The 57,671-nt window shown below is 37.5% G+C and carries 62 protein-coding genes, 1 pseudogene and 2 riboswitches (2 of these 65 running past the window's edge); of the genes and pseudogenes, 15 read left to right on the forward strand and 48 right to left on the reverse strand.

Features of this window, described 5'->3' with window-relative positions:
- The 4 genes from AC4BHP_RS09615 to AC4BHP_RS09630 form a co-directional block, all read right to left on the reverse strand.
- On the reverse strand, nt 1–655 hold the 5' portion of the coding sequence (locus AC4BHP_RS09615; protein ID WP_066101471.1) for a YjbA family protein. 107 nt of this gene lie to the left of the window's left edge; only the first 655 of its 762 coding nucleotides appear in the window; the start codon lies at nt 653–655; its stop codon lies beyond the left edge, outside the window.
- A 105-nt stretch (nt 656–760) separates the two neighbouring features.
- Nucleotides 761–1,531 carry a DUF2268 domain-containing putative Zn-dependent protease gene (locus AC4BHP_RS09620; protein WP_066101474.1) on the reverse strand — a complete coding sequence of 257 codons (771 nt, stop codon included), beginning with the start codon at nt 1,529–1,531 and terminating at the stop codon, nt 761–763.
- Nucleotides 1,532–1,652: 121 nt separating this feature from the next.
- Nucleotides 1,653–2,894, reverse strand: a complete 1,242-nt coding sequence (gene fabF / locus AC4BHP_RS09625) for a beta-ketoacyl-ACP synthase II (protein ID WP_139891431.1) — start codon at nt 2,892–2,894, stop codon at nt 1,653–1,655.
- A 33-nt stretch (nt 2,895–2,927) separates the two neighbouring features.
- Nucleotides 2,928–3,863 carry a beta-ketoacyl-ACP synthase III gene (locus AC4BHP_RS09630; RefSeq protein ID WP_066101479.1) on the reverse strand — a complete coding sequence of 312 codons (936 nt, stop codon included), beginning with the start codon at nt 3,861–3,863 and terminating at the stop codon, nt 2,928–2,930.
- 185 nt (nt 3,864–4,048) lie between these two features.
- Here AC4BHP_RS09630 and AC4BHP_RS09635 point away from each other — a divergent pair, with 185 nt between their 5' ends.
- A complete protein-coding gene (locus AC4BHP_RS09635; RefSeq protein ID WP_139063793.1) occupies nt 4,049–4,294 on the forward strand; it encodes a hypothetical protein in 246 nt (81 codons plus the stop codon).
- A 7-nt stretch (nt 4,295–4,301) separates the two neighbouring features.
- Here AC4BHP_RS09635 and AC4BHP_RS09640 read toward each other — a convergent pair whose 3' ends face one another.
- The 3 genes from AC4BHP_RS09640 to AC4BHP_RS09650 form a co-directional block, all read right to left on the reverse strand.
- Nucleotides 4,302–4,490: a ComZ family protein gene (locus tag AC4BHP_RS09640; protein WP_066101485.1), complete on the reverse strand. Its 189-nt coding sequence runs from the start codon at nt 4,488–4,490 to the stop codon at nt 4,302–4,304.
- Between the two features lie 76 nt (nt 4,491–4,566).
- Complete coding sequence (locus tag AC4BHP_RS09645) at nt 4,567–5,319, reverse strand: Rossmann-fold NAD(P)-binding domain-containing protein (RefSeq protein ID WP_066101488.1); 753 nt, start codon at nt 5,317–5,319, stop codon at nt 4,567–4,569.
- Between the two features lie 59 nt (nt 5,320–5,378).
- Complete coding sequence (locus AC4BHP_RS09650) at nt 5,379–6,101, reverse strand: alpha/beta fold hydrolase (RefSeq protein WP_139891433.1); 723 nt, start codon at nt 6,099–6,101, stop codon at nt 5,379–5,381.
- Between the two features lie 264 nt (nt 6,102–6,365).
- Between AC4BHP_RS09650 and AC4BHP_RS09655 the strand changes: the two genes are divergently transcribed.
- Nucleotides 6,366–6,557 carry a YjzD family protein gene (locus AC4BHP_RS09655; protein ID WP_066101490.1) on the forward strand — a complete coding sequence of 64 codons (192 nt, stop codon included), beginning with the start codon at nt 6,366–6,368 and terminating at the stop codon, nt 6,555–6,557.
- A gap of 25 nt (nt 6,558–6,582) precedes the next feature.
- On the opposite strand, the gene AC4BHP_RS09660 is transcribed toward AC4BHP_RS09655, so the two are convergent.
- The 7 genes from AC4BHP_RS09660 to AC4BHP_RS09690 form a co-directional block, all read right to left on the reverse strand.
- On the reverse strand, nt 6,583–6,768 hold the full coding sequence (locus tag AC4BHP_RS09660; RefSeq protein WP_066101493.1) for a YjzC family protein: 186 nt from the start codon (nt 6,766–6,768) through the stop codon (nt 6,583–6,585).
- Between the two features lie 46 nt (nt 6,769–6,814).
- A complete protein-coding gene (gene argF / locus AC4BHP_RS09665) occupies nt 6,815–7,777 on the reverse strand; it encodes an ornithine carbamoyltransferase (RefSeq protein WP_490551933.1) in 963 nt (320 codons plus the stop codon).
- A 57-nt stretch (nt 7,778–7,834) separates the two neighbouring features.
- Nucleotides 7,835–8,998, reverse strand: a complete 1,164-nt coding sequence (gene argD / locus AC4BHP_RS09670; RefSeq protein ID WP_490551934.1) for an acetylornithine transaminase — start codon at nt 8,996–8,998, stop codon at nt 7,835–7,837.
- Nucleotides 8,998–9,768, reverse strand: a complete 771-nt coding sequence (gene argB, locus AC4BHP_RS09675) for an acetylglutamate kinase (protein WP_139891437.1) — start codon at nt 9,766–9,768, stop codon at nt 8,998–9,000. The genes argD and argB overlap by 1 nt, the downstream gene beginning before the upstream one ends.
- Before the next feature lie 14 nt (nt 9,769–9,782).
- Nucleotides 9,783–11,009: a bifunctional ornithine acetyltransferase/N-acetylglutamate synthase gene (argJ, locus tag AC4BHP_RS09680; protein ID WP_066101503.1), complete on the reverse strand. Its 1,227-nt coding sequence runs from the start codon at nt 11,007–11,009 to the stop codon at nt 9,783–9,785.
- Nucleotides 11,010–11,034: 25 nt separating this feature from the next.
- Nucleotides 11,035–12,072: an N-acetyl-gamma-glutamyl-phosphate reductase gene (gene argC, locus AC4BHP_RS09685; RefSeq protein WP_066101507.1), complete on the reverse strand. Its 1,038-nt coding sequence runs from the start codon at nt 12,070–12,072 to the stop codon at nt 11,035–11,037.
- Between the two features lie 535 nt (nt 12,073–12,607).
- A complete protein-coding gene (locus tag AC4BHP_RS09690; RefSeq protein WP_066101510.1) occupies nt 12,608–12,814 on the reverse strand; it encodes a twin-arginine translocase TatA/TatE family subunit in 207 nt (68 codons plus the stop codon).
- Between the two features lie 238 nt (nt 12,815–13,052).
- Here AC4BHP_RS09690 and AC4BHP_RS09695 point away from each other — a divergent pair, with 238 nt between their 5' ends.
- On the forward strand, nt 13,053–13,703 hold the full coding sequence (locus AC4BHP_RS09695) for an MOSC domain-containing protein (RefSeq protein WP_257468969.1): 651 nt from the start codon (nt 13,053–13,055) through the stop codon (nt 13,701–13,703).
- Nucleotides 13,704–13,821: 118 nt separating this feature from the next.
- Here the strand turns inward: AC4BHP_RS09695 and AC4BHP_RS09700 are convergent, their stop codons facing one another.
- From AC4BHP_RS09700 to AC4BHP_RS09715, 4 genes are all read right to left on the reverse strand, one after another.
- Nucleotides 13,822–14,292 (reverse strand): GNAT family N-acetyltransferase, encoded by a 471-nt coding sequence (locus tag AC4BHP_RS09700; protein ID WP_254654683.1) that lies wholly within the window; start codon nt 14,290–14,292, stop codon nt 13,822–13,824.
- A 183-nt stretch (nt 14,293–14,475) separates the two neighbouring features.
- Nucleotides 14,476–14,610, reverse strand: a complete 135-nt coding sequence (locus AC4BHP_RS09705; protein WP_257468970.1) for a hypothetical protein — start codon at nt 14,608–14,610, stop codon at nt 14,476–14,478.
- A gap of 222 nt (nt 14,611–14,832) precedes the next feature.
- Nucleotides 14,833–14,935: riboswitch (TPP riboswitch) on the reverse strand.
- Between the two features lie 65 nt (nt 14,936–15,000).
- Nucleotides 15,001–15,102, reverse strand: a riboswitch (TPP riboswitch).
- 150 nt (nt 15,103–15,252) lie between these two features.
- A complete protein-coding gene (locus tag AC4BHP_RS09710) occupies nt 15,253–15,561 on the reverse strand; it encodes a metal-sulfur cluster assembly factor (RefSeq protein ID WP_066101520.1) in 309 nt (102 codons plus the stop codon).
- Nucleotides 15,562–15,632: 71 nt separating this feature from the next.
- Entirely contained in the window at nt 15,633–16,397 is a 765-nt protein-coding gene (locus AC4BHP_RS09715) for a prolyl oligopeptidase family serine peptidase (protein ID WP_066101523.1), read from the reverse strand.
- Nucleotides 16,398–16,527: 130 nt separating this feature from the next.
- Here AC4BHP_RS09715 and AC4BHP_RS09720 point away from each other — a divergent pair, with 130 nt between their 5' ends.
- The 3 genes from AC4BHP_RS09720 to AC4BHP_RS09730 all read left to right on the forward strand — a co-directional run bounded on the left by AC4BHP_RS09720 (nt 16,528) and on the right by AC4BHP_RS09730 (nt 17,759).
- Entirely contained in the window at nt 16,528–17,346 is an 819-nt protein-coding gene (locus AC4BHP_RS09720) for a Cof-type HAD-IIB family hydrolase (protein ID WP_066101526.1), read from the forward strand.
- 77 nt (nt 17,347–17,423) lie between these two features.
- Nucleotides 17,424–17,564, forward strand: coding sequence for a competence protein (locus AC4BHP_RS09725; protein ID WP_066101530.1), 141 nt, complete (start codon nt 17,424–17,426; stop codon nt 17,562–17,564).
- Nucleotides 17,565–17,759 (forward strand): DUF3813 domain-containing protein, encoded by a 195-nt coding sequence (locus tag AC4BHP_RS09730; protein WP_066101532.1) that lies wholly within the window; start codon nt 17,565–17,567, stop codon nt 17,757–17,759.
- A 42-nt stretch (nt 17,760–17,801) separates the two neighbouring features.
- On the opposite strand, the gene AC4BHP_RS09735 is transcribed toward AC4BHP_RS09730, so the two are convergent.
- The 14 genes from AC4BHP_RS09735 to AC4BHP_RS09800 form a co-directional block, all read right to left on the reverse strand.
- Nucleotides 17,802–18,947 (reverse strand): glycosyltransferase family 4 protein, encoded by a 1,146-nt coding sequence (locus AC4BHP_RS09735; protein WP_139891440.1) that lies wholly within the window; start codon nt 18,945–18,947, stop codon nt 17,802–17,804.
- A gap of 27 nt (nt 18,948–18,974) precedes the next feature.
- Complete coding sequence (locus tag AC4BHP_RS09740; RefSeq protein ID WP_066101538.1) at nt 18,975–20,138, reverse strand: NAD(P)-dependent oxidoreductase; 1,164 nt, start codon at nt 20,136–20,138, stop codon at nt 18,975–18,977.
- Nucleotides 20,135–21,571 carry an O-antigen ligase family protein gene (locus AC4BHP_RS09745; protein ID WP_490551935.1) on the reverse strand — a complete coding sequence of 479 codons (1,437 nt, stop codon included), beginning with the start codon at nt 21,569–21,571 and terminating at the stop codon, nt 20,135–20,137. Before AC4BHP_RS09745 ends, AC4BHP_RS09740 begins: the two co-directional genes overlap by 4 nt.
- Nucleotides 21,572–21,616: 45 nt before the next feature.
- Complete coding sequence (locus tag AC4BHP_RS09750; protein ID WP_066101542.1) at nt 21,617–23,278, reverse strand: right-handed parallel beta-helix repeat-containing protein; 1,662 nt, start codon at nt 23,276–23,278, stop codon at nt 21,617–21,619.
- A gap of 59 nt (nt 23,279–23,337) precedes the next feature.
- Complete coding sequence (locus AC4BHP_RS09755; protein WP_066101544.1) at nt 23,338–23,982, reverse strand: CatB-related O-acetyltransferase; 645 nt, start codon at nt 23,980–23,982, stop codon at nt 23,338–23,340.
- Nucleotides 23,983–24,048: 66 nt separating this feature from the next.
- Nucleotides 24,049–24,966, reverse strand: coding sequence for a glycosyltransferase family 2 protein (locus tag AC4BHP_RS09760; RefSeq protein ID WP_066101547.1), 918 nt, complete (start codon nt 24,964–24,966; stop codon nt 24,049–24,051).
- 13 nt (nt 24,967–24,979) lie between these two features.
- On the reverse strand, nt 24,980–25,738 hold the full coding sequence (locus AC4BHP_RS09765) for a WecB/TagA/CpsF family glycosyltransferase (protein ID WP_066101550.1): 759 nt from the start codon (nt 25,736–25,738) through the stop codon (nt 24,980–24,982).
- An 84-nt stretch (nt 25,739–25,822) separates the two neighbouring features.
- Nucleotides 25,823–26,575: a sugar phosphate nucleotidyltransferase gene (locus tag AC4BHP_RS09770; RefSeq protein ID WP_066101553.1), complete on the reverse strand. Its 753-nt coding sequence runs from the start codon at nt 26,573–26,575 to the stop codon at nt 25,823–25,825.
- A gap of 24 nt (nt 26,576–26,599) precedes the next feature.
- Nucleotides 26,600–28,054 carry an oligosaccharide flippase family protein gene (locus tag AC4BHP_RS09775; RefSeq protein WP_490551938.1) on the reverse strand — a complete coding sequence of 485 codons (1,455 nt, stop codon included), beginning with the start codon at nt 28,052–28,054 and terminating at the stop codon, nt 26,600–26,602.
- A gap of 87 nt (nt 28,055–28,141) precedes the next feature.
- Nucleotides 28,142–28,813: a sugar transferase gene (locus AC4BHP_RS09780; RefSeq protein ID WP_066102381.1), complete on the reverse strand. Its 672-nt coding sequence runs from the start codon at nt 28,811–28,813 to the stop codon at nt 28,142–28,144.
- A gap of 275 nt (nt 28,814–29,088) precedes the next feature.
- Nucleotides 29,089–30,459, reverse strand: coding sequence for a sugar phosphate nucleotidyltransferase (locus tag AC4BHP_RS09785; RefSeq protein WP_490551940.1), 1,371 nt, complete (start codon nt 30,457–30,459; stop codon nt 29,089–29,091).
- 18 nt (nt 30,460–30,477) lie between these two features.
- Nucleotides 30,478–31,167, reverse strand: a complete 690-nt coding sequence (locus AC4BHP_RS09790; RefSeq protein ID WP_490551942.1) for a CpsD/CapB family tyrosine-protein kinase — start codon at nt 31,165–31,167, stop codon at nt 30,478–30,480.
- On the reverse strand, nt 31,157–31,966 hold the full coding sequence (locus AC4BHP_RS09795; RefSeq protein ID WP_066101564.1) for a YveK family protein: 810 nt from the start codon (nt 31,964–31,966) through the stop codon (nt 31,157–31,159). Before AC4BHP_RS09795 ends, AC4BHP_RS09790 begins: the two co-directional genes overlap by 11 nt.
- Before the next feature lie 458 nt (nt 31,967–32,424).
- Nucleotides 32,425–33,267 carry a YitT family protein gene (locus tag AC4BHP_RS09800; protein ID WP_066101567.1) on the reverse strand — a complete coding sequence of 281 codons (843 nt, stop codon included), beginning with the start codon at nt 33,265–33,267 and terminating at the stop codon, nt 32,425–32,427.
- A 135-nt stretch (nt 33,268–33,402) separates the two neighbouring features.
- Here AC4BHP_RS09800 and AC4BHP_RS09805 point away from each other — a divergent pair, with 135 nt between their 5' ends.
- The 3 genes from AC4BHP_RS09805 to AC4BHP_RS09815 all read left to right on the forward strand — a co-directional run bounded on the left by AC4BHP_RS09805 (nt 33,403) and on the right by AC4BHP_RS09815 (nt 35,100).
- A complete protein-coding gene (locus AC4BHP_RS09805) occupies nt 33,403–34,260 on the forward strand; it encodes a DegV family protein (RefSeq protein ID WP_139891446.1) in 858 nt (285 codons plus the stop codon).
- Between the two features lie 87 nt (nt 34,261–34,347).
- Complete coding sequence (locus tag AC4BHP_RS09810; protein WP_139891447.1) at nt 34,348–34,482, forward strand: DUF3941 domain-containing protein; 135 nt, start codon at nt 34,348–34,350, stop codon at nt 34,480–34,482.
- Between the two features lie 126 nt (nt 34,483–34,608).
- Nucleotides 34,609–35,100 (forward strand): YajQ family cyclic di-GMP-binding protein, encoded by a 492-nt coding sequence (locus tag AC4BHP_RS09815; RefSeq protein ID WP_140461149.1) that lies wholly within the window; start codon nt 34,609–34,611, stop codon nt 35,098–35,100.
- Nucleotides 35,101–35,174: 74 nt separating this feature from the next.
- Here the strand turns inward: AC4BHP_RS09815 and AC4BHP_RS09820 are convergent.
- Nucleotides 35,175–35,355 (reverse strand): annotated as a pseudogene (locus AC4BHP_RS09820) (hypothetical protein); the annotation flags it as partial.
- Between the two features lie 209 nt (nt 35,356–35,564).
- Here AC4BHP_RS09820 and AC4BHP_RS09825 point away from each other — a divergent pair.
- Both AC4BHP_RS09825 and AC4BHP_RS09830 read left to right on the forward strand, forming a co-directional pair.
- Nucleotides 35,565–36,437 (forward strand): SDR family oxidoreductase, encoded by an 873-nt coding sequence (locus AC4BHP_RS09825; RefSeq protein WP_066101576.1) that lies wholly within the window; start codon nt 35,565–35,567, stop codon nt 36,435–36,437.
- A 211-nt stretch (nt 36,438–36,648) separates the two neighbouring features.
- Nucleotides 36,649–37,515, forward strand: coding sequence for an SDR family oxidoreductase (locus tag AC4BHP_RS09830; RefSeq protein ID WP_139891448.1), 867 nt, complete (start codon nt 36,649–36,651; stop codon nt 37,513–37,515).
- A gap of 66 nt (nt 37,516–37,581) precedes the next feature.
- Here AC4BHP_RS09830 and AC4BHP_RS09835 read toward each other — a convergent pair whose 3' ends face one another.
- From AC4BHP_RS09835 to AC4BHP_RS09860, 6 genes are all read right to left on the reverse strand, one after another.
- On the reverse strand, nt 37,582–38,601 hold the full coding sequence (locus AC4BHP_RS09835; RefSeq protein WP_066101581.1) for a LacI family DNA-binding transcriptional regulator: 1,020 nt from the start codon (nt 38,599–38,601) through the stop codon (nt 37,582–37,584).
- An 18-nt stretch (nt 38,602–38,619) separates the two neighbouring features.
- Entirely contained in the window at nt 38,620–40,299 is a 1,680-nt protein-coding gene (locus tag AC4BHP_RS09840) for a glycoside hydrolase family 13 protein (protein ID WP_490551947.1), read from the reverse strand.
- Between the two features lie 77 nt (nt 40,300–40,376).
- The gene (locus tag AC4BHP_RS09845; protein ID WP_139891449.1) at nt 40,377–41,918 is read right to left on the reverse strand and encodes an alpha-amylase family glycosyl hydrolase; all 1,542 of its coding nucleotides are present in this window, start codon (nt 41,916–41,918) and stop codon (nt 40,377–40,379) included.
- Nucleotides 41,919–41,954: 36 nt separating this feature from the next.
- Complete coding sequence (locus AC4BHP_RS09850) at nt 41,955–42,800, reverse strand: sugar ABC transporter permease (RefSeq protein ID WP_066101590.1); 846 nt, start codon at nt 42,798–42,800, stop codon at nt 41,955–41,957.
- Complete coding sequence (locus AC4BHP_RS09855; protein ID WP_066101593.1) at nt 42,800–44,089, reverse strand: carbohydrate ABC transporter permease; 1,290 nt, start codon at nt 44,087–44,089, stop codon at nt 42,800–42,802. The genes AC4BHP_RS09850 and AC4BHP_RS09855 overlap by 1 nt, the downstream gene beginning before the upstream one ends.
- Nucleotides 44,090–44,285: 196 nt before the next feature.
- Nucleotides 44,286–45,551: an extracellular solute-binding protein gene (locus AC4BHP_RS09860; RefSeq protein WP_066101595.1), complete on the reverse strand. Its 1,266-nt coding sequence runs from the start codon at nt 45,549–45,551 to the stop codon at nt 44,286–44,288.
- A 331-nt stretch (nt 45,552–45,882) separates the two neighbouring features.
- On the opposite strand from AC4BHP_RS09860, the gene AC4BHP_RS09865 reads away from it, so the two are divergent.
- From AC4BHP_RS09865 to AC4BHP_RS09875, 3 genes are all read left to right on the forward strand, one after another.
- On the forward strand, nt 45,883–47,625 hold the full coding sequence (locus tag AC4BHP_RS09865) for a glycoside hydrolase family 13 protein (protein WP_490551951.1): 1,743 nt from the start codon (nt 45,883–45,885) through the stop codon (nt 47,623–47,625).
- A 795-nt stretch (nt 47,626–48,420) separates the two neighbouring features.
- A complete protein-coding gene (locus AC4BHP_RS09870; protein ID WP_139891451.1) occupies nt 48,421–48,804 on the forward strand; it encodes a hypothetical protein in 384 nt (127 codons plus the stop codon).
- A complete protein-coding gene (locus tag AC4BHP_RS09875) occupies nt 48,794–49,276 on the forward strand; it encodes an endolytic transglycosylase MltG (protein ID WP_139891452.1) in 483 nt (160 codons plus the stop codon). The genes AC4BHP_RS09870 and AC4BHP_RS09875 overlap by 11 nt, the downstream gene beginning before the upstream one ends.
- A gap of 122 nt (nt 49,277–49,398) precedes the next feature.
- Here AC4BHP_RS09875 and AC4BHP_RS09880 read toward each other — a convergent pair whose 3' ends face one another.
- The 4 genes from AC4BHP_RS09880 to asnB all read right to left on the reverse strand — a co-directional run bounded on the left by AC4BHP_RS09880 (nt 49,399) and on the right by asnB (nt 53,026).
- Nucleotides 49,399–50,325 (reverse strand): aminoglycoside phosphotransferase family protein, encoded by a 927-nt coding sequence (locus tag AC4BHP_RS09880; protein ID WP_490551953.1) that lies wholly within the window; start codon nt 50,323–50,325, stop codon nt 49,399–49,401.
- Between the two features lie 109 nt (nt 50,326–50,434).
- On the reverse strand, nt 50,435–50,842 hold the full coding sequence (locus AC4BHP_RS09885) for a hypothetical protein (RefSeq protein ID WP_490551955.1): 408 nt from the start codon (nt 50,840–50,842) through the stop codon (nt 50,435–50,437).
- A complete protein-coding gene (locus AC4BHP_RS09890) occupies nt 50,839–51,045 on the reverse strand; it encodes a helix-turn-helix transcriptional regulator (RefSeq protein WP_490551957.1) in 207 nt (68 codons plus the stop codon). Before AC4BHP_RS09890 ends, AC4BHP_RS09885 begins: the two co-directional genes overlap by 4 nt.
- 130 nt (nt 51,046–51,175) lie before the next feature.
- Nucleotides 51,176–53,026, reverse strand: a complete 1,851-nt coding sequence (asnB, locus tag AC4BHP_RS09895; protein ID WP_490551959.1) for an asparagine synthase (glutamine-hydrolyzing) — start codon at nt 53,024–53,026, stop codon at nt 51,176–51,178.
- A 221-nt stretch (nt 53,027–53,247) separates the two neighbouring features.
- Between asnB and AC4BHP_RS09900 the strand changes: the two genes are divergently transcribed.
- Nucleotides 53,248–53,817: a DUF2777 family protein gene (locus tag AC4BHP_RS09900; RefSeq protein WP_066101611.1), complete on the forward strand. Its 570-nt coding sequence runs from the start codon at nt 53,248–53,250 to the stop codon at nt 53,815–53,817.
- 176 nt (nt 53,818–53,993) lie between these two features.
- Here AC4BHP_RS09900 and AC4BHP_RS09905 read toward each other — a convergent pair whose 3' ends face one another.
- The 5 genes from AC4BHP_RS09905 to AC4BHP_RS09925 all read right to left on the reverse strand — a co-directional run.
- Complete coding sequence (locus AC4BHP_RS09905) at nt 53,994–54,530, reverse strand: DUF1572 family protein (RefSeq protein ID WP_490551961.1); 537 nt, start codon at nt 54,528–54,530, stop codon at nt 53,994–53,996.
- A gap of 83 nt (nt 54,531–54,613) precedes the next feature.
- Nucleotides 54,614–55,147, reverse strand: coding sequence for a DNA topology modulation protein (locus AC4BHP_RS09910; RefSeq protein WP_140461144.1), 534 nt, complete (start codon nt 55,145–55,147; stop codon nt 54,614–54,616).
- Between the two features lie 196 nt (nt 55,148–55,343).
- Nucleotides 55,344–55,904 (reverse strand): DUF2238 domain-containing protein, encoded by a 561-nt coding sequence (locus tag AC4BHP_RS09915; protein WP_066101624.1) that lies wholly within the window; start codon nt 55,902–55,904, stop codon nt 55,344–55,346.
- A 442-nt stretch (nt 55,905–56,346) separates the two neighbouring features.
- A complete protein-coding gene (locus AC4BHP_RS09920; RefSeq protein WP_490551964.1) occupies nt 56,347–57,060 on the reverse strand; it encodes a copper homeostasis protein CutC in 714 nt (237 codons plus the stop codon).
- A gap of 246 nt (nt 57,061–57,306) precedes the next feature.
- Nucleotides 57,307–57,671, reverse strand: the final stretch of a protein-coding gene (locus AC4BHP_RS09925; RefSeq protein ID WP_490551966.1) for a GNAT family N-acetyltransferase. The gene runs 484 nt beyond the window's last position; 365 of the gene's 849 nt are visible here — the last part of the coding sequence; its start codon lies off the right edge, out of view — the gene reads right to left on this strand; the stop codon is at nt 57,307–57,309.

The following is a 57,671-nucleotide window of genomic DNA, read 5'->3' on the forward strand; positions in this document are numbered from 1 at the left end:
CTATCTTCATTTCCGAGTATAGCTTGTGCCATATTTCATCAAAATCCATTTTTAAAACTGTTGAATATTGTTCAGGCGCCCATTCTGTATACCAATAACGAATTTCAGCTGTATTGCTTGAACTTTTTAATTGATCAAGTACCATGAACAATAATTGCTTTAATTGACGTTCCTTGCGTGTTAACCCCAGCATAAAATCAGGAGATGGGGAAAGGATATGATACTCTTTCTTCTGATAATCTGTAATCATTGACTGATAGTCATACTGATGCGCATCCACATTACGTACCATATCATAAGCCAATTGCTCCTGCCTTGGAATTAATCTACTCTTTCGGATTGGTATGGTGTATCCTATCGTATCAATAGCAATGATGCCTGTCCCATCTGTAGCAACAAAACAATAATCCATCGGAAGTCTTTCATGATTCTTCCGAATATACGCCTTCTTATAAACATCCTGTAGAAGACTTGAAGGCAATTCCAATAAATCATTTTCAATGTAGTGAAAAAGAACCGGCTCCAACTTCAAAAGCGGAACCTGGTCAAGTAACTCAACCGTATCCTCTTTCCTCCACTCGTGAAAGCTGCAAATGTTATAACTGTTTTCTTCACCTTCAAACCAATTTACCCAAACATCATGGAGATACAACATTCCCGAATATCCCTCACTTCTATCCTATTTGTCAATCATTATAGGCAAGTTTCCTGTAAAATATTCCTTGTATGAGTGGCAAATTGATTTTCTTTGCATAGTAAATTATCCATTGATTATTTTATCAGTAGAAAGACCAATCATATCCCTAGTCTTCATGGAATGAAGATCTGCATAATCCTTTACAAGTTTGTAACCTGCCGCATATCCGGCCATTTTTGGCATTGTACCATGCCCAAATAACAACTTATCATGAAGGGGATCAGATCGCTTCATATCAAAGTTCGGTTTGAATTTTTCTGTAATCAGTTCTTCGATTTCCTTCGTTTGATAATTGGTTATCCAAGGCGCCAAATACGATTCACCGCAATATTCTGATACCGCAAATTCTGCAAGACCCTCCATAATAATAGAGTCTGCCAATCTATGCTTAACCTGCCCCCCCAGGGATTCCAATCTCGTTGTATGATGATATTCATGGACAAATAGAGCTTCCAGTTCTTTATCCTTCACCTTCTCCGATATAAATAAAAACAATTTATCAATGAAAGCAATCCCTGATTTATGTTTATTGGGAGAGCGAAATAAGCTGAACACTTCACTTGCCATCGGAAATAGGAAAATAGGAATATCCGGACCATCCCATGCTTTTTTATATTTTTTATGATAAAGTGCGATTCTATGCCACACCTTCCGTTCCTTCATATTTTGATATGTCTTGTTTGTTTTTAGGTTGGGCTGGTATAGGCCAATTCTATTTAAAACTTCAATTAGAACATGTTCTCGCATATTTACTGTGTCTAAAATATTCTCTTCTATTTTTAACCGATCATTAAAGGACTCCTCCAACCATTTATCCGTTCTGATAACTCCCATCCCATTCACCTATCCTGTTTATATTTGAATAGAGCATTATATGAAAGGATATATTTTATGGGAATCAAAATAGCCTCCCTTTTTGGTAGATGATCCAAAAAGAGAGGCCGCTTGAAGTTTTCTATCCGTTATATTTTTTAAAAACGATTGTGGCATTGTGGCCGCCAAATCCAAGTGAATTACTCATCGCACAGTCAACTTGGCGTTTTCTTGCTTCACCCGGGACATAATCAAGATCACACACGGGATCCGGTGTTTCAAGATTAATAGTCGGTGGAATGATACCATTCTTGATTGCCAAAACCGTATAGACTGCTTCAACGCCACCTGCTGCTCCCAATAAATGACCGGTCATCGATTTTGTTGAACTTACTGCCAGTTTATAAGCGTGATCACCAAAGACTGTTTTAATGGCCATCGTTTCATAGGAATCATTGTATTCTGTGCTTGTTCCATGAGCATTAATATAATCAATCTGTTCCGGATCAAGACCTGCATCATCAATAGCCATTTTCATCGCTCTTGCGCCACCTTCTCCTTCAGGGGCTGGAGCGGTTATATGATGGGCATCCCCTGTTGATCCATATCCGACAATTTCAGCATATATCGGCGCATTTCTCGCAATTGCATGTGATAATTCCTCAAGTACGAGAATGCCTGAACCTTCTCCAATAACAAATCCATCTCGATTTTTATCAAATGGACGGCTTGATGTTTTAGGATCTGGGTTAGAGGATAAAGCAGTATTCGCACAGAAACCAGCTACAGACATTTTCGTGATAGGGGCTTCCGCACCTCCTGTAATCATCACATCCGCATCACCGCGCTGGATAACTTTAAACGCATCTCCGATTGAATTCGTTCCTGTAGCACATGCTGTCACCGTACAGGAATTTACCCCTTTAGCTCCGAGAAGTATGGATACTTGTCCTGCAGCCATGTCCGGAATAAGCATCGGCACAAAAAATGGACTGACCCTACGATAGCCTCTTTTTTGAAATGTTTCATATTGCTGTTCGAATGTCTCCATGCCGCCAATTCCGGAACCAATCCATACACCAACACGATTTGCGTTCTCAGGAGTAATCTCCAATTTAGCATCCTCAACTGCCATTTTTGATGCTGCAATCGCATAATGGGTGAACCGGTCCATTTTTCTAGCTTCTTTCCGATCAATAATATCTGTTATCTCAAAGTTTTTTACTTCCCCCGCTGTCTTAGCAGGGTACTCATCCGCATTAACTCTGGTTAATGGCCCGATTCCTGAAACTCCGGCCACTAAGTTTTCCCAGTTCTCCCGGATAGTATTGCCTAAAGGTGATATGGTCCCCATACCTGTCACAACTACACGTTTACTCTCCATTACAATCTCTCCTTGAGTTAATCTCGGCTTTTCTTATTTGCCCCATCGCATCGCAACTGCTCCCCATGTTAAACCGGCTCCAAAACCAACTAATACGAGCAAATCACCGTCTTTTATTTTTCCTGCTTCCACTTCTTCAGCAAGCGCAATCGGAATAGTAGATGACGATGTGTTGCCATATTTATGAATCGTTTTGGACATCTTTTCAATTGGAAGCTCCAATCTTTGTCTCGCAGCTTCCATAATTCGTATATTTGCTTGATGCGGAATTAAAAAGTCTACATCCTCTTTTGTCAAACCTGCTTTATTTAAAACATTGATGGATGATTCACCCATTTGTCTAACTGCAAACTTATACACTTCCCGGCCATTCATCGTGAGATAATCTTGCTTTTTCTCTAAATGAATGCCACCAGAACCGTCCGCTCCAAGCTCGAAAGATAGAATGCCCTTTCCATCACTGACAGGACCCAATACTGCTGCTCCTGCTCCGTCTCCGAATAGTACTGCCGTATTACGGTCATTCCAATCCGTAATTTTTGAAAGCTTTTCCACACCTACTACCAAGATTGTGCGATAGCTGCCTGTCCTAATAAATTGACTTGCAGTTACAATTCCATAGGTAAATCCTGCACAGGCTGCACTAATATCCATAGCTGCTGCATTAACTGCGCCCAATCTTTCTTGAATCATACAGGAAACTGTAGGAAAGGATTGGTCCGGTGTGACAGTTGCCACTAGAATTAATTCAATTTCCTCAGCAGTCACTCCAGCATTCTCCATCGCCCTGACTGCTGCCTCGTAGGCCATATGTGAAGAATCAACGGTATCATCGGCAATTCTTCTTTCTTCTATTCCAGTGCGTGTTCGGATCCATTCATCTGACGTATCAATCTTTTTTTCCAAATCAAAGTTTGTTACCACGTTTTCAGGAAGATATTTGCCAATTCCGATTATGCCAGCATTCATCCTTACACCCCTCTTGCTATATTCATCTGATTATATTATTTGATATTATGACTTGGTACTAATTCTAAAAGAAATCAATCCTTATTGCAACAAATTTTCCGAAAAAGATGAATGAATGTCCATACAAGCCAGCAATATCAACATACATTAATTAGTAAGAATATGTGAAAAACGAGGTGAATGTCTTGAACAATGATCATAGAAACAGGTCAGACAATCAGGAGGCTTTTAATCGATTTATGTTTGGTGATCGTCATACGAAAAATCAGGCGAAGGAAGATCCTCCCCCTGAAGAACAGCAAGCATCCAATATTGATTTCACTAGACTGATGGAACAATCTGATGTTCTAATGTCCACTATCAGCGAGTTGAGTCCTTATTTCAAAAAGATTCCATCCCTTATAAGTAAATTTACAAATTTAATTAAGTGAAGGACTTTCACTCACCTTTTTTTAAACGACCATCTTTATATCCTTTTTCATAAGCCTCATCCATAACCGTAAAGAAAATGTCCATAAATGGCTGTAATTGTTGACGATCTATATCTAAGCCCGCTTCACTTAATTTCTTTTTGATTTCTGAATAGTGTTTCATGCCCATTGCCATATATTCAAGCTTCCTCTTCATGTTAACCATCGCCTTTCCAAATAATTGTAAAAACCCCTTAATCATGGTAGAAAGGGGCGATTATATAAAAAGTATTCTAATAGCTCATGAGGTTCCTAATCCTTATATGCTGCTTAACTAAATTGATCCCCACATGCGGGGATATTTTTGTTACCGCTAAATATTCCCTAATGTTCAGCTTTTGAAGGTCAGGATTTCGCTTTTCACCAGTTTCTGCGATAATCCGATAACCAAGCTCTTTTAATAAAAGGTGCCAATGTTCTTTTATATCAGATTGAACCTGGTAGATTCCATGCTCAAATTTTGATATTTCAAAAATAGCTGTAATGGCATCGCTTATATAGATAGCATCTCTTTTGTTTTCTAAATCATATAGCTCAAAAGGAAATTGAGATTGACTAAGACAATTGTAAAAGACGGTATTTTCCGGCTGCCATGGACCGTATACGGTTGGCAATATGATAGTGGTATCCACTCGATTAGGAATATCCTTGTTAACCAATCCCTCTTTATCCATACCTACATAAATAAACGTATCCTCAATTTTTTTAGGGATTTTTTCTACATATTCAAGCCATTTTTCACACTCATTATCCATATCAGTAATATAAAAAAAATAGCCATCCTTTATTTCATTAATAACCTGATCATGTTTCTTTACTTTGAAATTTGAATTTCTACCTAAAAATAATTCTTTTTCTTCCTTTTCTTTTGGATCGACCAAAACAGGTAGATCCACCCCAATAACCTCTACACCCTCTTCCATTAACCTATTGCATATCTCAAATCCAACAAAGGAATACGGAGACAGAACAATATGTTCAGGCATATAAAAACCCCCTGTCGGTTTATATAAATGTATTAAACCAACCCGAGGGTTATTCAGATTTATAAATCTTTTTCATGGTTTTTAAAAAAGGAATTGATTTGATAAGGAATAATATATCTTTTTTCCGGTGTAATATACTTAATTTCTGATGAAGGATGATTGTTAATGAATGAGCTATATTTAACCGGCAGGTTGCTTTCCAGCCTATCGAGGACGTGCACGATTAAGACCGGCATATCTTTTCCTAATGTCGTATCCGGCTTCTTCTCCATCCATTCTTTAAATGTATGATCATTCAAATGGTAGGCTTGGTACAATTCTTTTTTCATTTTCTTAAAGAAAAATTTATTTATTTCTTCTTTTTCATAGCTCTGTTTTACGGATAATATGGGATTTAGTAATACAACAGATCGTACTTTTTCTTTTAATTTATGACAAATTGTATCTAACACCAACGCGCCAGTTCCTTCCGCTATGATATGAATTCTTTCGTTTACGATTTCCTTGCGGATAAAAAATGCATACATTTCCATAGCTAAATCTGCAGCTTCAGCATTACCCCAATGCGCACCAGATAAATAAGAGCTAAAAACCGTATACCCTCTCTTCAACAGATACTCAAGCATTTGTTTTTTGCCTGGATGATCCAGCCAAAAATTAGCTTTTTCATTTATATAATGCTTATCTCCACCGAGTAACATAATGGCAAAGCCACTCGGTTGTTCCGGGTAAAAAATGGTTGTCCATTCTTTATTCAGTTGAAACGTTTTGTGATTTATCATAGCTTTCCCCTCAAATAACCTTAGTCCATGTTAATGTATGTCACTATAAATCAATTTGTCCGGGCTATTTATCTCTCTGATTGCTTAGAATAACCATTTATTTTTTAACTTGTATTCATAATCAATTGCATTTTGGGCTATGTTATGATAAAACCCAAAGTAATAAAGTACAAACCATATTTACCTAAATAATTTAAATTGTTTCCAGTGTTACGTATGGTATGATAAAATAATAACGGATTGTAGATGAACGGGGTGAGAAAATTGAAATATATTTTGACATTTATATGGACATTTGCATTAACACATATGGTGATTTATGTAACAAGCTCAATGGTTGAAGGCGGTAAATACGATTTCAATACAGCTTCCATTCTTAGTGTGGTCATTACCCTATTAATTTTAGTGGTTTCAGCTGTAATACCAAATGATCCGGTACAGGAATCCGGACATTAATTCATTTTCAAAAAAGGGCCGCTAATTAGCGGCCCTTTTTTGATACATATGTCCAATGACGATCATCATTGGTTGTCTCAGGAAAATACTCTCCTGCTTTCAGCTTAATCTTCTTTGGGTTAACGACATTGCTGCCAGTCTCCCCTATTTCGATATATTCACCATTATTTGGTGCCTTTTGTCCATGTTTAAAATGACGATTCTGTCCCAAAAAAATCCCTCCTTTTGTTCTAGAATCCCCAATTATTGTTCAACTATTAGTTAGGTTTGCCCATTAAATCAACCAAAAGTGCTTTTTGAGCATGTAAACGATTTCCCGCCTGTTTAATGACAATGGAATTAGATGAGTCAATAATGGAAGATGTCACCTCTTCACCGCGATGTGCTGGTAAGCAGTGCATAAATAAATAATCGAGTTTGGCGCCAGCAGCCAATTGCTCATTTACCTGAAATTTTTTAAAATCTTCCAGCCTTTTTTCATTTTCTTTTTCTTGGCCCATGCTGGTCCAAACATCACAATAAATAACATCAGCTTCCTTAACAGCAGCCTCTGGATTGTGGGTCAGTTCTATTTTCCCTCCATTGATTATTGCTTCAGTCATAGCTTTCTCGACCAAAAGAGGATCTGGTTCATAACCAGGAGGCGTTGCAATCGCAATTTGCATACCCGATTTAACAGCAGCCATCATCAAAGAATTGGCAACATTATTCCCATCACCGATATAAGCGAGCTTGATTCCCTGGAGAGTTCCTTTCTCTTCCTTAATAGTTAACAAGTCAGCCAATGCCTGGCATGGATGCTCAAGGTCAGTCAATCCGTTAATAACCGGCACACTGGAGCTTGTTGCCAATGTTTCCGCTCTATCATGGCCAGTAGTACGTATCATGATTGCATCCACATATTCTGATAACACTTGTGCTGTGTCTGAAATCGGTTCACCTCTGCCAAGCTGCGTGTCATTTCTACTTAAGAAAATGGCATGACCCCCTAGCTGAAGCATGCCTGCTTCGAAAGAAACCCGTGTCCTTGTTGAATTTTTTTCAAAGATCATCCCCAATATTTTCCCCTTTAATGGGGTATCCAAATATCCTTTATTTAGCCTTTCTTTTAAATCCATTGCGAGCTCCAATAATTCATTCAATTGCTGCGCCGCAATGGCTTCCATGGATAAAAAATCTTTTTGACTGATTATTCGTTTAGTTCCATACAGTAGTTTCATATCTGCCTTTCCTCTCACTTGAAATTTATAGACTATACGAACGAGGCATCAGATAACTTAGGCCTTCGTCATTGTTAGATTGGTTTTGCATACTTCCTTTAAAATGGCTAAAGCTAATAAAAGCTCATCTCGTGAAACAGTCAACGGAGGAAGCAAACGAATCACATGCGAGCCGGCTGGTAAGACAAATAATTGATGTTCAATTATTTGTTTAATATAGGGAGCTACTTCTTCCTTTAATTCAATCCCGATCATCAGACCCTCTCCCCTGATCTCTTTTATAACCGGGATATCCTCGGCTGCTATCTTCAGTTCACTAATAAACCACTCAGCTTTAGCTCTGATTTCTGCTAAAAATTGAGGATTGCTTATTTGATTCAACACCACTTTGCTTGCCGCCAATGATACTGGATTTCCGCCAAAGGTAGAACCATGAACACCTTTGCCGAATGATTCTTTCAGCTCTTTTTTGGCTACCATCGCACCTATGGGCAGACCATTAGCAAGACCCTTAGCTGTGGTCACAATATCCGGTTTGATTCCCTTATACTTTAAATAAGCATAAGGATAGCCTGTTCTCCCATTTCCCGTTTGAACTTCATCAATAATCAGCAATATATTGTTTTCATTGCATAGTTGGTTAATACTCTTTAAAAAGCCCTCATCAATAAGAATAATCCCGCCTTCACCTTGAATGATCTCTACCATAATAGCCGCCACATCTTCATCTATAGCCTTATGGACTGCATCAATATCATTAAATGGAACATAAACAAAGCCTTCCAGTAATGGGCCAAATCCATCATGGATACTACTTTGTCCAGTAGCAGCCATTGCTCCAAATGTACGACCGTGAAAAGATTGTTGGAATGTAATGATTTTCGTTTTTCCAGTTGCTCTTCTGGCCAGCTTTAGTGCCGCTTCATTTGCTTCTGCACCGCTATTGCAAAAGAAAACACCATCCAATCCGGTAAGCTCGTTCAGCTTTAATGCCACTTCTTCCTGGATGGGAAGCTGAAACAAATTGGACGTATGCCAGAACAGTTCCATTTGTGCCTCGACAGATTTTTTGACTTCATCATTTTTATGCCCGAGATTAACCACACCAATACCGGATGTAAAATCAAGATATTTCTTTCCGCCCTCTGCTTCAATCCATGAGCCATCCGCTTTTATTGGTGTGATATCCCATTTTTTGTAGACCGGTAATAGCGCAGACATCACATCACCCTCTCCTCAGCTCCAAGGAATGTACCCTGCCATTTTTCATCAGCAAAGAATCTGGATACACCGCTTGTAATTAATATTGTTGACGCACCTTGCTTTTTAGCAGATAAAGCAGCCTGCACTTTTGGAATCATCCCACCATATATCGTTCCCTGATCAATCATTTGGGTGATTTCTGATTCTGTTATATGCTCAATGGTTTTTGTACCATTCCTTATTCCATTGACATCCGTTATAAAAATGCACATTTCAGCTCTTAGGGCTGCCGCAACAGCACCAGCAGCGGAATCTGCATTTACATTAAGCTTTCGTCCTTCTTTTGACATGGAAATCGGGGTGAGTACGGGATAGACCCCATTCGATAACAGACTCTCTAAAAGATGGCTGTTTACCTTTTTAATCATTCCTACCTCACCAAGCTCTGCTTTATTAATATACTCCGCCTCTAATATGAATCCGTCCGACCCATTTATTCCGATTGTTTGAAACCCTTTTGATTGTAATTTATGCACAAGCTGCCTATTCGTCTTCCCAGCAAGGACAAGCTCTGCTATCTCAAGGACCTTGACAGATGTTTTTCTTAAACCCTTTTCAAACTGAACAGGGATCTCAAATTTAGCGAGCATATCATTTATATCTGGTCCGCCCCCATGGACGAATACAAAGGAATATCCTTTATCCTCCAGTTCCCTTAAACTATTGAAAAAATGATCGGTTAATTGATCAATAATGCTTCCCCCGCATTTGACAACAATTATCTTCATCCAAACATCTCCCCTTAAGTTCGATAGCTTGCATTAATTTTTACATAATCATACGTAAGGTCGCATCCCCATGCAGTTCCGGTGCCGAGTCCATCTGTCAATTCGATTCTGATTTGGACTTCATTGCCTAGTAAATAATCACGAGCTTTTTCCTCATCAAAAATAATGGGTGCACCAAAATGGAGAACCTCCACCGGTCCGAAAAAAATGCTTACCCGGTCCTGATTAAAAGGGATATTGCTTCTCCCCATCGCTCCGACAATCCTGCCCCAATTGGCATCGGCCCCATAAACAGCTGTTTTCACTAAATTTGATCCTATGACTGTTTTTGCAAGTGCTTGAGCCTCTTGGTCTGTTTCTGCTCCTTTTACAACCACTTCAACCAGCTTGGTGGCACCTTCACCATCACGCGCGATTTGTTTTGCCAACGATTCGGAAACCTCTTTTAATAAATATACAAAGCGATTCCACTCCGGATGCTTTTCAGAGAGCATTTGATTTTCTGCCATTCCATTTGCCATAACAACAACCATATCATTGGTTGAAGTATCTCCATCGACTGTAATTTGATTAAACGAAACATTTGTCACAGTTCTTAATGCTCTTTGCAAGGAACTCTGTTCCACATTTGCATCCGTTGTAATAAACCCAAGCATCGTTGCCATATTAGGATGAATCATGCCAGATCCCTTTGCCGCTCCTCCCATTGAAACGACAACCCCATCGATTATAGTTTGAAAAGCACAGCTCTTGGTCTTTGTATCCGTTGTCAGAATAGCCTCTTCAAAATGTTCAGCTCCCGCCTCCTGATCTGTCAAATGAATATTTTCAATTCCAGTGCATATCTTATCAATCTCTAAAAATTCACCAATCACTCCAGTAGAAGCAACCGCCACGTAGGACGGAGGTATGTGTAATTTATCCGCTACATGTGATCGCATACAATAGGCATCCTTCAATCCACGTTCTCCGGTACAAGCGTTAGCGCACGCACTATTTACTACGACTGCCTGCAGTTTTCCTTCTATTTTCAAACTTTCCTTAGTAACAAGGATTGGAGCTGCCTGGTAAGTGTTTAACGTATATACGGCTGCTGCATTCGCTGGAACAGTCGAATATAAAATAGCTAGATCATTACGCGCGTAGCGTAAGCCTGCATGGATTCCTTCTGCCTGATACCCTTTTGGTATAAGAATACCTCCTTTTACTGCCTTAATGTCCCCATTCATTAGCACCTTCATAGATTATCTCCACTCCCTTTGTTCCTTAAGGATAGACTGGATAAAAACGTAAACCTTCTGTTTCTTCAAGTCCCATCATAATATTTGCGTTGTGAATCGCTTGGCCTGCTGCTCCTTTGACGAGATTATCAATCACAGAAACGACGGTGACTCTTCCTGTCCTCTCATCCATTCTGAAACCTATATCGCAAAAATTGGAGCCATACACTTCCTTTGTCGATGAAAAGCTATTTTCACCCCTATAACGAATAAAGAATTCATTTTGGTAAGCTGTTAGAAAAGCATTATGAATATGTTCAGCTGTTACTTCAGGCTTTACCTTTGCATGCATCGTCACCATTATTCCACGTGTCATAGGAATGAGATGAGTAGTAAACATAATAGGCGCCAGCTCAGAGTCCCATTCTGATAATTGTTGCTCTATTTCAGGTATATGCTGATGTTGATGTACTTTATAGATTGATAGGTTATCATTTACATGGGCATAATGTTTCGAATCATTACTCTTTTTACCTGCTCCTGAAACACCTGATTTAGCATCAATAATAATGTCAGATGATTCAATTAATTCATTTGATAAAAGCGGAACCAATCCTAACAAAGTAGCTGTCGGGTAACAGCCAGGATTTGCGATTAAACGGCTCTCTCGGATTGCTGCCCGATTCCATTCAGATAGTCCATACACACTATTTTGTAATAAATCGTTTGATGGCGGTGATCCTTTATACCACTTTTCATATAATTCTCCGCTTTTCAACCTATGATCTCCGGATAAATCTATAATTTTCAAGCCTTTCTTATACAGTTCCGGAACAAGTTCCTTTGATACGCCACTGGGCATTGCCAAAAATACAAGTTCACTTTGTTTAGCAATTAGCCCTGGATCCACTTCACTTAAAACATGGGGAATCAGTCCAAAATGCTGTCTATTTTCATGATCAAGTCGATTACCTGCACTCGAAGATGAATATACAGCCGTTAAATGGAATGTTGGATGACTCGAAAGTAAACGTATTAATTCCATTCCACTATATCCTGTAGCCCCTACAACAGATACATTCATGTTTCCACCCCATCCATTGATTGTATATTCTGTAATATCTATCTATTATAGTATGTATATTTATAAAATCAAATGTATTTTTATTTATTTTCAGAAAAATAGTCATCTGCCTAATGTATATAGTTCAAAATATATAACTTCATCATCATTAAACTATGTCAAAGGTAGTATTATGACCTTGATTACTTTTCCATAAATTTTTCAAACAATTACCCCTTACCTTTCATTTTATAGTCTACAAATGCTGTTATTCACTGCCAGACAGGTTAAATAATGACCTAATTATTTATTCGTCGCTTTAAAAGCTATTCATTTAACAAAAAAATAAAAACTCCATTTTGAAAAAAGATTCAAAATGGAGTTTCCTTTATACATAGTTATATAAAAAGATTGTCTTTTACTACTATATCCTCATTACCGTGTACTCTATATATTGCTGCATCTTTGGGCACTACTCTAGGAAGAAACTAAAAACCACCCCTGCCTGCAAAATAAAGGGTGGTTTATCATAGTACTTTTTAATTTTTATGAAACATTAAGGATTTGGCGTTTTCTCAATATTGACCTTATTGTTCTTTTTAACTTCATCATCATCTTCTATTATATCTTTTGTAGCATTTTTAAACTCTTTTAATGTTTTCCCAAATGCCCTTCCTATTTCAGGAAGCTTTGATGGCCCAAATATCATTAATGCGAGAACTAATATAAGAATAAGCCCAGGTACTCCAATATTTGAAAACATATTATTCTCTCCCATCTCAATCTATCTCTACTAAACATTAGCATGTTCACATAGCTATCCTACCATTCTCTTCATTGAAAAACAAATAATGGAATTTCCTTATTATTAGTTTGCCAGGTATACTTTTCCCTAAGGGTATGGCACAATTTTTAATTTTGTAATAAGTTGCGTCTATGCGGAATAGACTGTCTTTATTTTTGCTATTATTAAAGAAATAAAGATGAGAGAGGGGATTAGCTTGATCAGCGGAACAATCGAGTCAATACGTGTAGGAAAACCTGCATCTCTGCATTATAAGAGTAAAGTTGTACAATCTGCTATCTATAAAGATGAAGTCCACCATCCCATACATGTTTCAAAGACCAACTTAGAAGGTGATAAACAAAGTGACCTTAATCATCACGGAGGTCCTGATAAAGCAATATGTGTATATCCCTCAGAACATTACCCTTACTGGTCAGAGAAAATCGGACAATTATTTAAAGCAGGGGATTTTGGAGAAAATTTAACTATATTTGGATTAACGGAGGATAAGGTTAGGATTGGCGACATTCTTAAGGCAGATGGCTGCCTATTTCAAGTTACCCAACCACGGGAACCCTGTTATAAAATTGCCGCTCGGCATAATATAGACCAATTACCTTTTTGGATTAGAGCAAGTGGCTATTCGGGCTATTATTTACGAGTTTTGGAGGAGGGTATCCTTACTAAAGGTTCTGTCATTGAAATTATCGATCGAGCCCCACAGAGCATTACGATTGCATATGCCAATCAAATTATGTATCATGACTCCAGCAATAGAGAGGCCATCCAAAGTATCCTTTCCGTCGATGCTTTATCAGAAAGCTGGAAAGAGAAATTTAGTAGGGTCTTAGCTTCGGCTAAATAATATACATCTTTTATGGAGACTGGCCGTCACATTCATATGCCCAGTCTCTAATTCTTCATTATTATAGATAAACTGCAAATATGAAATCACTTCCCAAAATGATATGCGCTACTACCTACTACTTATTTAATTGAAGTTTTCTTTCTAAACGAATCATGTCCCGGCATAACATACCATTTTCATAGATTGGCTCAGGATAATTCCTACTAAAATAATCATGATCGATACCCATAATTCTAAAACCAACCTTTTGATAGAGTGCAAGTTGATAGATACTGGAATTTCCAGTACCTATTTCTGCGATGCGATACCCTTTGGCAGCTGAAAACGAACAAGCATACTCAATCAGTGCCTTCGCATATCCTCTGCCCCGCCATTTTTCATCTACGGATAGATTCATAATTTCTACTCGTTCCGTTGTTTTTGGAGTTACAATAATAATTCCTGCTATATCATCATCACTAAGAAGTTCAAAGGTATAGCCTGTATCGCTATATTTTTCGATTTGCTGTCTTGAAGGATCTGCCTCCATTAACAACCGCCAGTGTTTTTCGGTAATTTCCGTACATATGCGAATATTCCCTATCACTCTTCTCTATCCCTTCTTCTATCCTTCTCTTCTGTGCATGGATTTAGGATTCATAAATACCTATATTAACTGTAAACCATCTATCTATAATCTTCCTATATTCTTGATCAATTCACCAAATCTTTTTTCTAATATGTAAAAAGGCGATTCATTGCTATATAGCTGATCGCCTTTTTACAGGAATTAAATGCTTTCCTCCTCATCATGATAAGCAATCAGAATAATATCTTGGCCTAATTGCTCGCTGAGTTTTTCCTGGTACTCATTTAATTGCCTTACCTGTTCTTCATTTAATTGGACTAGGTCATATTCACGCATGTTTGTTATGCCTCCTATCAAGAATAATAGCGGAAGAGATTCTCACTCTTTCACTTTTATCCTTCCCATAAACCCTAATTCATTTCATGATACTTAACATACAAACTGCTGCTTAAACGATTCGACCGCTTGAAGTGGATAATCACTTAAAGCAATAGCAGAAACAACAGCCACTCCATCTGCACCAGGTATTTCCTATACTAAAAAAGGGTCTCGCATCAACAAAGTGATGTTATCGCTCCCTACGTCAGTATTAACTGTACAGGTTCAAAGGGTCAGGTTTTAACCTTCTCAACTCGCAATTTGAGTCCCCCCGCAATCAACTATTTAATTGGAAACAAAAAAGCTCTTCTATACATCTTAAAAGAGCTTTTCGCACATATCGAGTAGACTTATGTACTTCATGCTCCCTGCGCCAGTATTAACTGACAGGTTCAAAGGGTCAGGTTTTAACCTTCTCAACTCGTAACAAGAGTCCCCCTGCAAATAATTTGATTATTTTAACTTTATCAGAAATAAAAACCAATTCCAATAGGACCAACCGATTCTATTAACCCAGTTGATATTTGAATATCTTAAAGATATTTTTTTTCATAAAAAAGAGAGCCTTAAACTCAGCTCTCCAAATATATTCAATCTTTATTATTGTATACCCAAGGCAATTTTCGCATAACGTGACATACGATCCTTTGTCCATGCCGGTGTCCAAACAATGTCTACTTCTACGTTTTTCACTTCAGGCAATTCCTTTAATGCATAACGTACTTGATCGACAATGGTACCTGCCAATGGACAGCCCATCGCGGTTAAGGTCATCGTTACTGTCACATCGCCTTCGTCGGTCATATCGACATTATAGACTAGGCCTAGGTTTACTATATCAATTCCCAATTCAGGGTCCAAAACTTCTTCCAATGCACTCATAAGGCTATCTTTCATATCTTGATCCATGTTAAATCTCCTTCCTCAACGTTCTTGTTTCAATCCTACCAAATTTCACTTAATCTGACCATTCTTAATCCTTATACAAGATTCTCTTCTATCCAGTTAACGGCCTGCAGTAATCCACTTCTAGTAACAGCATGACCGGCCGTCTTATCAGATATGTAAGTAATTCTGCCAGAATCTACTTTTTCCTGGAGGTTTTCAACAAACGCACGGCCACCTGCAATCGGTACAATAGGATCCTTTTCCCCATGCCAGAAGAAAAGAGGGCGATTATTTAGTTTATCGGGCTGCAAGGATAAATCAAGTTCTTCAAGAGTACTGAATACTTTCAATTTCTCTTCCTCCGTAAACCCTAAATCAATCCCCTGTTTTTCAAATTCCTCCACTTGATATTGCGCAAACTCTTTATATTCCGGGTTTCCCATCAGACTGACTCCCACACGAATCCAATCATATTGAGTTAGTGCGCCAAGTGTCGTGATTGCACCCATAGATGTACCGCCAAGACCAATACAATCATAAATCGCTAATCCATGCTCTGTAATATATTTTTTGATCATATGCAATTCTTTTATAGAGGAAATAACAATTTTCCAAAATGAACTCGATAAATCCTTCTTCATGTCCCGTTCCTCTCGTTCACCGTGCAAGTATGCTTCAGGCAAAAATACTCTAAACCCCTTTTCCGCCAGAAGATAAGCATAGTGCAGATTATGCTCTTTTGCACTGGTAAAACCGTGAAGAAAAATAAATCCGGGGAGAGGTACATTATTCATATCCTGCTTACCTACTATAAGCATTGGAATATGTTCAACATATACTTTCTCTACTTGTATCATTATTATTCCCCTTCTCTATATATTTTTTTACAAACCAAACGATACCATTAAACGGCTATACTTGTTATGATATATAAAATAGGAATCTAAATGGAATTAATTCAACTTATAATTTTAGAAGGAGAGCCATATGTCAGATAAACATTTAATTGTACTTGATCTAGATGGAACATTATTGAAAGATGATAAAACCATTTCTCCACGTACTAAAAAAGTATTGCAAACATTACAAAATAATGGTCATGAAGTGATGATTGCTACTGGGAGACCATACCGATCCAGTGAACCTTATTATCGTGAAATGCAATTTAAAACCCCGATTGTGAATTTTAATGGAGCTTTTATTCACCATCCCCTCCATACAGGCTGGGGCATGCATCATTCGCCGCTAGATATAAAAGTGGCAAAAGACATTGTGGAAGCTATGGACGATTATCGTTTACACAATATTATTGCCGAGGTAAAGGATGATGTGTATTTCCATTACCATGATGAAAAATTAATTGATATTTTGCATCACGGCAGCAGCAATATAACTACAGGTGATCTACGCCAATTTCTACAGGCTTCCCCTACTTCGATGCTTATTCATTCCGATGAAAATGATGTCGCCGGAATCAGGAAACACCTTTCGGATGTCCATGCTGAAGTCATTGATCACAGACGCTGGGCAGATCCATGGCATGTCATCGAAATCGTTAGAAATGGAATGAGCAAAGCAGTTGGTGTTGATTTGGTATCAAAAGATTTAGGAATTTCCAGAAAAAATATTATCGCATTTGGCGATGAAGATAATGATCTAGAAATGCTTGATTATGTAGGAACCGGCGTAGCCATGGGAAATGGTATTGAACAGCTGAAAAATGTTGCTAATCACATTACATTATCAAATGAGGAAGATGGAATTGCAGTCTTCCTTGAAGAGAAATTTAATATAAAATCTGCGTGACTAACATAATCTCCGTCTGGTTATGATAGATATGACTCTTCCTTTCGAGTCACACCTTGAATGCAGGAGGTACTTCCATGGGAAAAAGAAATAAATCAAAGCGCTTTGTTCAACAAGGTAAAACGGCTGTGTCTAAACATAGTGAGCGATTCCCATATCGTTTAACGATGGCTGAGGCTGAAGAGAATCAAGATTCTTCTACCTGTGGAGGACTGTAAATGCGCAATGAATTATTTAGTCGGGCTCAAAAAGCTGTGGAATTGGCACAGATAGAAAGCTCTAATCAACAGGAACTAATCACTAAAGCACGCAATGAGCTATCTTCTGCATTTGCGAATTCAACACTGGCTGAGCAGGCGCAACTCCATCAAATGCAAGATGTGCTTGACTCCCTAGAAAACAGCATTCAATAATAAAAAGAGAGGGCACCAAGGTACACTCCTTGCGCCCTCTCTTTATTTCACTTTGCTTGCCAATTTTGAATGGGTATCATTTGCCTCTTTATGAATAGATTCATACAAATCAATGAACCTTTCCACTACTGCTCCCCAAGAATTTTGCCTAGCCTTCTCTACTCCTGCCCGCCTGACTTTTTCCATATCTTTGTTGAATAAAACTTCCTTAACCTTTTGTTCAACAGAATCGACATCATCGAAAGACAACAAATAGCCATTCTTGCCATCCTGAATCATTTTTTCAAAGGAGGGGATATTGTTCAGCAATGCTACCCTTCCCGCTGCCATCGCCTCTAATGAAGATAACCCAAAACCTTCATATTCGGAAGCGGATATAAAATAGGACGCCTTGGCCATTTCCTCGAGGAGTTCCTCTTCAGATAATGCCTCACAAATAGCCACATGATTTCCAATTTCATATTCATCGATAAGTTTCTCTAACTCTCCCTTTAAGTTATCATAATCCCTTCCCACAATGGATAGGTGCACATCTGGGAATTCTACCTTCAGCTTCTTAATCAAAAGCAGAAGCTTGTCTATTCGTTTGTTCTTCGAGAATCTTCCAACAAAGATAAACCGATTCGGGTACCCATTTTCCTCTGCAATCGTATGATAATGGTCAAAGTTTATTCCGCATTCAATCAAATCTAGCCTCTCAGGACAGATTGGTCGAAATGATTTATAATCATTTTCACTGACAGCGACAATCCATTTCATATTCTTCAAACTATACTTCGTTACAGTATGGAAGTGAAGCTTTTTATAAAGGTAAAACTTCTTCGTGTGAAAGAACCCGCCATGTGTAGAGAGAATCATCGTTTTTTTATGAAATGGTTTTAATCCAGCTAAGTAATCGAGCAGGAAATCAACCCCATGGATATGAATTAAATCAAATTCAGAGATATAGTTGACAGCAGATAACGCAATCGGATATCTCCGCGAACCGAAATAAGGAATTCTCTTGATTTTAATCCCATTTATAATGGCAGAATCGGAAAATTTTTCACCATTTGAAAAATCTGCATTTAACGTTAATACTTCCGAATAAATCCCTCTTTCTTTTAGGTGGACGGCCAAGTTTTCCACATAATTTTCCATACCGCCAATAACTGGTTTGTATTGTCTGATGACATGGAGAACTCTCATGATGATTCACATCCTCTCATATATTCATTAAATTTCCTGCAATAATATGGACTGTTCTTTTATTTCCATCCATGCCCTATAGGCCAGACTATCGTCTATTTCAACATGTGAGAAGGTCAGTATTTCCCCTTCTTCTACAGGTTTTATAATCCTTACCGAATCTAAGAGTCCAATTGGTATATGGTTAGGCTCATCTTCAATCTTTAACGCTTTCCCTCTCACTTCAAAACTTCCAATGCCTCTATTGATGACAGTTCCAATATTCAGCTTCTTCTTAGCAATCGATCCCATGCTATAGGATGGAAAACAGCTATTATTTAATAATACTTCTTTCTTTTCAAAAACCCTTCTTATTGTTTTGACCACTTCAAGATGGCATAAATGAAAAGGCTGGATAATCGTATAATAAGGACCATCCCCTAGCTTCATATATTGAAGTGCATTACGCTGCCCCTGCATATCCAAATGCTTAGCCGTAATAAATACCCCAGCAGGAGCCTTTGACGACAGAACATAATCGCTGATTGGATATCCTAATTGATCGGCTTCTAATGCGAGTGCATTAGCCCCCTCCTGTAAATCTTCCGCGCTTATTCCCATTATCCCTGATGGCAAAAACTTTGTATTAAGCCCATTTGCCACAAGTGTTTGTTCAAACTCCACTTTCGTTCCATCAGTAAACGAGGTAACCATCTCTAAGCTGATTTTATTTCTATTCGACCAATAAAGCATATCCTTGGGTGAAGGATTAGGATTTAAAAATCCTTTTATATTGCCAAAAACCATTGGTTCAAATCCCATCTGAAGAACATTTTCTCTTAAAGCCGCCAAACAACCAGGCTGGTCTCCTTCTGCTTCTGTAATGTAACCTCGTTTGGCAAAATAGGAGCCTGTTGTAACTTGCAGCTCCGTATTCATTGTCACGACAGGAATTCCTGCTTCCATCACCTTAGCAATCATATCGGTGCCAAACAAAACATCCCCTGTACACTCAACAATTACATCTGAATGCTCAATCACCTCATCGACTGAATGGGTCAGTAAATCAGGATATCGGTAATCTCCTCGAGTATCTACCCTACTTCTTGTTAATACCTTTGTCACTTCTATATCATTAAATAAATGTAGTGCATTTACTAAACCTTTCCCAATAAACCCGCTTCCGATAATGCCCACTCTTTGTTTCATCATCTATCCAATTCTCCCCCCGGTATGGTATTAAGTCTTCTCTTTTCTTTTCTTATGAGAAGGAAATAGCTTGCAATTAAAGCAGCATGAAACCACACGAAACCCATTCTAAATCCATTATTGAAATTGAAATCAACTAAGATAAAAATACTAGCTGCTAAAAAGCCAAGAGGTATGAAATTAGATTTATGATAAACAGACAGAATCATCCAGGCGGCCCTTCCAAGAATCAGCAGGAAAATAATCAGACCAATGATACCCGTATCAAACAATACGGTTAAAAAAATATTGGCATTCCCTTTCCCAGCGTTTAATTCCCCTCCATAAATATACTCCTGCCTAATATCATCTCTCATTGATAATTCCGACATTCCGCCGCTGCCATTGCCGACTAGCGGATGCTTCGGGATATAATCAAGCATCAGCTGGATTGATGCAAACCGGCTGTCTGCTGCTCCCTGGTCGGTTTCAAGACTTGTGCTTGGATTGAAGCGATCATATACCTTCATGAAAATGTCCTGGTTTATGATGAAGAGTACCATCGCCCCCACAATCATAATAATGGCTGAACTGGCAAGCAGTTTAATCGCTCTCATATTTTTTGTGATAATTAAAATAAAGAGTATTGCTACAATTAAGGATAGAATGCTTGCTCTGGCCATACTGATAAATACACCTACAAAACACATAAACATGCCAATCAAAATAAAGAGCTGTGAAAATAAACGGGAATCCTTTCTTAAATACATCACGACAAACCAGACAGCGGAATATCCGGCAAATAAGCCATACCAGTCAGGTTCATGGGCAAATGATGAAGGTCTAGGAATTCCTATCTCTTCATAATGGCTGAGCCCAAATTCAAATCCAAAAAAGAATCCAATCCATTGCAGGATTCCGACAAAAGTTACAATAACACCCGAAATAATGGTGTATTTCAAAATCTTGTCAAAGTAAGAAAGTCCTTTACTATAGATGCATTGCACAGAAATAAAATAGAATAGGTTCAAAAATAGTTGCCCAACGACAGATTCCCAGAAATCCCCCACACTGATTAAATGGCCAATACTAAAAAAATAGCTGAAGACCCATAAATTAATCAGGATAAATAAGGGGGCATGTACAATTTCCCGTCTAGAGAGCAAATATTCAATCGCAAACTTTAAAAATAATGCTAGAAACAATATTTGAAAGATCCGTATATATGATCCCTGAAAGGTAATAAACGATCGGTCAATAAAAATGGACAGGGCAATGAAGGTGAAAATTCTCTCAACTGATAATGGAAAGAAAAAAATGACCGCTATAATCAATATGATGATAGGTAAATAGACAAGCGGTAAGGCAGCAAAGACTCCAACGACCATCGCAAGAGTGACCGCCATTGCTATTTGAATAAACTGCCGATTATTGGTGTTCATGAGCAAGCTGTTCACCGATCCCCCTCCTTTTAGGAACTCCACCGTTATGATTTCCAATGACTATTCTAAGTAATGGGCCGTACTATTTCTTAATCTTGGATTAGTACCAATGAAGTCCATATTTTCTTGACTGACTGTTGCTGTAGCTTCTGCTATCTGTAAATAATATTTCTGCGTCGGCAATTTTTGGTCATCTTCATATGTATTTTGATTGAGGTTGCCATTTCCAACATGAGAGAGAACGACTGCAGATCGGTTCTTCAGTTCCTCGGATTTTTTTCCATTATTTTTTAAATAATTCCCTTCAAGGAGAAAATCCTCCTGGCTATACATTTCAATCCCAGCCAGCCCATTTTCACTTATTTGATTTTTTCTTACTTCAAGACCAGAGCTCATTACGTTTAAATTTGCAATGAAGAGTCCCGTCGACTGGTTATGGCTGATTTCGTTATCAGAAATGCTGATTCCGTGCGCCTTATAACCTTGGATGTGGATTCCTTCCTTACGCCCATCAGCAATCCGATTACCCTGAACAGTAATGTCATTGAATTGCCTGATTCCATCTGGAAAATCTCCTGTCTGCTTTCCAATCTTGGATGCTTGAATGAATAAACCTTTCCCTCTGCTGGCGATGATTTCATTATTTTCAATGATTGTATTGTCCATTCCTGTCACGTAAATAGCATTGGCATCACCAGTGTTATATGTTTGCTCAACCCTATTATTCAAAACTTTGACATTTACGGACTTATTCTTCCAGCCTTCTACAAAGATGCCATCTCCACCGTATCCGCCTGTTTTTCCATAGCCTTTAATTGTATTGTTTTCAATTACCCCATCGCTGACTGTGCGAAAGGCAATCCCTGAATTCCGTGAGCCAGTCACTTCATTATTTCGAACAACAATATTTTCATGCTGCTCATGGCCGTCTTCAACAAGATGCCCGACTTCAATCCCAAAATCACCGGCATCATCGACCTTATTTCCCTCAATGGTGATATTATGACTGGACTTTCCTTCCTGATAACTGATGAATATACCATTTTGATGATCGGTGTGGTTGATGATATTATTCATGATTTGGACATTTTCCGTACTCTGCAACCCGATTATTCCATTTGAGCCCCCATCAATGATTCTTGAATCTCTGACCTTTCCGTTTTTCGTATTAAAGAGCATGATAGAGGCACTAGGAGAACGAACAACTTCAACCTCGCTAATATCAAAGCCATCCACAAATTGCAAAACAACTGTATGAGAATATCCGTCATTAATTTGCTTTTCCCGTTTTTCCTTCTCCCCATTAAATGTTAAAGCACTGATTTTAATATTTTGAGCATTCGATTCTGATACGAGAATAGAAGAATCATCCGGTGTACCTTTACTCTTTTCTAGATTTAGCTTAAGAATGGTTTTTCCTATCCCTGCACCTTTTAAGTGGACATTTGACTTTAAAATAATTTTTGTATCGACTTCGTAAACGCCTTTAGGCACGTTAACAATCCCTCCCCCATTGGCACTCACCTGGTCGATCTCCTCTTGAAGGTCGATTGACTTGGCCACCTCATCAACTGATGATTCTGGCAATCCATCTGTCTTATCAGGGGGCTTGATTTGGACAGCTAGAAAAAAAAGAGCACTCATAACAATCAAGATAACTAACCAAAATTTCGTATCCTTCAATAGTGAAGTCAAACGAACTTGTATAAGTATGGGCATCATTTAGTCTACTCCCTTTTAGTGGATTGCCATTTAATAAATTCAGTCAAATCTTTGTATTCTTAAATTATTGATTTCGTCTTAGTGACTTCCTTATTTAGCAATTCTTCCGGTGTAATGGCACCGCATAAATTTTCCTTAAGCCATTCTTCACTTCTTTGGTATAATCGTAACTCTAGCAACTGTTCAATCGTATTGGCATCAAAGCGATATTTTAATACTTTTGCAGGTATTCCTCCCACTATGGAATAAGGTGGAACATCCTTTGTAATGACAGAACCTGCGGCACAAATCGCTCCTTCACCTATCTCGATATCATTCATAATAAAGACATTTGCCCCAATCCAGACGTTATCTCTAATATTCACTTTCTTAAATTCCACATGGTAATCCCGATCTACCCAATTGATATTATTAACCACCTTTGAGGTGGAATAAAAAATGGGAGATGTCGATATGAAGTCAGTCGGATGACTGCCGAGACCGATTTTACTGTCTGGACCTATCGAACAAAAGGAACCTATATTGGCATGCATGATACTACAGTTAGCAGAAAAATAGGTGTAATCACCAATAGTTGTCTTCGAAATACTTGTGTATAAATTTATTGCGCAATTTTTTCCGACCTTTGTTGTTGCCGGATCTATTTCAACATAAGGACCAATAAATACTGACTTATTATTCTTCTTAAATATATAGACTCTCAATCCCCTTTTCAGCGAATGAGGGATCAGACCATATAAAAATTTGATAATGAGCTCCTCCTTTATTTATTACATAAAAGGATATTCACGTTTTCCGCTTGCTGACGCAGCAAAATCGGAGAATGCTTTTTGGATGGCAAACGCAACCTTTTTAAATTGTTTGCCCCTTAAAATATACCAACAGTATTTAACAAAATTTTTGCCGATAAAGAACATTAAAAATAGAAGAAAATTTAACTTGTTGGCATAAATGGACATAAACAGCAAATTATTTCTTGTTCCGTAATAATTGGAGAGAGGTGAACGATAGCCGGTAGTTGCTGAGATTTTGTGAAAAACAAGTGAATCAGGGACATATCGTAATTTATATCCAGCCTTTCTTATTTCAAGACTATAGGCTGCATCCTCATAATAAAGAAAATAATCTTCATTCAAGTACCCAACTTTATCAAGAATGTCCACCGGAAATAAAAACACACAACCAGTTAGAAAATTCTCATCACTAGCTATTTTTCCATTCCTCTCCAATGTTTTATGCAGTACTCGTCCTGTTAACCACTTTATATCTCCGCCCCCATACCATGTTTTATTGCGTTTACTGTGGTAATTGATATGGGAACAACAAGCACCAACTTCTTTATCCTTCTCACATTCAGCTACAAGCGGTTCAAGAAAATAGGGATCAACTTCTGTATCATTGTTTAGTAAGAGAAAGTAGTCAATATCAGCAATATGGCTAAGCGCATAGTGAATCCCTTTGTTATTCCCAGCGGCGAATCCGTGATTCCCACCCAGTTCAAGAAAATGGAACCTGGACTCTTCTATAAATTCTTTTAAACTAGCATTCTCTTTTGAAGCATTATCTACGACAACTACTTCATGATTGGCATATGTTATATTGTTCAGTGATTTCAAACAAGCAATCGTATCTTGCGTACCATTAAAATTCACAATTATCGTACAAACCTTTGGCTTCATACGCACCATATTCCTTCCTCTATTAGCGTTGGATCTCCGCTTCCTGATTAACTAACAACTTATTTTTGACGGTGTAATAAAAAAACTGGAAATTGCCAATCAAATATCTCCTCCACATGCGTCTCGGTTCTAACATAAGACGGAACACCCATTCCATCTTCAAGGTCCTTATAAGCTTAGGAGCACGCGGGATCCGACCTGATGCAAAATCAATATAAGCGCCAACGCCAAGTATGACTCTAGCATCAAGTGCATCTTTATTCCGGTCAATCCATTTTTCTTGGATAGGCACTCCTCTGCCAACAATTAAGATATCTGGCGATACATCGTTAATCTGCTGAATAACTTCTTGATTCTCTTCATCACTAAAATATCCACTCCGTTGTCCAACAATCTTAATATTCGGCATGACTGCCTGTATATTTTGTTTAGCTAGTTCAGCAACGCCGGGACCTGCTCCAAGCAAAAACACACTGTACTCTTTTTCGCTCGCTAATTGCAACAGCATTGGGATAAAATCAGTCCCATTCAAATTTTCCTTAAGCTGGATACCGAACAACTTAGCTCCTAATCTAATCCCAAAGCCGTCATTCAGCAAAAAGTCAGCTCTATTGATGATTTCCCTGTAATCATTGTCCCTTTGCGCGATATTATAACAATGGGCATTTAAGAAATAGATTGCTGCTTTCTTTTTGTTTATGAGACGGGATTCTATCACACATAAGCCTTCCTTTATATTAAAGATATCCATTGCAACATTGCCCAAATGGGACTTTTTCATTTGGATCAGTCTCCTTAACCCCTATTTTCAGTCCATTTATCTGCTCATTATAAACTCAATGAATCTATCTATGATTGCTGAATTTTATTTCATGAGCACTGCTTCTTTTTCAAATAAATTGCTGAAATCCATATTTTGAGCCATTATATTAGCCTGTGCATAAGAAGAATGTGTACCAGCATCTGTCCACCGCCCTCTCAGCACATCAAATTTCAGTAAACCCTCCTTAATATAGTGATTATTGACATCTGTAATTTCCATTTCACCTCGCGCTGATGGGGTAAGCTGGTCAATTATCCTATAAACGGTCGAATCGTACATATAAATGCCCGTCACTGCATAGTTCGATTTTGGTACCATTGGTTTTTCTTCTATCGCGATGATTCTGCCGTCATATATAACCGGAACACCGAAACGTTTTGGATCCTCAACCTCTTTAATTAAAATTTTCGCGCCACTCTCCTGTTGCGCAAAATGCTGCACATAAGGTCGAATTGTATCTGTGAAAATATTGTCTCCAAGAATGACGACCATTTTCTCATTTTCAGTGAAATCGCGAGCAAGTCCAAGAGCCTCTGCTATACCGCCGGCCTTTTCCTGCACCTTATAAGAAAATTCAACTCCAAATTCAAAGCCGCTGCCAAGCAAATCAACTACATCCCCCATATGTTCTCTGCCCGTTACAATTAATATTTCTTCAATTCCGGACTCCTTCAGTTTATAAACTGAATGATAAATCATTGGATATTTTCCGATTGGAAGCAGATTTTTATTGGTGACCTTTGTTAAAGGATAAAGCCGCGATCCGGTACCTCCAGCAAGGATAATTCCTTTCATTTACAACACTCCCTATTAAGTTTTTTATCTCCTAACCTTTAAAACAATCGGTTTATTGAATAAGAAGGGAATAGATACTTCTTTTCTCACTAGCGCGACCCCTATGCATAACAGCATGGTGATTATGCCGCCAGAAAAAAAATGGATAAATTGATGACCAGGCAAAAAGGAGATAATTAAATAGACCACTCCTGCGGTGAAACCTGAGGTTCCAAATGTCATCAAAATTGACCTGTAGGGTAGAAGCTCCCTTTGCCGAATTTCAAATACTTTGCATACATCTCTTTGCTGCAGGTAAATACTAATAAAACATGAGATAACAGAAGCTATAGCTACCCCGATGTACCCAAATAACCCCATCAATGCTAGTCCTAGAACGATATTGCAAATAACCGTGATAAGCGCGTTTTTTAAAACTAGCTTTTGATTACCGGATATAAGTAAAGGCGTGTAAAAAACTGTAAAGCGAAGCGGGAATTTCATTAAATATATTAAAAAGATGATGGATCCGCTTAAATAAGTATCAGAGTATAAAAGATCGATAAACTCTTTATGATAGAAAAATAGAATCCAAAAAATAGGGAACATGACTAATGATAGTAATCGGCTTGATTCTGACCAGAGATTTAAGGCTTCTAGCTTCCGCCTTTGTATGCTGTATAAACGACCTAGTCTTGGTAGCATCGCTGTTATAACAGCTACAGTAATAATAGACATGAAAGGAATCTCTTTTGATGATATTGAATAAATTGCAAACAATTCTATTGAGTAGAATAACCAAATGATGACTTTATCACTTGTCTGTGTAATCACATCGATGGCTGTTACTGCTCCAACTGCCGCTGTATATTTAAGCTGCTGTTTTAATAATGGCAGATCTCCTTTTAAAGACATGCCATGAATCTTATGGAAAAACAGATGCAAAATGATGACTCTAACGATTTCAAACAGGGCAATCAGTTTAATTGTTAAGAGTAGCTCCTTTGTCGCATATAATGTATAGCCAATAATCAGGAAATAGGCAAAATAATAAGATAAATTAATAAAGCTATAAATTTTAGCCCTCTTAATAGAAACAAACAAATTTTCTAAATAACAGCCCATTATGGTTGCAAAGCTCCAAAATCCAATCCAAATCTCATATTTGCGCAATGGGCTATCCTTTAATAAAAACTCAATATTGTATAGAGTATACAGGCCGAAAATCATCAGTACACCAAGAATGAACAAAACCCAGAACGTATTGGTTATCACTAATGATTTTTCACGTTCATTATCCGTTTTGTTAAAGAAATAACTGAACGTTGTATGCATCTCAAACGGAATAAAAGCACCTACCATTACTGCAATCAAAAAGATTTGCTGATAAAGGCCCATTTCTGTTAAGGTCAGTAATCTGGCTATAAGAATAGTTAAAAAAACTTGGACAATTGATTTGGCAAATCGATTAATTGATAACAACATTGATTCTTTAATCATCAGTAACTCCCACCGTACGATTTAGAATAAGTCGATATAAAACATAAATATTATTTATGACTATCACTTCTTTCTTATTGTTCTTTCCTAATAAGCATTATTAGGAAAGAACATTACGATAAACGTTTTGCAAATGATTTTTATATCATAAAAGAAATGGCGCTTACGAATATAATAAAGGTCCAGCTCAACCATTTTTTCAAAGCCGACACTGCTTCTACCAGTAACCTGCCATAATCCTGTACAGCCGGGAATAACGGACAAACGCTGTTTATGATAGTCAGAGTAACTTTCTACCTCTCTCGGCAATGGCGGCCTGGGACCGACCAAACTCATCTCTCCTTTCAAAACATTCCACAGTTGTGGCAATTCATCAATACTCGTCTTGCGAATAAAACGTCCTATTTTTGTAACCCTAGGATCCTCTTTCATTTTAAAAATAGCCCCACTGGACTCATTTTGATTGAGCAGTGTCTCTATCAGTTGCTCTGCGTTCATCACCATAGATCTGAACTTATACATACAGAATGTTTTTCCATCCTTGCCTACACGTATTTGTTTAAAGAACACAGAAGCCTTAGGATCTTCAATTTTTATCAAGACGGCTACAATAAAAAATACAGGAATTAACAGCAGAAGACCCACTACAGCTAGAATAATGTCTAAGTATCTTTTAGATACTAGATATAATTTCTTGTTATCAAGCTCATTCGGTTCTGCGAACGCTTCCTGTGCAGTCCCTGCCTTAGAAGAAATCAATGAATTCACTCCTTTTTCCCCTGATATATGGTGGCTTTTACTTTTGGTTTGAGTTGTTCCAGTCCTTTAATTATTTTTCCATTCCAGCCCCCTTTTGTTCTCAATAACGAATTTTATAGGTATACTAAAGAGTGATTGAATTAATCAGAGAAAGAATTTCATTCACTCTTTTTCCCATGAATATGCTTGCTTTTACTTTTGGCTTGAATATTCAGTCCTTCTATTACGTTTCTATATAGCTCTCTTTGTTCTTAATAACGAACTATATAAATGTACTAAAGAGTCACTGAGCTAATCATAGGAAGAATTTCATCCCATTCCATGCTAATTCTATGCACATCTTCCTCCGTCAGCGAACTACCTTTTTGAACTTCAATTAATTCCAAGTCGGAAATAGCTTTCAATGCATGTCTTGTGCCAGCTGGAATTTCAATTACGCTTCCCGGCTTCACATCGTATATATATTCATTCAGTACCAAAGAACCCTCACCTTTGAGAATAGTCCAAACTTCCTTTCTCTTATTATGCTCCTGATAGCTTAAATTGCTGCCGGCATGAATGGTTATTCTTTTTGTGAGCACTTCTGTCCCATTATCATAGACGGTTTGATCAAGGACTTTATACGACCCCCATCGTCTCTCTTCATACATCGGCCTTTGATTAAAATGAAATATGAATTTCTTAAGATCATGACTCAAACCTTTATTGGCAACTAAGATGCCATCGGGGCTCGCGACAACCACCGCATCTGGCATACCAAGAACCGCAACTGGAATGTCCAGCTCATTGATGATATGGGTATTATGAGATTTTGGGCAAATAACACCTAAGCCTTGAACAGTCTCGATCATTTGCTCAGTTAAGGTGCTCCAAATCCCCAGGTCCCTCCATATTCCTTTATAGGGGAGAGCGACAATATTCTTCGTTTTCTCGACAACTTCAAAATCAAAACTAATACTAGGCAGGAGTTCATAGACATTTTGTAGCTGTTCGTACTCTATAGGCAAATTCATTTCTTCTAAAATCGAAATCATAAAACCTAACTTAAATGCAAATACACCACAATTCCATAATGCCTCTTCCTTTATCAATCTTTGTGCATACTCTTCTGTCGGCTTTTCTACAAAATGGCTAACAAGAACTAGCCCATCATTTTTCTTTTCTGGAACGATGTAGCCAAAACTAGTAGAAGGATAGCTTGGTTCCACTCCCATTAAAGCAATACTGCAATCTGTTGTGTTTAGCGTATCCTCCAATTTTTTCACAGATTCATAGAAATCATTTTCCACGTAAGAATCAATGGGCAAAACGGAAACTACTTCATCTAGGCTGATTCCTTTGATCGAATATAGGTAGGAGGCAGCAAGAGCAATTGCCGGAAAAGTATCCCGCCGCTCTGGCTCAATAATAAGGGGAACGTTTGAGCCGAGCTGATTTTTCAGGATATCCACTTGTTTCTTACTCGTCGCAATAACTGCCGACTTCATTAGTCCTACTTCATCCATTTGTCGCCATACTCTCTGAGACATTGATTCGTTTGTCCTATCATGCCCTTCCAATACTTTCAGAAATTGCTTTGAACGTGAATCATTAGATAAAGGCCATAATCTTTGCCCCGATCCTCCAGATAAAAGGATAACCTGCATTTAACCACTCCTTAATAATCAGTTATATTGATAAGCCTTTGGTTTTATTGGATTTCCATTTAATGAAGCTCCCAATAATTCCGCTTTGGAATCTTGTAAAACATTTACTGCCTTTCTTGCATCTTCTTTTAATGTCTGACCGCTTTTCACGACCAGCATGGAAGCTTCACAAAGATTAGCAAGTATTTGCGTTTCAGCGGTATACAAGATAGGTGAAGTATCAAATATTATGGTGTCATATTGCTGGCTTAGAATCGAGATAATGTCCTCTATTCGATTTGCTGTTAAGAGCTCATACGATGTTTTGGTTACGGCACCGCTCTGGATGATATGGAGATTTGGTATATCTGAAATGCATATAGCTTCATCCACTGTCGCTTTGCCAGCAAGAATAGCTGTTAAGCCATCAGATTGTTTAAGGTCAAATAATTTATGAATCTTCGGTCTTCTTAAATCAGCATCAATGACGATGACTTTTTTATCATGCTGGGCCAGCACGATACCCAGATTTGCGGCGGTGGTCGTTTTGCCGTCCCCGTGGTTTGGAGATGTGACAAGCAGAGTCTGGATGTCTTTACCAATTCGAGAAAACGTTATGCTTGAGCGCAGCAATCTGTACTGCTCACTCACAATCGATTGTTTATAAATTTGTGCATATTTCGCTCTTTCCTTGCTCACCAGCAAGTCTTTATTTCTATTACGACTCAAATGTACGTCCTCCTATTTTCACCCGGCTGTCCTCCATCTGCCTTTCCATGCTTTTGCTGCTAACTTTAATTTCCGGGATATTTCCGATAACCGGTATACCTAATTCATAAAGGATATCTTTTTCATCTCTGATTGTAGGATCGAGGTACTCCAACAAGAAAGCTACCCCAATAGCACAAAATAAGCCTAATGAAAAACCAATCAGTACATTTCTAATCATATCTGGATTAAATATCCCATAAGGCTCTTCAACATTTGCATTCGCGAGAATATGAATATTATCAATATTCATTAATGTAGTAACCTCTTGCTGGAATACTGTCGCAATACTATCGGCCATTTTCGCTGCCAGAACAGGGTCCTGATCCTTGACGACTATTTCAACAACTTGAGAATTTTGAGTCGTGTTTACTGTGACTTGCTCATTTAATTTATCGATGCTTCTGTCAAGGCTGAGCTCACTAATTACATCTGCTAGAATAGCCTGGCTCTTGATCAACATACTGTATGTATGAATCAATTCAATATTCGCACGGACTTGATTAGGGTCGATTAAATTAGTTTCATTGCTATCAGTTTTGGCGTCCTCTTTTTTTGTTTTCTTATCCTGATTTTGTTGTTCGTTCGTGTTCATAGTGTCGTTGACAAGAATTTGTGTGGATGATTCATACGAAGGAGATAAAAAGAGATAGGAAATAATGCCACTGGCCAGAGCCGCTATTAACGTCATCAAAATAATAAGTACTAACCGTCTCTTTAATACACTTAAAATATCCTTAAAACTTACTGTATCTTCCATCCCAACCTCCATACATTTCTTTTTTTGTTCTCAAAAGAGAACTTATTGTTGATTGTAGTATAGAACCTAGAATTAGAAAAGGGTTTAAATTGTCAAAATTTGTATTTTGGTAAAATTTATTTATTTTAGGGTATTTCAGTTTATATTGATTCTAAATAATGAATGTAAGCCTTTTCGTATTTTTATATACTTATCCACCAGTCGATTTAATAATCAAAGGTAATAATTTATAATGAACAGCCCTTGGCCATGTTTTCTTAACACGATTTCAAAATAATTTAAATTACTTTACCTTCGCTTTTTTATAAGATAAATGTTTTTCGCAAAAAAAAGCATTTATTGTAAGCGCTTTCTATATTGAGGGTAGTTAGTTCTCTATGCATCTTCATTCTTATCCTGCATTCAAAAAAAAACCCTTTCCGTTCGCTCTAAAGCACACGGAAAGGGTTTATTCCTTGTCAATCTTTCCGGAAAGAACCGATAACTCCGGTAGATTGAACGATATTTGTAAATGCATGTGGGTCTACTTCCTGAATAACACTCTGCAGGTCATATAGCTCATAACGGCTTATCACAATCATTAGCATATTTTTATCTTCGCCCGTAAAGGCTCCAACAGCAGGAATCATTGTTATTCCGCGTACCAGCTTGGAATGAATCGCCTGCTTCAATTCATCTGCATGTCTTGTTACAATCATAGCTGTAACTTTTATATGTCTTGTATGAATAGCATCAATTACTCTCGTAGAAACATATAATGAAATTAATGTATAAAGTGCCTGTTCTTCTGAATACATAAGCCCCGCAATGGCTACAATAGCTCCATTCAGCATTAAAAAGTAAATGCCGATTGGCTTATCATTGATTCTAGAAAGAATCATTGCCACGATATCCATACCACCAGTGGAAGCACCGAATCGCAGTGTGATTCCCACACCGGCCGCTCCAATTACACCGCCGAAAACAGCATTTAGGATAATATCATCTGAATAGGATTGTACCGGTAATATTTCTAAGAATAATGACATTAATACAACAGCTAAAAAGCTGTACACTGTGAAAGACCTTCCAACCTTAAACCATGCAAGAATAGCAATCGGAATATTAAGAGCAAGTAATAATATACCTGTAGATAAATTAATATTCGTAAACATGTCCAATGCTGCTGATATAATTTGGGCTGTACCCGTGAACCCACTCGCAAACACGTTTGCAGGTATCAAGAAATAATTCATTGCGATTGCATTTAATAAAGCTCCAACCACAACAGCCAGTATTTTTTTTGTTTCATTCCAAACCAAATTTAGCTCCTCCTTAAGTTGACAACTGAAAATAAATTCCCCATGATAGAAAGATATGTGAACAATTTTTGTTTTCTATAAAAGATAATAGACTTATAATTAAACTAAGTAAATTTTAAAAAAGTAGGTGTCTATATGAGTGTACAAATTTTGGCTGATAGTGCAAGCGATTTGCCATTAGAATACTTCCAGGATAACAACATCATTCTTTTTCCATTAAAAGTACATCTTGATGACAATGAATATGATGATCAAGTTACAATCAAACCAAAAGTAGTCTACGATGCCATGCGCGAAGGAAAAGCACCCAAAACATCACAGGTGTCTCCACAAAGTTTTTACGAAAAATTCGAAGAGCTGGCAAAAAATAAACAACCCGGACTTTATGTCGCATTTTCTTCCGAATTAAGCGGTACCTATCAAACAGCTGTTATGATGAGAGACGAAGTTAAAGCTGAGTACCCGGATCTTCAATTAGAAATTGTCGACAGTAAATGCGCGTCTTTAGGCTATGGCCTAGTCGTCATGGAAGCCGTACGCAAAGCCGCTAAAGGAGCCAGTCTTGAAGAACTGAAAGAAACAGCACAGTTTTCAGCCTCCCATATGGAACATTTATTTACGGTAGACAATTTGGAATACCTGGCTCGAGGTGGCCGAATTTCCAAAACATCTGCTTTTTTCGGCGGTTTATTAAATATCAAGCCACTGCTAAATGTTGAAGATGGCAAACTGGTTCCACTGGATAAATTCCGCGGCCGTAAAAAACTGATGCAAGCCGTCATCGATGTCATGAAAGAACGAGGAGACCAATTAGATAAACAAATAATTGGAATCAGTCATGGCGATGATATCGAAAAAGCTATGGAATTCAAGCAATTAATTGAAGAAAATTTCCAACCAAAATCCGTATATATTTCATCTGTCGGTGCAACTGTTGGCGCTCATGCCGGTCCAGGTACCATTGCAATATTTTTCTTAAATAAACTATCCTGAAATACATTCTGATGTATACATATTTTCCCCTACTTGCAACATACTACACATATGCGTAGTAAATAATTTGCAAAGGGGCAAGCACACATGGGATATCATACTTCAGATAATGATAAAAAAGCCAGAGATAACCAAGCTAAACATGAAATTAAAAATATTCAGGAAGAGAAAAACCGAAAAGCCGGAAAAAAATCTTTTTCAAAAAAGACTGATCACTTATAAGTAAAATCTCCATTTCAACATATTAACTGGGTATAAAGAGGATTTCAATAAAAAATCCTCTTTTTTACTTGTAATTGAACTTATATAGTGCTTTTTTTATAATAAAGTTAAAAACGGAGGGATAGTATGGCTAAAGAAAGCTCATTTGATGTGGTTTCAAAAATTGACTTATCCGAAGTAACAAATGCTGTAACGATGGCAATGAAGGAAGTAAAAACACGTTATGATTTTAAAGGTAGCAAAAGTGATATTAAGCTGGAAAATGAGGAACTCGTGCTTGTTTCTGACGATGATTACAAAATGGGGCAATTAAAGGATGTTTTAATGAGCAAGCTCATTAAACGGGGCGTTCCCGTTAAGAACCTTGATTACGGAAAAATGGAAGGCGCTTCAGGCGGCACAGTTCGCCAACGTGCTAAATTGGTTCAAGGTATAGACAAAGACAACGCAAAGAAAATTAATTTAATTGTTAAAAATGTGGGTAACAAAGTTAAATCCCAAATACAGGACGATCAAATCCGTGTGACCGGAAAAAGCAAGGATGATCTTCAGCAAGTTATTGCAGCCATTCGAGACGCAGATCTCTCTATCGAAGTTCAATTTATAAACTTCCGCTAGTAGTTACATAGGTTTGAAGAGCAGAGGCATATTGAATTGCATCTAAAAGCCATCGGCTACACGATGGCTTTTTTCTATTTTTCAGGTTTAATATAGGGAACTATTTGTGCAGTGATGCCCACTGAAGCCCAGGAATAAAACTCTTATTCTCTAATGCTTTAAAATTTTCAGTCCATCCAGTGAGCATTACCCTTAATAGCCCAACCTTCTCAAAGGGTTTATTTTTAATTCGGTTAAAAAATCCTGAATTTCTTCACTATCACTACTTGGATCCTATTGTTTTGAGCATTAACAAAACGACATTAAAATCAGCAAATCATCACATTTTTTTACATACACCTTATTTTCCAGTGCTTTTTTTGTAAGTAATAAAACATCCTTAACTTTAATCCTATTTCCATGTTTCTTTTTCCATAAATGAGGAATAACAATAGGGAAACATTAATTGGAAAGGATGTTGTGAAATGAATGAAGATATAAAAATCGGTAAAGATGGATTTCCAGCCCAAGAACAGGATACTCAACCTGGTGTAACAAACGAAATGCATCCTGAACCAAAAGAAGTCGATGAAAATTATAAAGGCAGCGATAAATTAAAAGGAAAAGTAGCGATTATCACAGGCGGAGACAGTGGGATTGGCCGATCTGTTGCCCACTATTATGCTAAAGAAGGCGCCAATGTTGCGATTGTGTATTTGAATGAACACGAGGATGCGAATAAAGCAAAAGATTTAGTGGAAAACGAAGGCGTACAATGCATGCTATTGGCTGGAGATATAGGTGACAGTGCTTTTTGCCGCGAAGTCGCCGAAAAAGTTAAAAGTGAATTCGGCAAAATTGATATCTTAGTCAATAACGCAGCTGAACAGCATCCTCAGGAGAGCCTGTTGGATATCAGTGATGAACAATTAGAAAAAACATTTAGAACCAATATCTTTTCACAATTCTATTTAACAAAAGCTGTCCTTCCTCACTTATCTAAAGGAAGCTCCATCATTAATACAACTTCTGTAACAGCCTATCAAGGTAATGCACAATTGATTGATTATTCTTCAACGAAAGGTGCCATTGTATCCTTTACACGTGCGCTTTCCAATAGTATTGCCAGCAAAGGAATCCGCGTGAATGCAGTAGCACCGGGACCAATTTGGACACCATTAATTCCTGCTACATTCGAGGCTGATAAAGTGGCTGAATTTGGTAAAAACGTTCCACTTGGACGTGCTGGACAACCATCCGAATTAGCCCCAACTTATGTTTATTTGGCAAGTGATGATTCCAGCTATGTCAGCGGACAGGTCCTTCATGTCAATGGCGGCTCTGTTGTGAATGGGTAATTAACGATTCTAGATCATATACACAAAGACAGGGTAACACTCTCAATTGAGGGTGTTACCCTTTTCGATTTTCTTTCTATATAGTTTATCGCCCCTCACTTGACGCCGACTATATAATCTTATTCAGCGACCTTCATGACGAAAAATGTTTTGTTTCAACAAACAGTGGAAAAGTATACACATAGATGAAAAATATAGGAGGTATTCAGTTATGAGTGAAAGATTTAATAATGCGCCAGGACAAGAGCAAGAAGTACAACCGGGATTGCAGTATAAAATGGATCCCGAACCTATTACCGTTACTTCTTCCTATAAAGGCAGTGGGAAATTAAAAGATAAAGTGGCTATTATTACTGGCGGTGACAGCGGAATTGGCCGATCAGTTGCAGTCTACTTTGCCAAAGAAGGCGCCGATGTAGCTATTCTTTATGTCGATAGAGAACAAGAAGATGCCGAAAAAACAAAAGAGCTTGTAGAAGCGGAAGGCCGAAAATGCCTGTTAATCACAGGCGATGTTGGATATGAAGATGTTTGCATAAATGCTGTAGAAAAGACCGTTGAAACATTCGGTAAACTCGATATTCTTGTCAATAACGCTGCAGAACAGCATGTTCAAAAAGAATTTACTGACATAACGTCAGAACAATTGGAACGCACATTCCGAACCAATATATTCGGATATTTTTATATGGCAAAAGCAGCCATGAAACATCTTCCGAAGGGCGGCAAGATTATCAATTCTGCCAGTGTAACAGCCTACCAGGGTAATCCATTGTTAATTGATTACTCATCTACAAAGGGAGCGATCGTATCCTTTACCCGTGCCCTTTCCAATAGTGTTGCTCCTAAGGGAATCTATGTGAATGCCGTTGCACCGGGCCCTATTTGGACACCGTTAATTCCCGCATCCTTCTCTGCTGAGCAAATTGAAGAAAGCTGGGGTCAAAATACACCGCTTGGCCGTATTGGGCAGCCTGATGAATTGGCTCCTACTTATGTTTACCTGGCAAGTGATGACTCGTCCTATGTTTCTGGACAAACCTTGCATGTAAATGGCGGCAGTGTCGTTAATGGATAATGGATAAAGATAGAAAACGGTGAAGACACCTTTAAGATGTCTTCACCGTTTCTTTATAAAAGTACCTTATTTTTTTGTAACAGATGATCGAATAATGAATTGATGCGGAATAATCATACGCATTGTTGGTCCCTGAGGGTTCTTTATTTTGGAAATCAGCAATTTGACTGCCTGATACCCCAATTTCTCTATATTGATATCCACAGAGGAAAGAGGAGGCTTTGACAATTGAGAAATTAAGACATTATTAAAGCTTACTACTGAGATATCCTCTGGAACACTGATATCCATTTCATCAAGCATGTTCAGTACACCAAGTGCCATAAAATCATCAGCAACTATCAATGCTGAAGGAGGTTTTTCAAGATTCATTAATTGCTTGACTGCTTCTTTACCGCCTTCAAGCATGAAATCTTCATGAATCGCATATTCTTTTAAAATAGGTATTCCAGCTTCCTTCAATGCTTCCTCGTACCCTCTCATCCGTTCAATCGTGACGACCAGATGGGCACTCCCTCCAATAAAGGCGATATCCTTATGCCCGTTCGCAAGTAAATAATCGGCTACATCCTTGCCTGCCTGAAAATTATCGTTATCCACATACGTAATACTGCTGTCATGCATTGGTGGTTTTCCAATAACAACAAATGGGAAATTTATTTTATATAGATAGTTCAATACGGTATCGTCAACTTTAGAGTAAAGCAAAATAACTCCGTCCACTCTGCCGCCATGTACCATTTTTTCAACTTCATTAAATATTCCTTCATCCGATATCCCCGTAGTAATATGTAAGCCATACAAGTCTTCATGCGCAGCCTGGCTTAAACCCTTCATAACCGTAGAGAAAAATGGATTTAAAAAAGATCCATCTCCAGACTTGGGCATAACGATTCCTAAAACCTCACTTGACTTGTTTGCCAAGCTTCTCGCTATAAAATTTGGATGATAGCCGAGTTCTTCCATTGCTTCTCTTACTTTTCTTTTTGTCTTCTCGCTTATTCTTGGATTGTTGGCAATTACTCTGGAAACTGTCGAAGGTGCCACATTTGCCAATTTCGCTACGTCTTTTATCGTTATCGCCATACGATTGTTCCCCATTTCCTATTCAGCGATCTGTTTGAAGAGATAGACTCTTGATTCATATGGTGATAAATAGATATTACCCTGTTCGTCTGTTTCTTCACTATGATTATTATAATTACTAAGGATTAGCTCCCCTGTCAACCCATTGAACACCGGTAAAGTAATAGCTTCACTATCTTTATTGAAATTACAGATTACTAAAGCGGTTTGTTCATCTGTAAATCTGGAGTACATGTACACATTAGGATCATCTTCAAGGTAAAGCTTATATTCACCATAAACAAGACAATCATACTGCTTGCGCAAGCGAATCATTTTTTTATAAAAGGAAAGAATCGAATTGGAATCCTGACGCTGATGCTTTACATTAATCTCCTGGTAATTTGGATTCACCTTCATCCAAGGTATTCCTAATGTAAAACCACCGTTTAACGAATCATCCCATTGCATTGGTGTTCTGGAATTATCACGTCCGTTTTTCCATATTACCTTCATAATTTCAAGATGGTCTCTTCCTTTGGCAGTTTCTAACTGATAGTAATTCTTCATGCTAATATCATCGTAATCATTAATAGAAGGAAAGGCTACATTTGTCATGCCAATTTCCTGCCCTTGATAAATAAAAGGGGTACCCTGCATGAAGAAATACATAGTTCCTAGCATCTTAGCGCTTTCTTGCCAATACTCCTGATCATTTCCCAGTACGGATACAATACGTGGTTTATCATGATTTTCAATGAACAACGCATTCCAGCCTTTACCATGTAATACAGTTTGCCATTTTGACAGGATTCTTTTTAATGATACAAGGTCGAGATCAACTTCAGTTTCTTTTTCCCATAGGCTCAAATGCTCGAATTGAAATACCATATCAAAAGCACCTTTTTGCTCTTCTACCCAGGGGTCTGCATCTTCGGCTCTTACCCCACTTGCTTCTCCCACCGTCATAATGTCATAGTTTGAGTATGTTTTCATCTTTAATTCTTGAAGGAAATCATGAATCCCATCCTGGTCCGTATACATCTTGAAACCTTTTATCCCGTTATCATCTAATCCTGCTGCATCTGGAAAACCAGCCTTCTTTTTTATATGGCTAATAGCGTCAATACGGAATCCGTCAATCCCTTTATCTAACCACCAATTGACCATATTATAAACGGCCTCTCTCATATCCTTGTTCTCCCAATTCAAATCAGGCTGTTTTGTTGCAAATACATGCAAATAATATTGCCCACTTTCCACATCATATTCCCATGCACTGCCGGAGAAAATACTCTCCCAATTATTCGGTGGGCCACTAGGGCTTCCATCACTCCATATGTACCAATCTCTTTTAGGTGAATCTACTGATGTTTTGGATTCTAAAAACCACGGGTGCTCATCACTTGTATGGTTAACAACCAGATCCATTATTAATTTCATACCCCGTTTATGAACTTTCTCCAGTAATTCGTCAAAATCCTTCATCGTTCCAAACTCGTCCATGATTGCTTGGTAATCACTGATATCATAACCATTATCCGCATTGGGGGATTGATAAATAGGGCAAATCCAGATAACATCTATCCCCAGTTCGGTTAAATAATCAAGTTTATTAATTACCCCTCGTAAATCTCCAATCCCATCTCCATTGGAATCTTTAAAACTCTTTGGATATATTTGATAACAAACTGCTTCCTTCCACCATTTCTTATTCAAGCACTTTCATCCTCACTTATGCTAGTCTATGATTATTATTAAAAAAAAGGAGAGAAATAACATCCCTCCATTTTCGTTCAATTATGATTGTTTTGCCGTTTGCCTTTTCTTCGTGCCAAATAAAGGAACCCAAAGAACAAGATATTAACTAAAACGATTACAGCAATGAATACATAATTTACGCCGCTTTTTTCTGCTGCCAAATAGACTTCTGATGTTTCACGATCCAAAGTAATTGAATAGGTATCATTACTTTTTCTGACCATATCTGCATTAAGCCTGCCACGTAACTCTTCACTTGCTGGAAGATTAGCTGCATCAAGTTGAATGGTTTTTGTTTTCGAGCTATTATTAATCGCAACTATCATTATTTGGTCTTCATACTCTCTTTTGTAGACGGCCATTCCATCCTGCTCGTTCAAAAGTTCAAGAGTGCCTTTCCTTAAAGCAGGATATTCTTTACGCAGTGCAGCTATTTTACCAATATATTCAATTAAATCCTTATCTGTTCTGAAATCCATCATACGACGATTATCAGGTATCTCATTACCATTCATGGCTATTTCGGATCCGTAATAAACCATTGGGATACCAGGCATGGTATACATATGGGTCATTAGTAATTCCCATCTCGTTCCAGGGAATTGATTATGATCCTGCATTGACTTAGTGAATCTAGGTATATCTTCTGTATCAACCATAACTCCCAACTGATGTGGCTGACTCATCGTTTGCATTCGTTCATTCCAGATAGTGAATAATGAATTCATCTTCTGATCCGGTTTAGCAAATACCTCTCTCAACGCTTCCATTTGTTGTTTATCTAGTACACCATCAATGCCTGATTCCTGAAGGCCAACCAAATCAGATGTATTTTCTATAGTACCATTACCAAGTAGAAAGAAATCATTTTTAACCGATTTCATTTCTTTACTGAAATTACTCCAAAAATCAACAGAAACATACTCCAAATCATTCAAGCGATAGCCGTCAATATTGGTTTCTGTAATCCACCACTTCGCAGCATCCAGCAAGTAAGCAGATACTTCAGGATTTTCCTGTGCTAAATCTGGTAATCCATCTATCCATCCAGCCTGCTTCCCTTCCTGGTTACTTGCAGAGGTCACATCTTTTCTTTCATGAAACCAATCTTCTTTTGCCGAATCCTTAAGCCATGGATGATTAGGTCCGACATGATTCGCATTAAAGTCAACGATCACTTTCATATTACGTTTATGAGCTTCTTGCACTAACTGTTTAAATTCCTTTAATGTTCCATAATTCGCATTGATCTTTCTATAATCCAGAGCCCAATCTCCATGATAGCCTGATTCTGTGTTTTCAACGATTGAATTCAGTGCAATAGTGGTAAAGCCCATTTCCTGCAAATAATCTAACTTTTGCATAATACCGGCAAAATCCCCGCCTTGGTATGTATTAAGATTATCAAGGTCCACACTATGATCGTTTTTCGTATTACCATTATAAAATCTGTCCACCATGATGAAGTAGATGGACTCATCCTGCCAATCTCTTCCCTCTATTTCCTCCGCAGATACTGGAATTGTCGAAAGTAAGATAAACGGCGCCAGCAGAATGGCCATTACTTTTTTTAACATACTAATTTCCCCCTTATTTCTCCCATCAAAATAACCTTATCCCTTTGTACCGCCAGCCGTCAATCCGGAAACAAAGTATTTTTGGAAGAATAGGAAAAGGGTAGCAATTGGAATAGCAATTAAAACCGAACCTGCTGCAAACTTGGTGAATTCTGCTCCAAATTTCTTACCAACCAGTTCATATAAACCAACTGCAATCGTATACTGATCACTTGAGCTAATTAATATTTTCGCTAAAATAAAATCTCCGAAAGGAGCAACAAAAGCGAATAACGCTACAACCGCTATGATTGGTTTTGCCAAAGGCAGGACGATTTGGAAGAATATACGTAAATGACCAGCTCCATCCATCTTCGCACTTTCATCGAGTTCACGTGGAATGGTATCAAGATACCCCTTCATCAACCACGTATTCATCGGAATTTGTCCACCCACATACAGTAAAATTAAGCCGATATGTGTATCCAGCAATCCTGTCCGAACGGCCAATACATAAATGGCAATCAAGGCTGCAAAGTTCGGGATCATTTGTAAAATCAAAAAGGTCATTAATCCATTTTTTCTCCCAACAAACCGATATCGTGAAAACGCATAGGCTGTAAAAGAAACCGTAATAACCGTTAAAATCATTGTCATAATACTAATTTTAAGAGAGTTAAAGTACCAAATCAGATAATCACTGTTTTTCATATCAAATAGCTCTTTATAATGGTCGAGCGTTGGATTTTTGGGAAACATCGTTGAACCGGACAAACTGTTCCCCGGATTAAAGGATGAGCCTATAATCCAAAGAATTGGATAGATGACAATGGCAAACATGATGGCTATGACTATATAAGATAAGGTTAAGCGGATCATTTTATTCTTTTTTGAACTCTTCATTACATCATATCCTCCTCTTGGAAAGACTTAGTCCGTTTGAATTGCCATAATGCTACAGACATGACAATTAGTGAAAGAATCATCGTAACTGCGGCAGCTTTTCCATATTGAGCCGATGTCATTGTCAATCTATAAATCCACGAAATTAATATATCCGTACCCCACGCATTTTGACCCGGTATGGCAGGGCCTCCGTTATTAAATAAAAAGATTAAATTAAAGTTATTAAAATTAAACGTATACTGTGTGATTAGTATAGGCGCAGTGGCAAACAAAACGAGCGGTAAAGTAATTTTTCTGAATTTCTGCATCAAGCTAGCCCCATCTATCGTGGCCGCTTCATATAAATCCTCCGGTATAGATTGAAGGACTCCTGTTGTCATGGCAAAAATAAACGGAAATCCTAACCAGCCCTGTATGAGAATTAAAGCAAGTCTTGTCCAGTTTGCTTCCGTCATCCAATCCACTGGAGGTAATCCAAGAGCCGGAAGAATCGTCGTATTGATAATACCAAATGATTCATTAAACATACCTGAAAATACAAGGATGGATACAAAGGCAGGAACGGCCCAAGGCAAAATCAGGACGGTTCTAATGATAGCCTTGCCCTTTAAATCTTTCTGATTAACCAATACTGCCAGAAAGACTCCGAGTGCAATTTGTAAAGTCGTTGCTGTAAATGTCCATACAATAGTCCAGCCAAACACTTTAAAGAATGTGGTTCTCCATATTTCTATTTTAAAAATATCAATAAAGTTCTGAAATCCAATCCAATCGACCAGATTTGCAGGCGGGGAATGATACAAATCATAGTTTGTGAATGCCAAAAGGAAAGAGAAGATAATCGGAAATATAACAACGAAAATTAATAACAAAAATCCCGGAGAAACAATTAGATAGGGGAATCCATTATCAATTAAATTTTGATATTGCTCGCGTATAGAATTTAATGCAATCTCTTGGTCTCTCTTTTTACCATTGTTATAAGCATCGTAAATATTAAAAGCGTAAATACCTAAACCAATAATCGTTACAATTAACGTTAGAATGCCGTCTATCAATAAAATAACAGAATGATCAAGCTTCGGAATTTCACCTAAAGTGACCAATCCCCAAAATCCAATATTTAACATATCTGCAAAAGCAATAAAAAAAGAGGCTGTCAAAATAAGAAAGATAATTCCTTTTATGTATTGTTTATTAAAAAACTGTCCAAACCCTGGAATAATCGAAAATAAAGCAGCCTTTTTAGCATAGTTGGTTTTTGTTTGAGCAGGAATTATATCCATCGTGGGTTTTTCCCCTTTCTACGAAAAGAATTGGCTATATTCTGTGAAAGCCCAGAAACAAACTTTCTAAAGGGAAGATGAACAAAGAGAAAGTCTCTTCCCGAGTTTTCACTAAAATGCAATATAACCAATACCTTGTTATAAAAGGATAGGCCATATCCAGAATAATTGGATACCGCCTAACCCTTACCTAGCATTATTTTTTATGGTTGGTATCAATATTTGTTTTGATTGTCTTCGCTGCCTCATCCATTGCAGATTTAGCATCTGCTTTACCAGTTGCGATTGTCTCTAAAGCCGCTGCCATCGGGGACCAAACTTCTCCCATTTCTGGTATATTAGGCATTGGAATCGCATATTGGGATTGCTCTGCTACTGCTTTAGAAAATTCATTGTCAGCAATAATTGGATCTTCAATCAATTTTTTAACCGGAGGAATCTCCTGTGTTTTTTCATAACGAACTTTCGCGCTATCATAATTAGTTAAGTGTTCAACCAATTTAGTAGCCCAATCTGTATTTTTAGAGTAAGCTGACACGTGCCATCCTTTAACACCCATGAAGGTTTTCATGTGTTCTCCATTTGGAAGTGTCGGCAATGCAGTTGCTCCAATATCTATACCTGCATCTTTATATCCTTGGAAAGCCCAAGGTCCATTTTGTACGGAAGCCAGTTTTCCTTCATTAAATAAACCATCCTGTGCTGAACCGCCGCTTTCTCCAATAATCCCTTTAGGGAACAGGCCTTCTTTATACCATTTAGCAATAAATTCAGCGCCTTCAATTGCACCTTCATTATTTAGTCCTAAATCATCACGGTTTAGAGATCCATCTTTTTCTCCAAACACATAACCACCCATACCGCCAATTACACCATATGCATGATAAAAATCATCCCATTTAGCTGTAAATCCATATGTTTTGCCTTTTGTGTTCTCTTTTGCAAATGTATATAATTCATCCATTGTTGCAGGCGGTTTTTCCATAAGTTTCTTGTTATAAATAAAGACTGGTGTTTCAGTAGCTTTTGGCAAGCCATATAATTTACCATCATAGGTTTGTGCCTGAACAGAAGATTCTGTAAAAGTATCGATTACACTTTGGTCTACTTTTAGTTCAGCTAATACACCTTCAATAGCTAATTGACCAATTTGATCATGCGGCAATGTGATAACATCCGGACCTTTTCCAGCTGGTCCATCCAATCTGATTTGTTCACGAATCTTATCTGCCATACCCATTTCTTTATATTCAACTTTAATTCCATGCTCTTTTTCAAATGCTTTTATAGCCGGCTCTAAGCCAGGTCCTTTATCTGTATCTTCCCAAATGACTAGTTTTTCAGGTTTATCCGTATTCGTATCTTCCTTACTGCCTGTTTCTTTCTCTCTGTCTGGTCCACAAGCAGCCAGTACGCCAATTACGAGCATGAGCACCATTAACATGGAGTATGCTTTTTTCATGGGTCAACCCCTCCTCTTATAATATCGCTAAGTAAACAAACGTTTGCACATAAGAATGCACTTGATGTTCAAATATAATTTTTGTATTAATTTTCTAATGAAAACGATTGCAGACTCAACACCTTTATTATACTTATTTATCAAAATTTAACAATAATAAAATTGTGAATTATTTATTAAGTTATTTTACATCGTTTTATGGGTAAAAACACATTGTTATTATCTAAAATTTTCGAGATTGAAAATTTATCATTAACTGATATAGTTAATGAATAGAAGGCGCAAGCGTTTGCATTAATATTCACTTGTATATTGAGAGGAGAAAGGTTACATGGAAAAAGCATCTGTTATTCACTTTGCAAGAGATCAATTTATGTATAGTTCATCATTAAACTCCATTACGATTATGATCATGAGTAAAAAAGATGATATTGAAAAGATGGAGTTACTATATGGTGATCCCTATGATTTTCAGGGCAGTGAATGGATTTACAAAGCAAAAAATATGGACTATACCGGCAGTGATGAACTGTATGATTATTGGCGTTCTACCATTGATCTTCCTCACCGCCGAGCTCGCTATACTTTCCGTTTAACAGATAAGAATGCTAAAACAGCCTATTATTCTGAAAAAGGTTTTTACGAGGAACTTCCTAAAGTCGGCCTTCTCTTTGCTTTACCATATCTTCATCATACAGAAGTATTCAGCGCACCAGAGTGGGTTAAAGATACTGTTTGGTACCAAATCTTCCCCGAACGGTTTGCAAACGGGGATGCAAAATTAAATCCTAAAGGTACTTTGCCATGGGGAAGTGCCGCACCGACACCAACCAATTTCTTTGGCGGTGACTTGGCAGGGGTCATCGATCATTTAGATTATCTCAAGGATTTAGGCATTACTGGAATTTATTTCACCCCTGTATTTCATGCTTATTCCAACCATAAATATGACACCATTGATTATATGGAGCTTGACCCTCAATTTGGAACGAAGGAAACATTAAAACGACTCGTTGAAGAAAGCCACAAGCGCGGTATAAGGGTCATGCTTGATGCGGTATTTAATCATAGCGGCTATCATTTCAAGCCATTCCAGGATGTATTAGAAAAAGGAGAGGATTCCAAGTATAAGGATTGGTTCCATACGCGCAGCCTTCCAATGGTTGAAGAAAATCTCAACTATGATGCCTTTGGTTTTGTAGAAACAATGCCAAAATTAAATACAAAGAATCCAGAAGTAAAAGAATACTTGCTAAATGTGGCTAAGTATTGGATCCGTGAATGCAATATTGATGGCTGGAGACTAGATGTAGCCAATGAAGTAGATTTTGATTTCTGGCGTGATTTCCGTAAAGCAGTCAGATCTGAAAAAGAGGATGCATACATACTCGGCGAAATTTGGCATGATTCCATGCCGTGGCTGCGTGGAGACCAATTTGATGCTGTAATGAACTATCCATTCTTAACTGCAATATTGGAAATTTTCGCCAAAAGCACCATCACACCTACACAGTTTGCTGAAAAAATGACGAAGGTTTATCATATGTATCCACATATTGTGAATATGGCGGCCTTCAATTTAATCGGAAGCCATGACACACCTAGGATTTTAACAGAATGTGAAGGTAATCTTGATAAAATCAAACAAATTTTCACGATATTACTTACCTTTACGGGAACGCCATGCATTTATTATGGCGATGAAATTGGACTAGATGGTGAAGATGATCCCGGCTGCCGTAAATGTATGCCTTGGGAGGACAAAAATCAAGACCTCGAGCTTCGTAAGCATGTGCAATCCTTAATTAACTTACGTAAAGATCATAAGGTCCTCGCCAATGAAGGTGATCTTCTCTTTGTAGCTCATGATCCTGATGTAGTTATGTATAAAAGAGAAAGCTCTGACTCTCTTGCCTATGTGTGCATTAATCTTGGCAAACAATCAAAGTCTATTTCTTTGAAAGAATGGAAGAGTGCTAAGCCACTTTACATGGATTCTAAAAGTCAGTGGAATGATAAAGGTCAGATTACACTTGCCGAAGACGGATATACGATTCTTTCTGTTTCTAAATAAAGTATCTATAAAGCCGCCTGTTTTTGGGCGGCTTTTTTCAACAAAATGCTTTCCATTCTTCAGCAATTATCTCTATAAAACTTACCATAGATACAAATACTCCACTTAAGGACTGTTTTTATCTTAATTTTTTCCTCATGATAATATCCGTTTCTATATATCCTAATTTCTCATATAAATCTCGTGCCCACTTATTGTGACCAAAGACGTGAAGCCCTATATAGTTAAGACCCTGATTTTGGGCGAAGATTTTAATTTCTTACATTGCCTCTTTTCCATAACCAAGTCCTTGATTATCCTTCCAAATATTAATCGTTGAAAGCTGAGCAAGCCAAATCATACCTACTTCTCTCTCTTCCTCACGAATAGAGAATAGGTGATGATTAGCGGTATCTTTTCCATCAGGTAATAACCTTTTAAATTCTGCAGCAGCCTGATCAATTGCTTCTGCCTCCTTCCAATTACCAGCCTTTACGTGTTCATTTGCATAGTTTTTAATTGCATAACTTGATAATTTTGAAACTCATCTGATTTCATTTCTTCCAATCTAACCATTGCCTTCCTCCTATTAAATGAAACTTATCTATAACTTACCTGCTTTAACTCACACCTAAATATTCACTATATTACCAATAAAATAACAAGTTATGTATAACAGTCATCCATATCGCTTGTTAAAGAGCACTTTTTTTGAAAAGAAGATTACAAATTTTTTTCTTTTGGGCAATTTCTGTCGTAAATGCTATTTTTACATGTATAATAAGTAGAGTATTTTTATAGGAGGATTTAAGACAAATGAATCTAGCTTTAGTTATCTTATTTAGTACAGCTGTCGTTTTACTTCTTATTTCATTTATGAAAATGAAAAAGCAAACGAAAGAGGAAAAAAAACAGTTAGACAGTTATTATGCAGTCATGCTCGATGAAACGAACAAACTGCAGGAGCAAATCAATAAATTAGAATTAAATGCAGAGGTTACTGCTCAGGAAGCTGGCATCATGGGTCATCACTCTGAAGAACGCCAAGTTATGGTGAAAATGCTGGACTTATATAAGCGCGGCTATTCCACTAAAAGTATTGCCTCTATGCACAAACTTACGGAGAACGAAGTAGTAGAACTGCTTGCTCCATACGAAGGTCCTAGCCAAAGAAGGAGGAAAATAGCCAATGACGCCTAAAGTTCTGAGTAGCTTTGCTGCAGGGATTATTGTGGCAGCAGGTGTATGCGGCGCCGTATATTTTTCCTCCTCTGAGGAAGAAACGGTTACTCAAGCTGCAGAATCTCCAAAAAATACCGTTACTAAAGAAATGACAGAAGATGAAATGAAAAATGAGCTATCTTCTTTGGGATATGTTATAAAAACAGAGGACGAATACTCCGCTGAACTGCAAAAAGCAGAGCAAACTGCAAAAGAAAACTCTAATCAGCAGGATCAACAAGTTGTCTACAAAACAGTAATCAATGTAGCTAGCGGAATGACTAGTATTGATGTTGCTCAAGCGTTGGTTAAAGGAAAAATCATTAAAGACGCTTCTAGCTTTACGAAAACGATCGAAAGCAGGAAGTTGGAAAACAAACTGAAACCTGGCGTATTTGAAGTGGATAGTACAATGTCTATGGATGAAGTCATTAACCATATATTCAAGTAATATAATGGCCGGGAGCCTTGGAGACTAAATTTACTCTGAAGGTTTCCGGCTTTATATATATTGTTTCATTCTGTTTTTCTTCTAGTATAATGGATTAATCCTCCAATAACTTTCTATTTAGTTCAGAGATTTAAAGAGCAGCTATTCAACACAGCTTCTGCTAATATAATATCTTTCTTAACACTTGAATATTCTCCACCATCCTCTATACACCAACACACGCTCATAAGAGTTTCGACATATAGGCATTGTCTTATAATAGAATCTGGGATAGTAAGCTCTTTTTCTAAAACTCCAATGATATAGTTTATTTTCTTATACGTTTTCCTATCTTTTTCATTATCAAATTCATTTAATATAAAACGCGGAACATCAAACACTGGGTCACCGATGACACCTTTAGGATCAATAATTATATATTCTCCATCCATACCAAGAAGGATATTGTCATGATGTAAATCACCATGAAGCAACGCCTTTTCAGAATACATAGTTGAAATCGATAAATAAATATTTCTCGCTTTTTTCATACATAAATATAGCTCTCTACAATCTTTTTGTTTGCTCATGTAATTTGTTATTCGATCGAGCCATTGCATATAACTAGGATAAACCACAGATTTAGATGGGAAGATATGAAGTCCTTTGTAAAGGTGACAAAAAACAGATAATCTTTTTCCAAGTGAATTCTCTTCTCTCAAAGATGTTCCAGGCTGTATACAGGCTTCAAGAATGACACCATTTTCAATGTCCGCTTCAATTACTCCACAAAATCCCTGCGCATGATATTGACATAATGTATGATATTCTGTAACAATCTCTCCTAAAGAAGGATCACCTAGTTTCAGGACCACATCACCATATTTTTTAGACTGACATTTAAACACTACCTTTGCGGAATAAGACGGAATGAATTGCATAGCTGTTAAATCCCACTTGTCAGCATAATATACAAGATCTAACAAGACTTTCTTATAAAAATCCAGCCCAAAGCGATTAATTATCTTCTCACTTTCGTTTTGACTGAAGCAAAAAGAGAAATCAATCAATATACTACCTCCGTCTCATATTTTTTTATGTAGAATCACTTTTTTCTTAGACCTTATAAAGCTGCTAAACCATATCTCTATATACTTATTCATCTACAAAATTATTTCCTTATTTCATTCTTAGCCGGTAAACATAATACGAAGGTGTAAGACCACAGATAAAAATAACACCTCCTACAAGCAGACCTTCCCCCCATCCATAGCCAGGTGTAATTGAAATGAGAGAGGCAGAAATGACTACAATAGCTGTCAATACTATTAAACTTATCATAAATGATTTTTTAGGATTAATGTTTTCTTTTTCATATTCGATACTCACACTCATTGATAAATAAGCAGACACAACAGAAGTTAATATAAATAAAAACCAAAGAGGATTTGAACGCATTTTTTCAAGGCCGCCCTGAAAAAAATCGTATCCAAGTATACATAGAATACCAAGTGTTTGTATGATATAAGCTATTTTAATATTTTGTAAATTTTTGAAGATAAGCCTCTCATCTGTAATCTTTTTCATTCAATATCCTCCTTTTCAATCCAAAAGATTTCATCTAATTTTGTATTTACTGTATAGCAAATTTGCAAGCATAGCTTTAATGATGGGTTGTATCTCCCTTTCTCAATAAGACTAACCGTTTGTCTTGTAATACCAACAGCTTCAGCCAATTGCTGTTGCGTCAAGCCTACTCTTACACGAGCAACTTTTACTAAATTTTCCATAATACACCTCGATGTTAAAGTAACATATATATTCCATAATGTAAAATATAAATTACATAACGAGATTCTTCAGTTATACCGTATTTTGCACGAGAAAAGGCTGCCATGGTATTGGCAGCCTTCGTTTTACTTATGAATCCTCCAAAATAATATTGTAATGCTTAAACCATATATGCACTTGAATTAAATAAGCAAGTAATTGCGGACCGGACATCAATTGCCCATACCATGGCTTTTTAAATGAAGATCCTCCAGTATCAACAAGGGCTTTCAGCTGATCTCTATCGAAGAATTCGAATAGCGGGGAATCCCCATCCTCTAATAATTCCTCAAGCCAATCCTTCACAAGCTTTGTATAAAGAGGATTATGCGTTTTCGGATATGGGCTTTTCTTTCTGTATAAAACATCTTCTGGCAGGATCCCCTTCAAGGCTTTCCTTAGAATTCCCTTTTCCCGGTTACCGGCCATTTTCATATCCCACGGTATATTCCAAGCATATTCCACTAGACGATGATCTGCAAATGGAACACGTACCTCTAAACTTGCTCCCATACTCATTCGGTCTTTACGATCCAATAGATTGGTCATAAACCAGGTCATATTCAAATAAAATAACTGCCTTCTTTTTGTTTCCAAGTCGGATTCTCCCGAAAGCAAAGGTGTCTCCTGTAGGCTTTCTTGATATTTATGCTTTACATACTCTTCAAGAGATAGCTTTTTTCTCCATTCTTGTCTAAGTAATTGATTTCGTTCATGGATAGAGCGCATCCATGGAAAAGTATCGTTTGATAATTGTTCAGGATTATGAAACCATGGATAGCCTCCAAAAATCTCATCCGCACATTCTCCAGAAAGACCGACGACATAGTCCTCTTTGATTTTTCTGCAAAACCAAAGCAAGGAAGAATCGATATCTGCCATTCCCGGTAAATCTTTTACAATTACGGCCTCTCCCAAATTATTTATCAGTTCTTCTTGACTGATGACACAATAGTGATGTTTCGTACCAAATTCCTGATTCATTAGTTCAATCCAATGTCCATCCGCATTGGGCTGGAATTCATTCGCTTGAAAATGGGCAGCATTATCCTCATAATCAATCGAATACGTATTAAGAGCAGGTTTCCCATCCATCTGATATTGCTTGGCTGCGATTGCTGTAATGGCACTTGAATCAAGTCCGCCTGATAGGAATGTACATAACGGAACATCTGAAACCAATTGTCTTTTTACAGCATCCGTCACTAGAAAACGGACCTTTTCTACGGTTTCATCCAGACTCTCCTGATGTGTTTCACTCTTCACATTCCAATATCGGTTAATTTTAAGTCCTTCTCTATTAAAGGTTAAGGTATGTCCTGGGCGGAGTTCGTGAATATTTTTAAAAACCCCTGAACCAGGTGATCGAGATGGACCAAGTCCGAATATTTCTGCAAGTCCTTCTCTTGTCAAAACCGGCTTGACTGCCGGGTGAGCCATAATAGCTTTTATTTCAGAACCAAACAAAAATTGGCCATTTTTCAGGGAATAAAAAAAAGGTTTCACCCCTAATCGATCCCTTGCCACAAATAATTGTTGTTTGGCTTCATCCCAAATCGCAAAGGCAAATATCCCATTAAAAAAATCCACGCATTTTTCTTGCCATTCTATATAGGCAGTTAACAGAACTTCGGTGTCCGAATGGCCAGTAAATGAATATCCTTTTAATAGTAGTTCTTTTCGAATATCCTCAGTATTGTAAAGTTCACCATTGTAGCATAGTACAAATTGATTCCCATTTTTTTCACGGATCATAGGTTGTTTTCCACAGAGCGGATCCACCACAATGAGCCTTTTATGTCCCAAACCGACATGTTGGCTATCCCAAATATTCGTGTCATCCGGTCCACGTTTTGAGAGTGTATTTGTCATTTTAATGAGAATCTCTTTCTCTTGATCAATAGATCGATTAAATTCAACCCAGCCAGTAATACCGCACAAAATGCATCATCCTTTCAAACAAGCAAATGGCCCATTCCTGCTAACATGATATGCATCTTACACAAAGTTGTTAATTGTCCAACTTTAAGGGGTGGGGTTATAAAAGAAGATGCTTATGTTAAGAAATAGAAAACAGTGCCATAAATTTTATCATTACAAAACGGATATGCAGTAATTTGAGTTCTACATAGACTCTTTTATCTGCACTTGGAGGCGCACAAATGAAAAATCAACTTAGAAATCAACTATTAAGTAAACAGCTGCGAGCATATACAGAAGGAATCTTTGAAAACATCAATGATCAATGGGTCTTCTTCGATGAAGAAACAGATGAGGCATACCCACTTGAGGAATATATGAATAATGAGATATCCATTTATCGTAATAATCGTTGGAGAAAAGGGACATTAGTAGAAGACGGGAAGCTTTTATCGGGCAAAGAGCTTATTTTTATAAAAGATGAAGACCAGGTTCGTATTAAAAAAAATTTACAATACTCTTTGGAACGATTACTGGAGGAATTAAGGGATGATGCTTTCTTTCAATTCATCACGACGTTAAACAGCATGGATTTCTCTGCTTATGACTGTATCTATGGCTATAACCAATTATCCTTTTCATCTACAGCCCAGTCATCAGGCACGAACTTTTTCATTTTTGATAATGGTGATTATATCTGCTCTGTCCACCACCATTTTAACGAGCACAACAAAGAACAAAACCGCTTTGAATTTACCCTGAATACTGGAAAACGAATGATCATTGAAAAATTAGTAAAGAACAAGGATTAAGGACACTGGCAGCTCATTTCATTTTCACACATCTCCAATCCATTTTAAATCGTGATAACCTAAAGTACTTTCAGCTCGTGAGCACTTTAGGTTATATACTGTTTACTTCAAGTGAAAGGCTGTCTGCTATAGGCAAATTACTTTTTAGAGGGGTTTTATTAGGAGGATACCCTATTTCAGGATTGATGTTTTTTCAGCATTTGCTGCAAATAAGCTTCTGATTGGCCTTTTGGTATACTAAGACTTTCCCACTCTTTACTCTTTATTTGTTTACCTATATAGACGATTTGTCCAATGTGATACGCATAATGAGCTAATTGTCTCTCAATAGCGTCTATTACCAAATGGCTTTCCGCACGTATATATACTTTCTTTAATAAATCTTCACCGCCTAAATTATGTAATGCTTTAAAGAGAGTATTCCATCCGTCTTCTAAAATACCGATCATTTCATCCTTTGTTAAAAGATGAGTTATAAATTCCTGTTCCCGATTCCGATTAGGCTTCTCTCCATCCGAATTCAAGAAATCGGTCCATCTAGATACCATATTGCCGCTTAAATGCTGTACGATAACAGCTACACTATTGGATTCCTCATTTAAAGCCCAATGTATATCTTCTTCTGATAATTGTGAAATTGCTTTATCTCCAAGACTTTTAACACTTTTAAATCGTTCCTTAATAATCCTTAAATACTCAGTCTCCATACTCATCAGTATCCTCCCACATCATAAGTCAGGAAATTTTCTTTCATTAACCGTAAGCATATTCTTGTTTAAAATCTACTTTGAACAATTTAACCAATATCAATAAAAAAGTTTTCTATGCTGCGGAAAGAGAATAGACACCATCCCATCCATCCAACTTTTACATATAAGCTATTCATTATCATCTTAATTACTGCACTTACAGATACCGTTTTGGTTTTTTGCTTTTTTGGATATTCCCAGATCCATTTTAAAAACTCGAAAGAAAATCTCTCCTCACAGCCTTCTCCCATATCTGGTCTTGTTTTATTTTGATATTGGAACATTCTTTTAAATGCTCTGTAAATGCAGATTGTTCTCGGTATATCAAGAAAGATTATCGTATCGGCTGCATTTATCCTTATATCCATCGTGCTACTGTAATTACCATCAATAATCCAATATTCTTTTGTTACTAACTCATATTGAACCTGTATTTGTTCCTCTTTAGGAACGCCTACCCATTTAGGTTTCCAAAATAATGAATCAAGATGATAGACATTTATATTCAACTTTTCACCTAGTTGTCTTGCTAAAGTTGATTTCCCTGAACCTCCAGAACCAATAAGCATGATTTTTTTCATATGATTCCCCTGTCAAAATAAAAGGTTTTAATTCTAAAAACTAAAGACAATATCCTTCTTCTATTACCGAACCTCAATATTATAATTTCAACATAATTAGTGTTAATCCTTCTTAAATCAACGTATCTAATGAACTCAAGCGAGTATTCCAAAATAGTAAAAATGCCGGCCACAATCATGCGGCCGACTTCATTTATTATTTTCTGATGATAAGGTAAAAAACTGCGCTAATAATCCCACCAATCAATCCATCCATCATATCAAACATCGTATCCTTATGATCTCGCCCTTGAGCGGTAAAATGAAATAATTGATCGCCCGCAAACTCGAGCAGCTCCCATGCACCAGCTAGGCAAAGCGCAAAGATAACCATGATACTAGCCAGAAACGCTTTCGGCAATTTTTGTGTAAGCTTCTCACCAATTATTTGCCTAGTGAGTACCAATGCTGCATACCCAAGCCAAATACCTGAGGTAACATGGAGGAAATCATCAAAGTGCTTAATCGCGTACGCTCCGCCAAATGTACCAATACCTACTGAAATGAAAATAAATAAATACGTCATCATCATAAGCGGCCCGTCAAGCGGCTTTTTTGCTTTCCATTGCCACCCCCCTAATACTACTAAGCTTATACAAGTTAAAATACCCATGAATCCTTTCGTACCGTCACCTTCTATGAACATTATTATCGTTGCAGCCCCCATTAACAGTGTAACTATCCAAAAAGTGATTGTTTCGATTTTAATTCTATGCATCACTGTTTCTCCTCTCGCTGTCAAAAAATTATATTTAGTAATAAAATATGCTGAATGTATGGATGCGTTTTATATTCGTAATAAATAAAAAAAGCCGCACATTTGGCGGCAGCATCAAAGATCCATTTGAACAACTAGCTCAATTAACATTTCTCATTGTTTGGTAAGAAAATATATGAACACCGCTATGTTGCATGATATTCACACACTTCATTATCATAGAAAAATGCTTCTATCCTATTAAATTGATATGAAACTACCAAGTATTTATCCTGACTGAATAATAAAAAAGCGGCTTAGCCATTGCCTCTGACTGTTTCTAGCTACCTTCATTCACTAGGTTATAGAACCATAACGGACAATCCACATAATGACCATATAGTTTTAATAGTTTCTTTGAATATCCAAGATACCGGATAAACTAAAATTAATATTCTATGAATCATAGAGTAGTATTTCTTCGACATTTACTTTCAAATAACTCGAGCAAGTACTCTATTTTTTCGGTGTCGAACCCATTGGCAAAAGAACGGTCTTTTCGGACCCCTGACCCAAAATGGTATTCCTTTGCATTCAGGAATGAATGCAATTCCTGAATATGCTCCTTAACCAGGCCACCGCCGATTAATATCTCAGGACCCGACCATACATCTGTTAAAGTAATCAGCTGCTGTAGTGTTTCCCTGCCTTCATAGGCTCTTCTTTCACCGCCGGAAGTTAGAATTCGCCTTACATGCTGGGAGTACTGACAAAGTACTTTAAGTCCCTCTACATGAGATTTTAGTTCATCGAATGCCCTGTGGAACGTAATATCAAAATGCGGTACTTCCTTTATCACTTTCTCCAGTAGAGCCTGATCGATTTTCCCGTTCCTCAAGCAGCCAAATACAATCCCTTGTACACCCAAATCTGAAAAGGCTTGAAGCTCTTCTTTCATCGACATCCAATCGAACTCATCATATTCAAAAGAATAGCTATGCGGTCGCAGCATCACCTGAACAGGTATCTTCACATTTTCGATTACACGTTTTATTGTTCCATAACTTGGGGTTAGTCCGCCTTCCGACATGGCAGACACTAATTCCAAACGGTTAAATCCAAGCTGCTCTGCTTTAATGGCATCTTTTTCATTTTCCACTATACATTCCAAAATCATATTATCACCTGCTGCTAGTTCACAGTATTTAATCCACGGGATGATATCCCTATAGAGAAAATTATTATTTTATAAACTTCATTATAACAAAATGAACCGAGCGTTATTTTATAAAACAATCAAAATGTAACCATTGGTCTAAATAGTAAGATTGAATACTATAAGGGTTTTCACCTTACAAATATAGGTTTAACCCCTTCCCTCTGTAAGTATCTGTGAGTATCTGTAAGTTCAAAATCACAGTCACTAATTCCTTGGAATCACGACAGCATTGCACGCTTTTTCATAAAATTCCAGTGGTCCAGCCTGCCCGATGATTGCATATTCATAGCCTATTTCCTGCATCTCTCTTAAACAATGATGAAGGAGAATGAATCCTATTCCTTGGACTCGATTTGATAGAGTAGTACCCATCGGACCGAACAATCCCTTCCTTTTTCTTACTACATCAAAGCAAGCGAATCCAATAATTTGGTTATCGTCTAAAGCGATGAAAATAGGAATATTATCTTTTAAAAACCCATTTTCAATTGAGTCTAGCCACCTAGCTCCAAATTCACTTTCCACAAAGACTTTTAACGATGCGGCATCATTTGGCTCCGCTTTCCGAT

Source organism: Pradoshia sp. Z4_20, from assembly GCF_058216035.1.

Coding starts and splice junctions, on each gene's coding strand:
- AC4BHP_RS09885 (WP_490551955.1), bottom strand. CDS start 50,842: ATGAAAAAGATTACAGATGAGAGGCTTATCTTCAAAAATTTACAAAAT.
- AC4BHP_RS09785 (WP_490551940.1), bottom strand. CDS start 30,459: ATGCAGGTTATCCTTTTATCTGGAGGATCGGGGCAAAGATTATGGCCT.
- AC4BHP_RS09910 (WP_140461144.1), bottom strand. CDS start 55,147: ATGAAAAAAATCATGCTTATTGGTTCTGGAGGTTCAGGGAAATCAACT.
- AC4BHP_RS09640 (WP_066101485.1), bottom strand. CDS start 4,490: ATGAAGAGGAAGCTTGAATATATGGCAATGGGCATGAAACACTATTCA.
- AC4BHP_RS09735 (WP_139891440.1), bottom strand. CDS start 18,947: ATGAGAGTTCTCCATGTCATCAGACAATACAAACCAGTTATTGGCGGT.
- AC4BHP_RS09815 (WP_140461149.1), top strand. CDS start 34,609: ATGGCTAAAGAAAGCTCATTTGATGTGGTTTCAAAAATTGACTTATCC.
- AC4BHP_RS09645 (WP_066101488.1), bottom strand. CDS start 5,319: ATGCCTGAACATATTGTTCTGTCTCCGTATTCCTTTGTTGGATTTGAG.
- AC4BHP_RS09730 (WP_066101532.1), top strand. CDS start 17,565: ATGCGCAATGAATTATTTAGTCGGGCTCAAAAAGCTGTGGAATTGGCA.
- AC4BHP_RS09725 (WP_066101530.1), top strand. CDS start 17,424: ATGGGAAAAAGAAATAAATCAAAGCGCTTTGTTCAACAAGGTAAAACG.
- AC4BHP_RS09830 (WP_139891448.1), top strand. CDS start 36,649: ATGAGTGAAAGATTTAATAATGCGCCAGGACAAGAGCAAGAAGTACAA.
- AC4BHP_RS09620 (WP_066101474.1), bottom strand. CDS start 1,531: ATGGGAGTTATCAGAACGGATAAATGGTTGGAGGAGTCCTTTAATGAT.
- AC4BHP_RS09740 (WP_066101538.1), bottom strand. CDS start 20,138: ATGATGAAACAAAGAGTGGGCATTATCGGAAGCGGGTTTATTGGGAAA.
- argB (WP_139891437.1), bottom strand. CDS start 9,768: ATGAAGATAATTGTTGTCAAATGCGGGGGAAGCATTATTGATCAATTA.
- AC4BHP_RS09905 (WP_490551961.1), bottom strand. CDS start 54,530: ATGAGTATGGAGACTGAGTATTTAAGGATTATTAAGGAACGATTTAAA.
- AC4BHP_RS09715 (WP_066101523.1), bottom strand. CDS start 16,397: ATGATACAAGTAGAGAAAGTATATGTTGAACATATTCCAATGCTTATA.
- AC4BHP_RS09920 (WP_490551964.1), bottom strand. CDS start 57,060: ATGATTTTGGAATGTATAGTGGAAAATGAAAAAGATGCCATTAAAGCA.
- argC (WP_066101507.1), bottom strand. CDS start 12,072: ATGAATGTATCTGTTGTAGGGGCTACAGGATATAGTGGAATGGAATTA.
- AC4BHP_RS09690 (WP_066101510.1), bottom strand. CDS start 12,814: ATGTTTTCAAATATTGGAGTACCTGGGCTTATTCTTATATTAGTTCTC.
- fabF (WP_139891431.1), bottom strand. CDS start 2,894: ATGGAGAGTAAACGTGTAGTTGTGACAGGTATGGGGACCATATCACCT.
- AC4BHP_RS09860 (WP_066101595.1), bottom strand. CDS start 45,551: ATGAAAAAAGCATACTCCATGTTAATGGTGCTCATGCTCGTAATTGGC.
- AC4BHP_RS09865 (WP_490551951.1), top strand. CDS start 45,883: ATGGAAAAAGCATCTGTTATTCACTTTGCAAGAGATCAATTTATGTAT.
- AC4BHP_RS09770 (WP_066101553.1), bottom strand. CDS start 26,575: ATGAAAGGAATTATCCTTGCTGGAGGTACCGGATCGCGGCTTTATCCT.
- AC4BHP_RS09850 (WP_066101590.1), bottom strand. CDS start 42,800: ATGAAGAGTTCAAAAAAGAATAAAATGATCCGCTTAACCTTATCTTAT.
- AC4BHP_RS09855 (WP_066101593.1), bottom strand. CDS start 44,089: ATGGATATAATTCCTGCTCAAACAAAAACCAACTATGCTAAAAAGGCT.
- AC4BHP_RS09630 (WP_066101479.1), bottom strand. CDS start 3,863: ATGAATGCTGGCATAATCGGAATTGGCAAATATCTTCCTGAAAACGTG.
- AC4BHP_RS09875 (WP_139891452.1), top strand. CDS start 48,794: ATGACGCCTAAAGTTCTGAGTAGCTTTGCTGCAGGGATTATTGTGGCA.
- AC4BHP_RS09705 (WP_257468970.1), bottom strand. CDS start 14,610: ATGCGTGAATATGACCTAGTCCAATTAAATGAAGAACAGGTAAGGCAA.
- AC4BHP_RS09720 (WP_066101526.1), top strand. CDS start 16,528: ATGTCAGATAAACATTTAATTGTACTTGATCTAGATGGAACATTATTG.
- AC4BHP_RS09795 (WP_066101564.1), bottom strand. CDS start 31,966: ATGGAAGATACAGTAAGTTTTAAGGATATTTTAAGTGTATTAAAGAGA.
- AC4BHP_RS09900 (WP_066101611.1), top strand. CDS start 53,248: ATGAAAAATCAACTTAGAAATCAACTATTAAGTAAACAGCTGCGAGCA.
- AC4BHP_RS09845 (WP_139891449.1), bottom strand. CDS start 41,918: ATGTTAAAAAAAGTAATGGCCATTCTGCTGGCGCCGTTTATCTTACTT.
- AC4BHP_RS09650 (WP_139891433.1), bottom strand. CDS start 6,101: ATGATAAATCACAAAACGTTTCAACTGAATAAAGAATGGACAACCATT.
- AC4BHP_RS09890 (WP_490551957.1), bottom strand. CDS start 51,045: ATGGAAAATTTAGTAAAAGTTGCTCGTGTAAGAGTAGGCTTGACGCAA.
- AC4BHP_RS09825 (WP_066101576.1), top strand. CDS start 35,565: ATGAATGAAGATATAAAAATCGGTAAAGATGGATTTCCAGCCCAAGAA.
- AC4BHP_RS09775 (WP_490551938.1), bottom strand. CDS start 28,054: ATGATTAAAGAATCAATGTTGTTATCAATTAATCGATTTGCCAAATCA.
- argD (WP_490551934.1), bottom strand. CDS start 8,998: ATGTCTGCGCTATTACCGGTCTACAAAAAATGGGATATCACACCAATA.
- argF (WP_490551933.1), bottom strand. CDS start 7,777: ATGAAACTACTGTATGGAACTAAACGAATAATCAGTCAAAAAGATTTT.
- AC4BHP_RS09810 (WP_139891447.1), top strand. CDS start 34,348: ATGGGATATCATACTTCAGATAATGATAAAAAAGCCAGAGATAACCAA.
- AC4BHP_RS09835 (WP_066101581.1), bottom strand. CDS start 38,601: ATGGCGATAACGATAAAAGACGTAGCGAAATTGGCAAATGTGGCACCT.
- AC4BHP_RS09870 (WP_139891451.1), top strand. CDS start 48,421: ATGAATCTAGCTTTAGTTATCTTATTTAGTACAGCTGTCGTTTTACTT.
- AC4BHP_RS09765 (WP_066101550.1), bottom strand. CDS start 25,738: ATGAAAAAGTCCCATTTGGGCAATGTTGCAATGGATATCTTTAATATA.
- argJ (WP_066101503.1), bottom strand. CDS start 11,009: ATGAAGGTGCTAATGAATGGGGACATTAAGGCAGTAAAAGGAGGTATT.
- AC4BHP_RS09915 (WP_066101624.1), bottom strand. CDS start 55,904: ATGCATAGAATTAAAATCGAAACAATCACTTTTTGGATAGTTACACTG.
- AC4BHP_RS09760 (WP_066101547.1), bottom strand. CDS start 24,966: ATGGTGCGTATGAAGCCAAAGGTTTGTACGATAATTGTGAATTTTAAT.
- AC4BHP_RS09805 (WP_139891446.1), top strand. CDS start 33,403: ATGAGTGTACAAATTTTGGCTGATAGTGCAAGCGATTTGCCATTAGAA.
- AC4BHP_RS09750 (WP_066101542.1), bottom strand. CDS start 23,278: ATGATGCCCATACTTATACAAGTTCGTTTGACTTCACTATTGAAGGAT.
- AC4BHP_RS09710 (WP_066101520.1), bottom strand. CDS start 15,561: ATGGATCAAGATATGAAAGATAGCCTTATGAGTGCATTGGAAGAAGTT.